This window comes from Clostridium sp. CTA-1 (genome assembly GCF_054768215.1).
Window position 1 is genome coordinate 1 of record NZ_BAAAAP010000018.1, and the last position, 57,671, is coordinate 57,671.

50 protein-coding genes, 1 pseudogene and 2 other annotated features (1 of these 53 running past the window's edge) are annotated in these 57,671 nt (G+C 26.4%); of the genes and pseudogenes, 10 read left to right on the forward strand and 41 right to left on the reverse strand.

The window, feature by feature from the left end; translation table 11 throughout:
* Positions 1–86: 86 nt before the first annotated feature.
* From ACYUEW_RS13780 to ACYUEW_RS13795, 4 genes are read right to left on the reverse strand one after another with little or no spacing between them, the layout of a single operon-like run.
* Positions 87–1,100: a CotS family spore coat protein gene (locus tag ACYUEW_RS13780; protein ID WP_460276940.1), complete on the reverse strand. Its 1,014-nt coding sequence runs from the start codon at positions 1,098–1,100 to the stop codon at positions 87–89.
* Between the two features lie 12 nt (positions 1,101–1,112).
* Positions 1,113–1,880 (reverse strand): hypothetical protein, encoded by a 768-nt coding sequence (locus tag ACYUEW_RS13785; RefSeq protein WP_003487935.1) that lies wholly within the window; start codon positions 1,878–1,880, stop codon positions 1,113–1,115.
* A 26-nt stretch (positions 1,881–1,906) separates the two neighbouring features.
* The gene (locus tag ACYUEW_RS13790) at positions 1,907–2,101 is read right to left on the reverse strand and encodes a hypothetical protein (RefSeq protein ID WP_003487937.1); all 195 of its coding nucleotides are present in this window, start codon (positions 2,099–2,101) and stop codon (positions 1,907–1,909) included.
* A 14-nt stretch (positions 2,102–2,115) separates the two neighbouring features.
* A complete protein-coding gene (locus ACYUEW_RS13795) occupies positions 2,116–3,126 on the reverse strand; it encodes a CotS family spore coat protein (protein WP_042385960.1) in 1,011 nt (336 codons plus the stop codon).
* A gap of 165 nt (positions 3,127–3,291) precedes the next feature.
* On the opposite strand from ACYUEW_RS13795, the gene ACYUEW_RS13800 reads away from it, so the two are divergent.
* The gene (locus ACYUEW_RS13800; protein ID WP_042385962.1) at positions 3,292–4,407 is read left to right on the forward strand and encodes a glycosyltransferase family 4 protein; all 1,116 of its coding nucleotides are present in this window, start codon (positions 3,292–3,294) and stop codon (positions 4,405–4,407) included.
* Between the two features lie 117 nt (positions 4,408–4,524).
* On the opposite strand, the gene ACYUEW_RS13805 is transcribed toward ACYUEW_RS13800, so the two are convergent.
* From ACYUEW_RS13805 to ileS, 9 genes are all read right to left on the reverse strand, one after another.
* A complete protein-coding gene (locus ACYUEW_RS13805; RefSeq protein WP_003487943.1) occupies positions 4,525–5,799 on the reverse strand; it encodes an ABC transporter substrate-binding protein in 1,275 nt (424 codons plus the stop codon).
* A gap of 186 nt (positions 5,800–5,985) precedes the next feature.
* The gene (locus tag ACYUEW_RS13810; protein WP_003487946.1) at positions 5,986–7,368 is read right to left on the reverse strand and encodes a radical SAM protein; all 1,383 of its coding nucleotides are present in this window, start codon (positions 7,366–7,368) and stop codon (positions 5,986–5,988) included.
* A 224-nt stretch (positions 7,369–7,592) separates the two neighbouring features.
* Entirely contained in the window at positions 7,593–8,339 is a 747-nt protein-coding gene (gene larB, locus ACYUEW_RS13815) for a nickel pincer cofactor biosynthesis protein LarB (protein WP_003487948.1), read from the reverse strand.
* A gap of 19 nt (positions 8,340–8,358) precedes the next feature.
* Entirely contained in the window at positions 8,359–9,165 is an 807-nt protein-coding gene (gene larE / locus ACYUEW_RS13820) for an ATP-dependent sacrificial sulfur transferase LarE (RefSeq protein ID WP_460276941.1), read from the reverse strand.
* Positions 9,166–9,169: 4 nt separating this feature from the next.
* The gene (gene larC / locus ACYUEW_RS13825; RefSeq protein WP_265204190.1) at positions 9,170–10,447 is read right to left on the reverse strand and encodes a nickel pincer cofactor biosynthesis protein LarC; all 1,278 of its coding nucleotides are present in this window, start codon (positions 10,445–10,447) and stop codon (positions 9,170–9,172) included.
* Between the two features lie 336 nt (positions 10,448–10,783).
* Entirely contained in the window at positions 10,784–11,851 is a 1,068-nt protein-coding gene (locus ACYUEW_RS13830; RefSeq protein WP_042385966.1) for a mannose-1-phosphate guanylyltransferase, read from the reverse strand.
* Positions 11,852–11,927: 76 nt separating this feature from the next.
* Complete coding sequence (locus ACYUEW_RS13835; RefSeq protein ID WP_460276942.1) at positions 11,928–15,980, reverse strand: AAA domain-containing protein; 4,053 nt, start codon at positions 15,978–15,980, stop codon at positions 11,928–11,930.
* Positions 15,981–16,195: 215 nt separating this feature from the next.
* The gene (locus ACYUEW_RS13840) at positions 16,196–17,194 is read right to left on the reverse strand and encodes a LacI family DNA-binding transcriptional regulator (RefSeq protein ID WP_003487957.1); all 999 of its coding nucleotides are present in this window, start codon (positions 17,192–17,194) and stop codon (positions 16,196–16,198) included.
* 149 nt (positions 17,195–17,343) lie between these two features.
* Positions 17,344–20,460: an isoleucine--tRNA ligase gene (gene ileS / locus ACYUEW_RS13845; RefSeq protein ID WP_460276944.1), complete on the reverse strand. Its 3,117-nt coding sequence runs from the start codon at positions 20,458–20,460 to the stop codon at positions 17,344–17,346.
* A 65-nt stretch (positions 20,461–20,525) separates the two neighbouring features.
* Positions 20,526–20,769, reverse strand: a binding site (T-box leader).
* A gap of 138 nt (positions 20,770–20,907) precedes the next feature.
* Here ileS and ACYUEW_RS13850 point away from each other — a divergent pair.
* From ACYUEW_RS13850 to ACYUEW_RS13865, 4 genes are all read left to right on the forward strand, one after another.
* Entirely contained in the window at positions 20,908–21,543 is a 636-nt protein-coding gene (locus ACYUEW_RS13850; RefSeq protein WP_460276946.1) for an MBL fold metallo-hydrolase, read from the forward strand.
* 346 nt (positions 21,544–21,889) lie between these two features.
* Entirely contained in the window at positions 21,890–22,234 is a 345-nt protein-coding gene (locus ACYUEW_RS13855; RefSeq protein ID WP_460276948.1) for a PadR family transcriptional regulator, read from the forward strand.
* Positions 22,231–22,908, forward strand: a complete 678-nt coding sequence (locus ACYUEW_RS13860) for a DUF1048 domain-containing protein (RefSeq protein WP_043030903.1) — start codon at positions 22,231–22,233, stop codon at positions 22,906–22,908. The genes ACYUEW_RS13855 and ACYUEW_RS13860 overlap by 4 nt, the downstream gene beginning before the upstream one ends.
* A gap of 241 nt (positions 22,909–23,149) precedes the next feature.
* The gene (locus tag ACYUEW_RS13865; protein WP_460276950.1) at positions 23,150–23,575 is read left to right on the forward strand and encodes a hypothetical protein; all 426 of its coding nucleotides are present in this window, start codon (positions 23,150–23,152) and stop codon (positions 23,573–23,575) included.
* Between the two features lie 709 nt (positions 23,576–24,284).
* On the opposite strand, the gene nrdG is transcribed toward ACYUEW_RS13865, so the two are convergent.
* The 4 genes from nrdG to ACYUEW_RS13885 all read right to left on the reverse strand — a co-directional run bounded on the left by nrdG (position 24,285) and on the right by ACYUEW_RS13885 (position 29,105).
* A complete protein-coding gene (nrdG, locus tag ACYUEW_RS13870) occupies positions 24,285–24,800 on the reverse strand; it encodes an anaerobic ribonucleoside-triphosphate reductase activating protein (RefSeq protein ID WP_460276952.1) in 516 nt (171 codons plus the stop codon).
* 18 nt (positions 24,801–24,818) lie between these two features.
* A complete protein-coding gene (locus ACYUEW_RS13875; protein ID WP_003487971.1) occupies positions 24,819–26,960 on the reverse strand; it encodes an anaerobic ribonucleoside triphosphate reductase in 2,142 nt (713 codons plus the stop codon).
* A gap of 289 nt (positions 26,961–27,249) precedes the next feature.
* On the reverse strand, positions 27,250–27,978 hold the full coding sequence (locus ACYUEW_RS13880) for an MgtC/SapB family protein (RefSeq protein WP_042385969.1): 729 nt from the start codon (positions 27,976–27,978) through the stop codon (positions 27,250–27,252).
* A gap of 56 nt (positions 27,979–28,034) precedes the next feature.
* Positions 28,035–29,105 carry a sensor domain-containing diguanylate cyclase gene (locus ACYUEW_RS13885; protein ID WP_003487974.1) on the reverse strand — a complete coding sequence of 357 codons (1,071 nt, stop codon included), beginning with the start codon at positions 29,103–29,105 and terminating at the stop codon, positions 28,035–28,037.
* A gap of 77 nt (positions 29,106–29,182) precedes the next feature.
* Between ACYUEW_RS13885 and ACYUEW_RS13890 the strand changes: the two genes are divergently transcribed.
* On the forward strand, positions 29,183–29,350 hold the full coding sequence (locus tag ACYUEW_RS13890) for a hypothetical protein (RefSeq protein ID WP_460276955.1): 168 nt from the start codon (positions 29,183–29,185) through the stop codon (positions 29,348–29,350).
* A gap of 393 nt (positions 29,351–29,743) precedes the next feature.
* Here the strand turns inward: ACYUEW_RS13890 and ACYUEW_RS13895 are convergent, their stop codons facing one another.
* From ACYUEW_RS13895 to ACYUEW_RS13970, 16 genes and pseudogenes are all read right to left on the reverse strand, one after another.
* A complete protein-coding gene (locus ACYUEW_RS13895) occupies positions 29,744–29,935 on the reverse strand; it encodes a ferredoxin (protein WP_003487977.1) in 192 nt (63 codons plus the stop codon).
* 136 nt (positions 29,936–30,071) lie between these two features.
* Complete coding sequence (locus ACYUEW_RS13900; protein ID WP_003487979.1) at positions 30,072–30,914, reverse strand: Mrp/NBP35 family ATP-binding protein; 843 nt, start codon at positions 30,912–30,914, stop codon at positions 30,072–30,074.
* Positions 30,915–30,996: 82 nt separating this feature from the next.
* Positions 30,997–32,205, reverse strand: coding sequence for an ABC transporter permease (locus ACYUEW_RS13905; RefSeq protein WP_003487981.1), 1,209 nt, complete (start codon positions 32,203–32,205; stop codon positions 30,997–30,999).
* Positions 32,202–32,897: an ABC transporter ATP-binding protein gene (locus tag ACYUEW_RS13910; protein ID WP_003487983.1), complete on the reverse strand. Its 696-nt coding sequence runs from the start codon at positions 32,895–32,897 to the stop codon at positions 32,202–32,204. The genes ACYUEW_RS13905 and ACYUEW_RS13910 overlap by 4 nt, the downstream gene beginning before the upstream one ends.
* Positions 32,898–32,907: 10 nt before the next feature.
* Positions 32,908–33,969: an efflux RND transporter periplasmic adaptor subunit gene (locus tag ACYUEW_RS13915; protein WP_265203772.1), complete on the reverse strand. Its 1,062-nt coding sequence runs from the start codon at positions 33,967–33,969 to the stop codon at positions 32,908–32,910.
* Between the two features lie 167 nt (positions 33,970–34,136).
* Positions 34,137–34,970 (reverse strand): hypothetical protein, encoded by an 834-nt coding sequence (locus ACYUEW_RS13920; RefSeq protein WP_042385972.1) that lies wholly within the window; start codon positions 34,968–34,970, stop codon positions 34,137–34,139.
* 167 nt (positions 34,971–35,137) lie between these two features.
* Positions 35,138–35,725 carry a hypothetical protein gene (locus tag ACYUEW_RS13925; protein ID WP_003487991.1) on the reverse strand — a complete coding sequence of 196 codons (588 nt, stop codon included), beginning with the start codon at positions 35,723–35,725 and terminating at the stop codon, positions 35,138–35,140.
* A gap of 161 nt (positions 35,726–35,886) precedes the next feature.
* Positions 35,887–37,179, reverse strand: coding sequence for a hypothetical protein (locus tag ACYUEW_RS13930; RefSeq protein ID WP_003487993.1), 1,293 nt, complete (start codon positions 37,177–37,179; stop codon positions 35,887–35,889).
* Between the two features lie 78 nt (positions 37,180–37,257).
* Positions 37,258–38,085 carry a 16S rRNA (adenine(1518)-N(6)/adenine(1519)-N(6))-dimethyltransferase RsmA gene (gene rsmA / locus ACYUEW_RS13935; protein WP_460276960.1) on the reverse strand — a complete coding sequence of 276 codons (828 nt, stop codon included), beginning with the start codon at positions 38,083–38,085 and terminating at the stop codon, positions 37,258–37,260.
* A 1-nt stretch (position 38,086) separates the two neighbouring features.
* Positions 38,087–38,632 (reverse strand): ribonuclease M5, encoded by a 546-nt coding sequence (rnmV, locus tag ACYUEW_RS13940; protein WP_003356126.1) that lies wholly within the window; start codon positions 38,630–38,632, stop codon positions 38,087–38,089.
* 72 nt (positions 38,633–38,704) lie between these two features.
* Positions 38,705–39,763, reverse strand: a complete 1,059-nt coding sequence (locus ACYUEW_RS13945; protein ID WP_003487998.1) for a 3D domain-containing protein — start codon at positions 39,761–39,763, stop codon at positions 38,705–38,707.
* 227 nt (positions 39,764–39,990) lie between these two features.
* Positions 39,991–40,785 carry a TatD family hydrolase gene (locus ACYUEW_RS13950; protein ID WP_003487999.1) on the reverse strand — a complete coding sequence of 265 codons (795 nt, stop codon included), beginning with the start codon at positions 40,783–40,785 and terminating at the stop codon, positions 39,991–39,993.
* Positions 40,786–40,935: 150 nt separating this feature from the next.
* Entirely contained in the window at positions 40,936–42,441 is a 1,506-nt protein-coding gene (locus ACYUEW_RS13955; RefSeq protein WP_003488000.1) for a DUF445 family protein, read from the reverse strand.
* 164 nt (positions 42,442–42,605) lie between these two features.
* Positions 42,606–44,555, reverse strand: a pseudogene (gene metG / locus ACYUEW_RS13960) (methionine--tRNA ligase); the annotation flags it as partial.
* Positions 44,556–44,601: 46 nt separating this feature from the next.
* Positions 44,602–44,844: a binding site (T-box leader), on the reverse strand.
* Positions 44,845–44,922: 78 nt separating this feature from the next.
* Complete coding sequence (locus tag ACYUEW_RS13965) at positions 44,923–45,357, reverse strand: MarR family transcriptional regulator (RefSeq protein WP_030032775.1); 435 nt, start codon at positions 45,355–45,357, stop codon at positions 44,923–44,925.
* A gap of 28 nt (positions 45,358–45,385) precedes the next feature.
* On the reverse strand, positions 45,386–45,958 hold the full coding sequence (locus tag ACYUEW_RS13970; RefSeq protein ID WP_042385976.1) for a uracil-DNA glycosylase: 573 nt from the start codon (positions 45,956–45,958) through the stop codon (positions 45,386–45,388).
* 136 nt (positions 45,959–46,094) lie between these two features.
* Here ACYUEW_RS13970 and ACYUEW_RS13975 point away from each other — a divergent pair, with 136 nt between their 5' ends.
* On the forward strand, positions 46,095–47,432 hold the full coding sequence (locus tag ACYUEW_RS13975) for an MATE family efflux transporter (protein WP_042385978.1): 1,338 nt from the start codon (positions 46,095–46,097) through the stop codon (positions 47,430–47,432).
* 89 nt (positions 47,433–47,521) lie between these two features.
* Here ACYUEW_RS13975 and ACYUEW_RS13980 read toward each other — a convergent pair whose 3' ends face one another.
* Together ACYUEW_RS13980 and ACYUEW_RS13985 are read right to left on the reverse strand one after the other, a co-directional pair.
* The gene (locus ACYUEW_RS13980) at positions 47,522–48,040 is read right to left on the reverse strand and encodes a spore maturation protein (protein ID WP_003488005.1); all 519 of its coding nucleotides are present in this window, start codon (positions 48,038–48,040) and stop codon (positions 47,522–47,524) included.
* A 12-nt stretch (positions 48,041–48,052) separates the two neighbouring features.
* Positions 48,053–48,628, reverse strand: coding sequence for a nucleoside recognition domain-containing protein (locus ACYUEW_RS13985; RefSeq protein WP_003488006.1), 576 nt, complete (start codon positions 48,626–48,628; stop codon positions 48,053–48,055).
* A gap of 119 nt (positions 48,629–48,747) precedes the next feature.
* Between ACYUEW_RS13985 and ACYUEW_RS13990 the strand changes: the two genes are divergently transcribed.
* The gene (locus ACYUEW_RS13990) at positions 48,748–48,990 is read left to right on the forward strand and encodes a hypothetical protein (RefSeq protein ID WP_003488007.1); all 243 of its coding nucleotides are present in this window, start codon (positions 48,748–48,750) and stop codon (positions 48,988–48,990) included.
* A gap of 276 nt (positions 48,991–49,266) precedes the next feature.
* Here ACYUEW_RS13990 and ACYUEW_RS13995 read toward each other — a convergent pair whose 3' ends face one another.
* On the reverse strand, positions 49,267–50,136 hold the full coding sequence (locus ACYUEW_RS13995; protein ID WP_080333471.1) for a polysaccharide deacetylase family protein: 870 nt from the start codon (positions 50,134–50,136) through the stop codon (positions 49,267–49,269).
* Between the two features lie 735 nt (positions 50,137–50,871).
* Between ACYUEW_RS13995 and ispF the strand changes: the two genes are divergently transcribed.
* On the forward strand, positions 50,872–51,339 hold the full coding sequence (gene ispF, locus ACYUEW_RS14000; RefSeq protein ID WP_045515695.1) for a 2-C-methyl-D-erythritol 2,4-cyclodiphosphate synthase: 468 nt from the start codon (positions 50,872–50,874) through the stop codon (positions 51,337–51,339).
* A gap of 85 nt (positions 51,340–51,424) precedes the next feature.
* On the opposite strand, the gene arcA is transcribed toward ispF, so the two are convergent.
* Complete coding sequence (gene arcA, locus ACYUEW_RS14005) at positions 51,425–52,636, reverse strand: arginine deiminase (RefSeq protein ID WP_003488011.1); 1,212 nt, start codon at positions 52,634–52,636, stop codon at positions 51,425–51,427.
* A 443-nt stretch (positions 52,637–53,079) separates the two neighbouring features.
* Positions 53,080–53,703, reverse strand: a complete 624-nt coding sequence (locus ACYUEW_RS14010) for a DUF1836 domain-containing protein (RefSeq protein ID WP_042386447.1) — start codon at positions 53,701–53,703, stop codon at positions 53,080–53,082.
* An 823-nt stretch (positions 53,704–54,526) separates the two neighbouring features.
* Between ACYUEW_RS14010 and ACYUEW_RS14015 the strand changes: the two genes are divergently transcribed.
* Entirely contained in the window at positions 54,527–54,772 is a 246-nt protein-coding gene (locus tag ACYUEW_RS14015) for an AbrB/MazE/SpoVT family DNA-binding domain-containing protein (RefSeq protein ID WP_003388120.1), read from the forward strand.
* Between the two features lie 90 nt (positions 54,773–54,862).
* On the opposite strand, the gene ACYUEW_RS14020 is transcribed toward ACYUEW_RS14015, so the two are convergent.
* The 3 genes from ACYUEW_RS14020 to ACYUEW_RS14030 form a co-directional block, all read right to left on the reverse strand.
* Positions 54,863–55,954, reverse strand: coding sequence for a C40 family peptidase (locus tag ACYUEW_RS14020; RefSeq protein ID WP_003488013.1), 1,092 nt, complete (start codon positions 55,952–55,954; stop codon positions 54,863–54,865).
* A 155-nt stretch (positions 55,955–56,109) separates the two neighbouring features.
* On the reverse strand, positions 56,110–56,964 hold the full coding sequence (gene rsmI / locus ACYUEW_RS14025; protein WP_003488014.1) for a 16S rRNA (cytidine(1402)-2'-O)-methyltransferase: 855 nt from the start codon (positions 56,962–56,964) through the stop codon (positions 56,110–56,112).
* Positions 56,965–56,983: 19 nt separating this feature from the next.
* Positions 56,984–57,671, reverse strand: partial view of a tRNA1(Val) (adenine(37)-N6)-methyltransferase gene (locus tag ACYUEW_RS14030; RefSeq protein ID WP_003488015.1) — the 3' portion only. 53 nt of this gene lie beyond the right edge of the window; the window shows 688 of its 741 coding nt (coding positions 54–741); the start codon falls outside the window, past its right edge — the gene reads right to left on this strand; the stop codon is at positions 56,984–56,986.

The window sequence follows — 57,671 nt, forward strand, 5'->3', positions numbered from 1 at the left end:
ATATTAAATAAAACACTATCAAATTTTATTTAGTAAAATAATTTTGATAGTGTTTATATATTTAAATTAATATTTTATAAATCATATTATAATAGATTATCTCTAAAATCTTTTAAAAATTCCTTTCTATCTTCCTTATAGTTACATTTCTTTATTAGCCTGTTTAGAAATACCTCATCATCCCAATCTTTTCGTTTTGTATAATAATTTTTAGATATATCATAAAAGTCATAGGGAAAACTTAACAAACCATATAATACTTCTAATTCTTTATCCGTTATGCTATATACGTCAGAATAGCTATTTAAGATAATATTTGCCTTGCTAATATCAAAGCCAAAATTTTTTATAACCTTTGTTATAAAATTACACAAATCATTAACTTTTAAATCTAAAATAGCATAATCAAAATCTATAAAATAAGCCTTATCTTCTTTAATCAATATATTATGATAAGCTAAATCATGATGACAAATAGATATTTTGTCATTTTCTTTACATATATCATAATAATAACTATTCTCTAATATATTTATACTTTTACTTATCTCATCTATATAATAATCTATTTCGGATAAGAATAAATTATCAAATTCATTCTTATTTTTATGGATATTAGCCATTTTTTTAAAAAAATTCATCTCCTCTTTTTGTATCTTAAATTTTTCTATAGATTTGCCATTTAAAACCCTTTTATTAAAGTTTGTTGTAAAGCCTTTTGATGCTTTATGCATTTTGGCTAAAGCTGCAGAGGAAATCTTTAAGTCTAAAGGATTACTAAATTGACATTCTCGTCCATCAATTAAATCCATTAAACAATACATTTCACCTTTATATATAGTATATATATCTCCTTGTATGTTCTTTTCAAATTCCATTATTCTTCCAAATTGAATTTTTATATAATCTATTATTTCTTCTATAAATTTTAATTCTTCTAGAGTATAATCAACTTTTTTTAATATTTTTTTACCTTTGTTTGTATCTATAATATAAACATTTCTAATAGGATAAATATCCTTTACAATAAAATCATATTGATCAAATAAATCTAAGGATAAATTATATTTTTTAAGATAACTTTTATTTAGCTTATCCATTTCATCACTCCTTTAAAAAAAGCTATTAGAATCCAATTTCATAGCCTTATTAAATCTATCCATATAGTGTTTTTCTTTATTTAAATCCTTTTCTTTCATATATTTTGTACAACACTTTATTATGGAGTAAGGATAAGATAACATATATAAAATAAATTTATAGCTTTCATCATTCAAGCTTTCAAATTCACAAAAATTTTTACATAATTTTTCTATATTTAAAGATGAGTTTTTTTTATTTACTTTATATAGTAATTCTATACAATCCATTTCTACCATATTATAACTACATTTACTAATATCTATAACTTCTATTTCTTTATTATATCTAATATTATTAAAATACGTTTTACCCAAACATATTTCCTTTCTCTCCATACTTCTCCATACCAAATTAATATATCCATTTTCATATATGTTTTCTATAACCTTCTCAGCCCTATTTATATAATTAGGCATATAATCTAAAATTAATTTTTCTAAATCCGTATTATTACTTTTTTTATCTTTTAAATTTCTAACATACTTATTTATTTTTTTTAAATCCAGTTTATATTTCTCAATTATAATGCCTGTTTTATTTTTTATCCCACCTCTTATATAACTTTTATTCCCTAGTGTATTTTTATGAAAAAAACTAATCACTTCTAATTGTTCTGTTACCAATTCCTCTGATAAATTATTTAACTGTCTATGATCATCTTTAAAGTCTTCTATTATATTTATATCCTTACTTTTTAAATAATGAGAAATATCAGTTATTTTTTTTAATGAATCCATTTCATATATTGCACCTCCTTTAGTACCTATTTATATTTTTTTCTTATCTTCTTTAAGACTTCTTTCTCTTCATCTTTAAGTTTATTTATTTTTTTCTTTTTTTTCTTTATTTCTTTTAATTTTTTAACAGATTCTTTTAGTTCCTGTAATTCTTCTTCATATTTATCTAATTCACTCATATTTTCTTTTATATTTTCATAATATTTTTTATTACGAGACATAACTATATCTCTCCTTAAATATTAATTTTTCTAAATTTTTCTATAAACTCTTGTCTTTCTTCTCTATCTGCATAATATCTATTTAGCTTACTAAAAAAGAACTCCTCACTCCAAGGTTGTTTTTCCCAGTAATACTGTATACCTATTTGCCAATAATCCTGTGGAAATTCCATAAAAGCGGCCATTATAAGTATATATTCTTTATCTATATAAGATTCTTCGCTGTAAGAATTCAAAATAAGTTCTGCTGATTTTAAATCCCATTTACCATTTTTCATAACTCTAATAAGTATACTGGCTAAATCATGTAATTTAGTATCTAACATACAATAATCAAAATCTATTATATATATTTGATTTTCACTATCTATAAGTATGTTATGATTAGCATAATCATGATGACAAAAACATCTATCCTCAATTTGCTTTAACATTACATTTAGATAGTTTGTTTCACATAAATTCTTTATTGACCTATCTGCTCTTTCAATCTCATCCTCTAATATGCTTATATAAAAATTATCAAATTCACTTTTTTTATTTTTATTTAATATCCTTTTTTTGAAATCTAGTATTTCATCTTTTCTTGTTTGAAACGTCTTGGGCCATTTAAACCATCCGATTCTAGGTTTCATATATTCTGTTATATAAAAATTCTTACTCTTTTCATGTAACTGGCCCAATTTATTGGCAGCCATCATAACTTCTACCGGATTAGAATAATTACATTGTCTTGAGTCATCTATCCATTCTGTTATATATCCGTAAAAATCTCCTATTTTTATATAATCTAAACCCTTATTATTAGGAATAATTTCTGGAATTTTGCTAAAATTATTACATTGTAAATGTTTCATGCAACTTATTATAAATAAAAAATGATTGAATTCATATTTTATTATTTTAAAAGCATATGCTTTATTAGAATCACTAATTATCTTATATACATTTTTTATTTTTTCTATAGAATTAATATTTATATCATAATTATTTTCCACTATGTTTATGATTTCTGATTTATCCAAAATAATGCCTCCATTATTTTATTAATCTATATGTATTATATGAAAATATTGTACTTTGGTGATAACTGGAACATTTTTTAGGAAAGATTAATATTATATATAACAGTAAAGCTATACTTTATGTTGACATATATAATAAATGCTTTTAATGAGGTGGTTATAAAAATGAATATTTCCATAGATGGTAGGGGTATAAATTGGTATAAGGGTACTGGTATAGGAACATATACAAAAAAAATATTAACAAATATGATAGCAGAAACTCACGAAGATTCATTCAATATATATTGGTCAGGGGATGACTATCTTAAATTTAAAAAACATAATACTAATATTATACTAACCTCTAAAAAACATAGTAGATTTTTTGAGCAAACCTATATTCCATATAACCTTAACAGCACTAAATCTGATATATATCATATACCACAAAATGGTATAGGTATTTCTGAAAATATAAATTGTAAAATTATAGTAACTATTCATGATTTAATTCCTTATATAATGCCAGAAACTGTTGGAAAAGGTTATTTAAATAAATTTCTGAAAGAAATGCCTAAAATAATTGAACTATCTGATAAAATAATAACCGTATCTGAATGGTCAAAAAAAGATATATTGAAATTCTTTCCTATGAGGGAAGATAAAGTTGAAGTTATCCCACTAGCAGCAGATTCCAAATACAAGCCCTTAAATAAATTGTATTGTAAAGACATACTTAAAAGAAAATATGGAATAAACTTACCTTTTATTTTATATTTAGGTGGCTTTAGTTCTAGAAAAAATGTTACATCTATAATAAAGGCTTTTGAAAGGATATATGACAAATTACCACAAGAACACGCTTTAGTTATAGTGGGTTCTAAAAAAGATGAAGGTGAAAAATTATATGAATTTAGTCGTAAACTTAAAATAAGCTCTAATATAATCTTCACAGATTTCGTAGAAGAACAGGATCTACCTATATTTTATAATGGGTGTAGTGTATTTATTTATCCCTCATTATATGAAGGTTTTGGACTTCCACCACTTGAGGCTATGAGTTGTGGTTGTGCAGTTATAGCTTCTAACATTACCTCTATTCCGGAAGTTACTTCCGATTGTTGTATTAATATAGATCCTTTAGATATTGATGATATATCAAACTCAATAGAAAATATATTAAAAAATCCAGACTTAAAAGATAGATTAAGTAAAAAAGCTTTTGAAAGATCTATGCTTTTTTCTTGGAATAAAACCGCACGAAATACCTTAAATGTATATAACAGCGTTTTAAAATAACATAAAAAAGAGCCAAAATTTTTTCTTAAATTTTGGCTCTTAAATACTTTTTTAATATAAATATATAATTACTAGTCAATAAAATTATATATTTATATTACTTTATATATCTTATTTTTATTTTGTTATACTATTAATAAAAATTTTTATACTTTTTAGCTCTTTTTCTATATCATTAGTGTTTAATAACTCTTTCTTAAAATCTATCATAACTTTTTGTACATAATTGTAGTTCTTGGTATAATTTATATTTGGAGTTTTACTTGCTATATCAACAAAAATTCTCCAAATTTTTTCCTCATTAAAATAGTTTACATTTTCAGAAAATTTAGCATACTCATAAGTTGGTTTATAGGATGGAAATTGTCCATAATTTAAAAATCCTTTATTTAAACTATACTTATTTAATGTTATATTTTTTATCAGTTCCATTGATAATTTATCTTTAGATTCCTTGCAAGATTTTATTGCAACAATAGAAGTTCCTCCTGTAATTGCAGAATTTTTACCTCCTACTTCAAAGGATGGTAATTTCATTATTTCCCATTTACCACTTTCTTTCTTTCTTTCACTTATCAAATAATTAGATAGCTCTGAATTATATGGAATACATACTACATTATTATTATTGACAAATGATTTAAAATCTCCCTTGTTATCAAAATCTATATTAGCTGATTCTATTCTCTTTAAAATATTAAAAGTATCTATATAATTAGGTTGATCTATTTGTAACTTATTATCTTTATCAAAATAGTAAATTCCTTTTTCATTTAATAAAACTTCAAGCATACTGTTGTCTCTTTTGTTAAATGATATCATTTTTACTTTTCCATTGCTTTTTTTATATATTTCCTCACCAATTTTTATAAAATCATCCCATGTTTTTATGTCTTTACTATTTATATTATACTTTTCTAATAACTCTTTTCTATAATATAATGCTACAGGCTCTACTGTATAGGGAACAGCAATAAAGTTATCATATAGCTTAACTAACTCTCTTTTGCAAGGAATAAAATCCTTTATGGTATTTTTCATAAGGTCATTTAATATAATTACATCTTTATAGTATCTTGCTCCAAACTCTTTTGTATCCTTATCATCTAAACATATTATATTAGGATAAGAATTTTTATCTTTTATTTTTGAAAATTCATCTATCATATTCTCCTTATTTTTATTATAAAACTCCACTTCTACATTAGGATATTTTTCTTTAAAGTCTTTAACACCTTCATTCATGGCTTGATTATGTTTAACATCTCCCCATATAACTAATTTATCTTTTGTAAAATTTTTAGTATTATTATATCTACCTAAAATAACTAATATTACAGGTATTATCAATATTACAATAATACCTATATAAATAAGTTTCTTTTTCTTCATTTTAACCTCCCTTAAAGGCCTTATATTAATATTTTTAACATATATACTATAACTATAATATATTATAATATAATTATGTTCAACTTAATGAAGCTTAAATAATAAGTTTTACAAATCCTTATGGAGTAAATAAAAAGGTATCCCATTAAAATGAAATACCTTAATTTATATAAAATTAATTTATTTTTAGCCCTTTGACATTTCATAATTTCCTTTTTCATGAAAATCTTCTTTCCAAGCTTTTTCTGCTAAAGGATCAAAATCCTTTGCCAATTTGTCTAATTTACTTTTAAATACTTCATCATGGAGCATCATTTCTGCCCCTTTATCTGTTGGTTTAGCCCCTGTTTTACTTGCTATTTCCCTTATAACTTTAGGATTATCTATCATCATGCATGGTTTTAATAGATTATCATTGTATGGCTGTCTATCTCTTAACTCCTTAAAGAAAGGCGCTTTAAATACATCTATTAATTTCTTATTTTTTAAATTATCTGTAGCAAAATGAGCGAATATGCATGGCTCTACATCTTCATGTGAATTTATATGACAATAATATTTTCCAGCTATGCAACCACCAACATATGGAGCATCATTAAAGAAATCTATAGCAAAATATGGTTTCTCATTCCTTATTTTCCTGACTTTCTTACCCAAATATATTCTTTGTTCTGGTGTTAACATTAAATTAAAATCTGGATCCTCACCTACTGGCATAAATATGAAATACCAGCTCATTTTAGCACCTTTTTCTATTAACATATTAATAAACTCATCTGAAATGACTGTATCTATGTTATTTCTTCCCGTAGCTGTAGAAACTCCAAACAATACGCCTCTTTCTCTTAGTAGATCCATTCCATGCATAACTTGTTTAAATACACCTTTTCCTCTTCTAGCATCTGTCTCTTTTTCAAAACCTTCTAATGAAAACATTGGTATTATGTTCCCTAACTTTTGAACTCTATCTGCTAATTCTTCATTAAACAAAGTTCCATTTGTAAAAGGTGTAAAAATACAATCATTGTATTTCTCATAAATATCTAACATATATTCATTAAAAAAAGGTTCTCCACCTAATACTATAAAATAATATATTCCGATTTCTCTAGCTTCTTCAATTATTCTATCTACTTCTTCATAAGGGATATCATCTTCTTTACTATAATTTGCAGCATAGCAACCTGTACATCTTAAATTACATCTCATAGACGGGCTTATTAATATTACGAAAGGTGTTTTTATTTCATCTTCTTTAAAAAGTTTTTCTCTCTTTGGCATTCCATACCAAACAGCATTTGCAAAAAAATTTGTAAAAAATTTTTGCATACAGTTTTTATCTGTGGTTTTAAATAAATTTTGTACAAATTCATGGGTAGATGGATTATTATAGTACTCATCCTCTACAACTTTTAATCTTTTTAAATTATCCTCATCTTTAGCTATGGTTTTTTCTATTAATGTAAATAATCTGTCTACATTTTTTTCGGGGTTTGTACTAAGTAAACCTGCTGCAGTCTTTACCATTTTGTCTTTAGCAGATTTTTGCAATAATTTTATGACTTTCATATGAGCTCCCTCCCGATAAAATAAAATTATTTTTAACCTTAACTATAATTTATCACGAATTATGATTACTTATAACCATTATATTACCAATTGACTAATTGTCAATAATTTAATTTTATGTTTTACAAAGTATTCACAAACATATTTAATACTATCCTATTCATTATATTCAAAAAAAATAACTTAGTGATTTAAAATCACTAAGTTATTTAAAATAATAACCTTTACAAATTATTTATCATACTAGCCAGATATCCTGCTCCAAAACCATTATCAATGTTAACAACACTTACACCACTTGCACAACTATTTAACATAGACAATAGGGCCGAAAGTCCTTGAAAGTTAGCACCATACCCTATACTAGTAGGTACTGCAATTACTGGCTTATCTACAAGACCGCCTACAACACTAGCCAAAGCCCCTTCCATTCCTGCTGCTACCACAACAACTCTAGCACCTCTTATTAATTCTAATTTATCAAATAGTCTATGAATCCCAGCTACACCTACATCATAAATTCTTTCAACTTTATTTCCAAATAGCTCTGCTGTAACTGCTGCTTCTTCAGAAACAGGTATATCAGAAGTTCCTGCTGTAACCACAGCTATGTATCCATCTTTAGATTTTACTTCTCTTTTTTTAATAACTATAGTTCTAGCTAATTCATTATATTCAGCCTCTGGACATATTTTTTTTACTTCTTCATAGGCTTCTTTTGTAGCCCTTGTACCTAATACATTATTCTCTTTTGTAAGCATAAATTCTATTATGCCCTTTATTTGATCTACGGTTTTTCCTGCGCAATATATAACCTCAGGATATCCTACTCTCATTTCTCTGTGATTATCTATTTTAGCATATCCTAAATCCTTAAAAGGAAGATCCTTTAATATATTTACCCCCTCTTCTAATGAAATTTTATCATTTTTAATATCTAGAATTAATTTTTTAATATCTTCTGTATTCATTTTATCACCTCTTTTAAAGCTATTTCATATTTATTTCAGCATTTAAACTTCCCATTTTATATCCCTCTATATCTACAGTAACATATTTAAATCCCAACTCTTTAAGTTCTTTTGATACTTTATCTAAAATCCTCTCATTAAACAACTTCATTCTTTCCTTTTGAGGGACTTCTATTCTAGCTAAATTCCCATGACTTCTTACTCTTACTGCTCTAAATCCTAGTTTCATCATATATACTTCTGCTTTTTCTATTCTAACTAAATCCTCTCTTTTTATTTCTTGATTATAAGGGATTCTAGATAAAAGGCATGCATAAGCAGGTTTATCCCAAGTGTCTAGTTGTAACTCTTTAGACAAAATTCTTATTTCCTCTTTATTAATAGCATTTTCTAAAAGAGGGCTTTTTACTTCTAATTCCTTTAAAGCTCTCATTCCTGGCCTATAGTCTTTAGTATCATCTGCATTGGTTCCATCTACTATATATTTAATTCCTTTTTCTTTCGCCAAACATTTTATTTTATTAAATACACTTTTTTTACATATATAACACCTATCTTCTGGATTAAATCTTATTTCTTCAAGCATTGGTACTTCTATAAAATATGATTTTATTCCTATCTTATTTACTAATTCTTTAGCTTCTTTTATTTCCCACTTTGGTATATAAGGTGATACTATAGTAATAGAAATAGCATTATCTCCTAAAGCTTCTTTTGCTGCTTTCAATAATAATGTACTATCCACTCCACCAGAAAAAGCCACTGCCACACTCTTTAAATCTTTTAGATAGTTAATAAGATTATTATACTTGTCATTTATGTTCATAATATTACTCCTTATGTTTATTAACTGCCTCATAAACTTCTTTTATAGATATGTTGTTTTCTAATGCAATTTTTTTACAATCCTCATATTCTGGTTTGCTATTTAATACCTGACCTTTTAAATAGGATTTTTTTACGGAAACCTCTCCATATATAGTGTTTACTTTTTCTACTTTTCTCTTTAGCATAGACTTTTCTACAGAGTATTTTCTTATTCCTAAGGTAGTAGTTTCTCTAAACATAATTTCTTTCATAATATTTTCTAATTTATTTTCACATAAAACCGTTAATTTAGCAGCTGGTCTAGTTTTTTTCATTATTATTGGTGTAATATAAGCATCTGATGCTCCTTCATGAAGTAGCTTGTTAATTACATATTCATAAATCTCAGAATTCATATCATCTATATTGCATTCTAATATTAAAGCTTCTTCTTGTTCAATATCATTCCCTTCTTGTTCTTTATTTTCTGCTAAAAAAATTCTTAATACATTAGGTATATCTGATAAATCTTTTCCACCTATACCATATCCAACTTTTTCAATATGAAAATTTTTATTTTGTGTAAATTTATATACTGTAGAAGCTATTATAGCCGCTCCTGTAGGAGTGGTTGCTTCAAAAGGTATTTCTTCTGAAGATACCATTGGTATATCTTTTAATATCTCTGCCGTAGCCGGTGCTGGAACTGGCATTGTTCCATGGGCGCATTTTACAAATCCAGATCCTACTTGAATCTTTGAACACAATACTTTATCTACTTTTAAATAATCTAAACATATAGCAGCACCAACTATATCTACTATGGAATCTGTTGCACCAACTTCATGAAAATGAACTTCTTCTAAAGGTTTATTATGCACCTTTCCTTCAGCTTTTGCTACCTCTAAAAATATATCCTTGCTAATCTTTTTAACATTATTATTTAGCTCACTATTATCTATTATTTTATTTATATTTATCAAATTTCTGTGATTATGATCATGATCATGCTTATGAACATGTTCATGCTTATGGTTATGTTCATGACTATGTCCATACTCATGGCTGTGTTCATGTTCATGATTATGATCATACAAATTTTTTAATATAACATCAACTTTTGTTCCTGATATGCCTTTTCTAGCATCCTTATTTATTTTAATTTCAAATTCATCATTAATATTAAGCTTAGCTAATTCTTTTAATAGATACTCCTTATCTACACCTAAATCTATTAAAGCCCCTAAATTCATATCCCCACTTATTCCTGAAAAACAATCATAATACAATATTCTTCTCATATTTCATTCTCCTTATTTTATATTCATTATATAAAGTATAATATCAATTTATATTATTCACAATAATTGTCTAAATATATAATTAATTTTAACATATATTAAATAATTTTTTAACAATATACTGTATTTAATTATTTGAATTAACAAAAATTATATATTAGTTAGATACTTAACATGTAATTTTTACACTAAAAATGTTATTACTTAAAAATTTTTTTCAAATATACATAATAAATATAAGTAAAAAAATATACAATTATATCTGAAACTACATATAATCTTTTAAAAATATAAAAAATAGTATGGATATTAATTTTTTAATATCCATACTATTTTTTATATATATTTTTTTAAGCTTTCATTTTCCTTTAGCTCTTGTACTAAATGCTTAATTTCTTGATCTTTATATTTGTCCATTATAAGTAATACATCTCCACCATCTACTATAACTAAATCTTTTATACCAAATCCTATAACTAATTTATCTTTTGCAATTACAGAACAATTTTCACTTTCCTTTAAATAACTATTCCCACATATACTATTATTTCTACAGCTATTTAAAAATCTACTAAGAGCAGTGAAGCTTCCCATATCATCCCATTTAAAATTACTTTTTATAACATATGCTTTTCTGGTCTTTTGCATAATACCAAAATCTACAGAAATTCCTTCTATTACTTCATATTCTTCTCTAATTACTTTTTGTTCTTTATCTGTATCTATATTAGTATATATTCTCATCATGCTTTTATATATTTTAGGTAAATATTTTTCCATTTCCCTTAAATAAACGTCTGCTCTCCAGATAAACATTCCACTATTCCATAAATATTCTTCACTAGATACTAAATCTCTTGCTATTTCTAAATTAGGCTTTTCTAAGAATCTTTCTACTTTATAAGTAAAGCTTTGGCTATTGACCTTATCACCCATTTTTATATATCCGTATCCGGTTTCTGGTCTTAAAGGCTTTATACCTATAGTTACTAATCCCCTTCTTTTTTCTACTATATCTACCCCTTGTTTTATCACATCAGTAAATTCTTTTTCATTTTCTATATAATGATCCGAAGGTAACACTATCATAGATGCATCTTTATCTTTTTTTAAAAGTTTTACCGCTGAGAGACCTATACAGGTAGCAGTTTCTCTATTATAGGGTTCTGCAAATATATTTTCCTTTTTTATTTCTGGTAATTCTTCGTATATTTTGTCCATATATTCTTCATTAGTTACTATATATATATTATCATTATTTACTAATGGTTTTATTCTATCTACGGTCGCCCTTAAAAAACTTTTATTATTTATTAACTTTAAAAACTGCTTTGGGTTTTCTGATCGTGATAATGGGTATAGCCTTGTTCCTTTTCCACCTGCAAGTATTAATGCATATAACACAGAATCCTCTCCCAATAATGCTATATTCATATATTATGTATAAAATATAGCATTGGTGAAAAAAGATTATATATATTTAAACTACTAACAAATTATTTTTTAATATTTCTTTAGGATCATCTTTATATAACCCACTTTCCATTAAGAATTTATGGAGTTTTTCAATTTCCACTTCTGGATTTCTATAAAATTTACTACCTCTTATTTTATAAAAAGCCCATCCTAATCTAGTTAAATCCATTTCCAAATCCAAAACTTTTTCTACATTGTTATTTTCATATAAATTCCCATCATCACATATTATGGCTATTCTATTATGTTTACCTTCTAGTATAAAATCTATAATATACTTTCCTAATTTAATATTTGATTTTATATCACCCTTTAAATTCCTAATATTGTTATATATATCCTTCTGGAATTTAGTTTGCATAACATAATTTATATTGGGTAATTTGCTTTTATAATTTTTATAATTATTGCAATAATCTATTAACTTATATCTTACACAATTATTATTTATATTTTTGTAATCTATGGAGTAAAAAAGAAATATTTGATTTCTAGCTCTGCTTACTGCTACATTAAATCTTTTTATATCTGTTTCCTTTGTCAATGCAGTATATTTCATATTATCTCCAACTACCATAGATAAAAATATTATATCCCTTTCATCGCCTTGAAAAGAATAGGCATCTCCGCAAATTAATTTTCTTCTTTTTATTTCTTCTTTACTTAAATTATTTCTTAATAAATTTTCTATAAATTCACTCTGAGCATCTCCTAATAACGATATAACTCCCATTGTCATTCCATTATATTTGCTATCTCTACAACATTCTAGTAATTTATTTACTAGTGCTTCCGCCTCATTAATATTTATTTGCTTACTTTTTTCTCTATATCCATCTTCAACTTTTATACATTTAATAGGTGAATTAAACGCCTCTCTTATTTTTGGATATCTAAGAGGTACTATTAAGTCTCCGTAACAAAGTTTATTACTAAACTGAACTATTTCTGGCACAGATCTAAAATGCTCCTTAAGCATTATTCTATCTTTAAAGGTTCTAAGAGCTGTATCATATAAGCTTGTCTGCAAATCAAACCATTGATTATGAGGTATACCATCAAGATATTTGTCAATAAAATTATTTATCATACCTTGATCCATTCCCACTACTTCTGGACTAATCTGTTTGTCATCTCCAACTATTATTGCCTTCTTAGCTCTCATTAGTGCAGATATTGCAAATATATTACTTTGACTACTTTCATCAAATATTACTACATCAAACTGATTTTTAGATGGTTTTATATTCTCTATTACCTTTTCTAAAGGCATAATCCAAACTGGAATTATAGACTTACATTTTTCCATTTCTTCTTTTGCTATATTGCTATACTGTAATACAAACTTCCCCCTTCCCTTTCCAATTCGTTTAACAGCTTGTACCCATGAAAATAGGCTTCTTTTTTGCTCTTCATTAATATTTAATATTATATTCTTCCATGCTTTTTTGCTAATTATTTGATTTATTATTTGCTTTTCCTTATTTTTTTCTTCTATTAATTGCCCTTGCAGTTTCTTTTCATCTATCTTTTCTAATTTTTCAAATAAATTATTATATTGTGCCCATTTCCATGCATTTTCCCAATTATTAAATTTATAATTCTCTTTATAATTTTCCAATATAAATTCTAATGTTCTAGGACAACTTTCTTCCAGCTTTTTATACACATAATTTATTTCATCTATATCGGATTTCATTGACATAATTTTTTCTATATAACTATAAGCTTCTTTTATATAATCTATATTTTCTTTATCTATACCCTTTATTATAGAATTTAAACTTTCAAAATTTCTAACCTGTTTTTTTATTATTTCCATAAAAGCTTTTAAATCATTATACTCATTTATTGCTTTTATACATTCTATACACTGTATAAAATATTCATATGTGTTTATTTCATACCAATTTATATTAATAGGTATTCTTATTCGTCCTAACAGTTTTATTATTTTATCTCTGTATTCTCTATTCCAATTCATTATAGTATCTATATTATTACTTATGTGCTCTATTGAAATTAAATTATCTATATTATAATTAAAATCCTCTTGTATATAACTATTTATTATATTTTCCCATAACCTATTTAAAAAATTATATATATTTTTTTCTTCTATATAGTCATTTATAATATTTAATTGCTCTATGCTTTTTATATTTTCTCCATTTATATAACAATTTTTAAAAATATAATCATATTTGCTATTAAAAACTTTAAATATTTTGCTAACTTTCTTTTTTCCCCTAATTTTTGAATATACTCTTTTATAATCCTTTATAAAAACATCCATATCTTTTATTTCTTTTATCTCTATAGAATATTGGTTTATATTTCTTCTTATTTCTATTAATTTCTCTTTAGAACTATTTAAATTAAGTAAAAAATTATTTATTGAATCTCTAAAAATTTTGCTTGAATAATATAGTTTAAACATTTTTCCTAGGATAGGTTCTTGTATTATACTCTTCATTTTTTCAAGGCAATTGTATAAAAAATCTAACAAAATATCATAATTGCATTTACATTCTGCAGGTATATACCATCCCTTTATTTTATTTTTATAGAAATTTAAATTACTTTCTAAATATATCATTCTATCTAACTTATTTTCTACTTCCTTATATGATGGAATCTTATTACATATAAAAATCAACTCATTAATATTCTCTATATATTCTTTCCCGTTGTTTTTTAATACTGATATTAATTTATTAAATTGTTCTTCATTAACAGGTTTTATATCTTCATACCTTATATTATCTTTTATCCAGCCATATTTATATTGGTTTTCATTTAACCATGATCCTATATGAATTAATTTATAATAGTTTCCTTTGCAATGTATTTTTTTATTTTCCATAAATTCAATTTCTTTTAATTTATTATATAGAACCTGCTGATTTTTCTTACATTCCTTTCTTTCATTATTTAAAATATATATATCATCTATTATCTCACTTGGATTTTTGCATAAATTATCAGATATATTTTTAATACATTGTTCTAATTCATACTCTCCATTACTATCATCTAATAAATTTACGCATAAGGGTTTTATATCTTCAGGTATTTTATTTATTAATACTCTTAATGCCCTACTGGTTTCACTAGTAACCAATACCTTTTTACCATGAGCTAAAAAATGGCATATAAGATTTGCTATAGTATGACTTTTTCCTGTCCCTGGCGGTCCTTGAACTAATATAGCTTCATTTTCACAAATTTTCTTTGCTATGGAAATTTGCTCCTCATTAGCCTCTAAAGGAAATAATATATCATCTTTACATTCCTTCCATTGATTTTTATGAATACAATCATCTTCTATTTCCTTTTCCTCTACTAAAGCTTCAATAGTTTTAGGTATATCATAGCCATTATCTATTTCTTCTACCATTGATTCAATTTCTTTACTCCATAAACTATTATCCCTTTTTCTTATTATAAGTATAGGACAATTATATATAATAGGTTTTTCTGTTAGTTGTACTCTATTTAAATCCCATATGTCTTTAAATACTATTTCCGAATCATCATTTAATAATAATTGTATTTTATTTTTTATATTATCATAATCCATTATATCTATTTTTTCTTTTTCCAAACTATTTTTTTGAGACATTATTTTTTTAAACAAATTTTTATTTAAAAAATCACAAATCTCTATTTCTAATTTTATTTTACTAGGAATTTTTAAACTTAATATATTTTCCTTATCTATAAAATCTACTTTAACCTTTGAAGTTATCATAGGATGAATTATATTTTTATTTGTTTTCAATCCTAATATAGCTTGTCCTAATATTATTTCATTTTCATTCTCTCCATCTAGGTATTGTTTATAAATCTCATCATATATTTTCCCAGCTTCCCTGGATATTTTTATATTTACATTATCCTCCTTATCTCTACTTACATTACAATAATTATTTTTAAGTATATCTTTTTTAGTATATAGGGCTTCATATGTTCTAACATCACTTGAGCATTTATTCATTTTCTTTATTCTCAAAAGATAATAAAATATATTTTTTATCTTCTCTGAACACTTCATATGTACACCTCCACTAATTTAAAAGAATAATATATTAACTTTTATGTTAAATTATACCATTTATTATTGGTATATTCAAAAAAATCGTAGTACAAATTACTATTAAAAATTCTTTAATTTTGTTGTTTCCTTTAAGCTTTTAACCATTTTGATAAAATAAAAAAAGATGTGCTATTTATCTACACATCTTTTTTATAAAATATATTAATAACTATCTATTTTTTACATGAATCTCTTTCTACTATTTTGTGCTGCAATACATAATCATCCTTCTCTAATTCTTCTTTGTTTATTATTTTTATAAGCATTCTCATTCCCACAGAACCCATATCATACATTGGCTGACCTACAGTTGTTAATTTAGGATAAAAAACATTAGAGGAATATATGTTGTTAAAGCCCATAACATCTATATTATCTGGAACTTTTATATTTTTATCCCTTAATGCATTTATTGCTCCCATAGCTATTTCATCATCAGCACAGAAAATAGCATCTACTTTTTCCTTTTCTATTATTTTATTTATCCCCTCATAACCATCTCTAACTTTCATGCCTCCTAAATAAACCAAGTTTTTATTTTCTTTAATATTATTTTTTCTTAATGCTAATTTATATCCTTCATATCTTAAAGCAGCTGCATTTGCCATATCTTCATGCAATCCTATGTAAGCTATATTCTTATTACCTTTATTAATTAAATATTCTGTAGCATCTAAAGATGCTTTTAAATTATCTATAGTTACACTTGGTAGCTTTTCTTCACTATCTTTTGTTTCTACTAAAACCACTGGCAATTGTAAACTTTTAATTAGTTCTAATATATTTTTTTCTAAAGAATTACTCATATATAAAACACCATCTGCCATTTTTTCTCTTAAAACTCTTAGGTATTCCATTTCTTTTTCTGGATCTAAATCTGTATTACACAGCATTATATTGTAATCATATATGTTAGCTACATCTTCAGCTCCCCTTACTATTTCTGGATAAAATTGATTTGATATATCTGGTATTATTATGCCTATAGTTTTAGATTTTTGTGTTTTTAGACTTCTAGCCACTATATTAGGTCTATATCCTAATTTGTCTATTGCATCTAATACCTTCTTTTTAGTATCTTCATTTACAACATCTATATTATTTAATACTCTTGAAACAGTAGCTATAGAAACCTGTGCCTCTTTAGCTACATCTTTAATGGAAATCGCCATTTAAATCACTCCCTATTATTTATTGAAATCTAACATATTTATCTCTATGAAATTTCCTCTTGTTTAGTAGTTTTCCCTTATTATACTTATTATAATAAAAAATGTGCATAGAATAAACAATTTTTATTCTATGCACAAAATTATATGTGCTATTTAACAACTTCCATTGCTATATTGTAATCTTCTCCGTTTATTTTACATTCAATATAATCTCTATTTTCATCATAACTAACTTTTACTGATAAAGTTTCTGCTTTTATTTCATCTTCATATTTTTTAACTATAGCATTTAAAGTATTGTTTCCTGATACATATAAATTAATTTTATCTGCTACTTCAAAGCCACTTTCTTTTCTCATATTTTGAACTTTACTAAGTATTTCTCTTAAGAAACCTTCTTCTTTTAATTCTTCTGTAATATGTGTATCTAATACTACGCCTATTTCTCCTTCGCCAGCAAAAGCAAATCCCTCTAGTCCTTGCATTGTTACAAGTAAATTTTCTGCTGTAAGTTCTATTTGATCTTCAAAACCTTCAACATTTATGAATACGGATTTACCATTGTTTATACTTTGAGCTAATTCCATTTGATTCATAGCACTTATTTCTTTTCTGATAGCAGGTATAAATCTTCCATATTTTTTACCTAGTACAGGTAAATTAGGCTTTATTTCAAAGTTAACATAGTTAGAAAGATCTGCTCCAGATAAAATTTCTTTTGTATTAAGTTCTTCTCTTATTATATCCTCATAGTATTCTGGAAGCTCTCTTGTACTAACTAACATTTTTTGAAGAGGCTGTCTGTTCTTTATATTTACTGAATTTCTAGCACTACGTCCTAACTTAACTATTTTATAAGCTAAGTCCATTTTTTCTTCTAAGTCTTTATCCATAGTACTCTCATTGTAAGATGGCCATTTACATAAATGAATACTTTCTTTTGCATCTTTATTTAAATTTACAACTAAATTTTGATACATTTCTTCTGTAACAAATGGTACAAATGGTGCTGCTACTTTTATTACTGTAGTTAAAACTCTATATAATGTTGTATATGCTCCAATTTTATCATCTGTAAGTTCTGTACTCCAAAATCTTGATCTATTACGTCTTACATACCAATTTGAAAGTTCATCTACAAATTCTTCAAGTTCCAATGCAGCTTGAGTTATTCTATAATTATCTAAATGTTCTTCTACATTCTTAATTAAAGAATTAAGTTTAGATAATATCCATTTATCCATTACATGCTCTGATTTAAATTCCTTATATTCTAATGGATTAAAATTGTCTAGATCTGCATATAAAACATAGAATGAATATACGTTCCATAATGTACTTAAGAATTTCCTTTGAGTTTCTTTTACATCTTCTTCTGAAAATCTTGTTGGTAACCATGGTGCACTAGCTGTGTAAAAATGCCATCTTGTAGCATCTGCTCCTTCATTTTCTAATACATCAAATGGCTCAACTACATTTCCTTTTGATTTTGACATTTTAACTCCATGTTTATCTAGTACGTGGCCTAAAACTATACAGTTTTCATAAGAGCTCTTTCCAAATAATGCTGTAGATATAGCAAGTAATGTATAAAACCATCCCCTAGTTTGGTCTACAGCTTCTGATATAAATTGAGCTGGAAATGTATTTTCAAATACTTCTTTATTTTCAAATGGATAATGATGTTGTGCAAAAGGCATAGAACCTGAATCAAACCAACAGTCTATAACTTCATTTGTTCTAGTCATTTCCTTTCCACAGTGTGGACAATTTAATTTAACTGCATCTATATATGGCTTATGAAGCTCTATATTCTCTGGAACATTTATTCCTTTTTCTTTTAATTCTTTTATGCTTCCTATACATTCTCTGTGACCACATTCACATTCCCATATTGGAAGAGGTGTACCCCAATATCTATCTCTAGAAATACCCCAATCTATTACATTCTCTACGAATTTTCCAAATCTACCTGTTCTTATATTGTCTGGATACCAATGTATAGTATTATTATTTTTCACTAAATCATCTCTTAAAGATGTCATTCTCACAAACCAACTATCCTTTGGATAATATAAGAGTGGCGTATTACATCTCCAACAATGTGGATAAGAATGTGTGAATTTTTCTGATTTATAAAGCATACCATTTTCTTTTAAGTATTCTAATATTTTAGGATCAGCTTTTTTTACAAACATTCCTTTCCAAGGCTCTACTAAATCTACAAATTTACCTTCACTATCAACTAAGTTTATTAAAGGTAAATCGTATTTTTTACCCGTTTTACTATCATCATCTCCATATGCTGGAGCTGTATGAACTATTCCAGTACCATCTGTAAGAGTTACATAATCCGCATGTACTACATAAAAAGCTTTCTTTTCAGGAACTTCAAATTTAAATAGTTGTTCGTATTCAACTCCTACTATTTCTTCCCCTTTAAATTCCTTAACTATCTCATATTCGCCTTCTAATACTTTTTCTAAAAGTTCTTTAGCTAGTATATAGTACTCTCCATTACTTAATATTTCTACATAGTCATAGGATTTATTTATTGCTAAAGCTACATTACTTGGTAATGTCCAAGGAGTTGTAGTCCAAGCAAGAAAATATTTATTTTCTTCTCCTTTAATTCTAAATTTTACAAAAGCTGTTGCCTCTTTTACATCCTTATATCCTTGAGCAACTTCGTGAGAAGATAATGCAGTTCCACATCTTGGACAATATGGTGTTACTCTATGACCCTTATATAAAAGTTCTTTTTTCCACATTTGTTTTAATGCCCACCATACAGATTCTATATAGTTATTATCATAAGTTATATATGGATTATCCATATCCATCCAGAATCCTAATTTTTCAGACATTTGTTTCCAAAGACTTGTATATTTAAATACGCTATCTTTACATTCTGTAACAAATTTTTCTATACCGTATTCCTCTATTTGTGGTTTACCTGAGATACCTAATTTTTTTTCTATTTCAAGTTCTACTGGAAGACCATGTGTGTCCCACCCAGCTTTTCTTAAAACCTTATATCCTTTCATAACCTTATATCTTGGAATAAGGTCTTTCATTACTCTTGTAAGAACGTGTCCTACGTGTGGCTTTCCATTAGCTGTTGGTGGTCCATCATAAAATGTAAAATGTTCCCCATCTTCATTTAAATTAAAACTTTTTTCTATTACGCCTTTATTTTCCCAAAAATTAGCTATATCTTTTTCTCTTTGTACAAAACTTTTATTGGAGTCTATTTTCTTGTACATAACCTTTTTCTCCTTTCTATTCTATAAATAATACTTTTTTATATTAAACAAAAAAACTTCATCCATAATAGGACGAAGTTACATTCGCTATACCACCTATAAAACTTTAAATAATTTTCAAGTACAATATAATCTTAAAATTATATTAGACTCTATTCTTTAACGCAGAAATACGAGAGAACTTACTTGCAAATCTTTCAGCCTCCAGCTCCCAGGGGATTTTCTCTAAATCTATTCTGTAAACTCTCACCAACTGTTTACTCTCTGTAAGAAATCAATCTAAATACTCTTCCTGTTCACCGCTTTTAAGCTATTATAGTATACAAATTTTTTATTGTCAATTACTTTATTTATAAAAAATTAAAAATATTATAATTAATTTTGAATACAATCTATTTATCTACTAAAACTAACTTTAAATATTTTATTTATGTTTAGGAGGTAAAAATGAAAATTAAATGGCTAGGTCATTCTTGTTTTATTTTAGAAAGTAATTCTAAAACAACTATAATAACCGACCCTTACGAGCCTAGTATAGGTATTCATAGGATAAATTATGCTTCAGATATATGCACTATAAGTCATAATCATTTTGACCATAATTTTAAGGGTGATCTAAACAAAAATTGTATAATTTTAGATACTCCCATTCAATATGAACATAGAGATTTGAAAATAAAGGGATTTAAAAGTTATCATGATAAACTAAATGGACTTAAAAGAGGGAATAATATAATATTTAAATTTAATATAGATGGATTCAATATATGCCATTTAGGTGATCTGGGGCACCTATTATCCAAAGACTTTATTTATAGCTTAGGTCCTATAGATCTATTATTAATACCTATTGGAGGAAATTATACACTTAATGGAAAGGAAGCTGCTAAATTATGCAAAAATATAAATAGTCATATAATAATCCCAATGCATTTCGGGTTAGACAATATAAAAATTAAACTAGATGGCCTAGAAGATTTCTTAATTCATATGGATAAAAACTTAGAAATTGGATCTAATATCATAACACTAGAAAATAATATAAAAAATTATAATAACATGGTTTATATACTAAAAACTTAATTTTAACACCTCTAATATAAATCCCATATATAACCTATCTCATTTTACTAAGAAGTTCTCCATCTGGCTACATTAAAAATTTTTTACCTAATGGAGACTCCTTCCTTAACTTCACTATGAGCTCATCACACACTGTAACAAATTAGGCCGAATTTTAATTTCCACAGATTAAAAACTACTAAGGCTTATTAATAGTTTATTACGTATATTTTTTTATAATTCCTATATTAAAATTAAATCCATCTTAAGAAAACCTGTTTTATAAGAAATTATTTACATAAGCACTACCTTGTGCTACAATATAGTTGCAGTACCTTGTACAGCATAATAGTGAGGTGATTTAAACTTGAATGATAAGTCTCAACTTTTAAGAGGAACCTTAGAAGGATGTATTCTTAAAATAATTAATGATAAAGAAACTTATGGATATGAAATAGCTGAAAATCTTAAATTATATGGATTTAAAAATATAAGTGAGGGCACAATTTATCCACTGCTTATAAGATTAGAAAAAAACAATTTCTTAAACTCTACAAAAAAACCTTCTCCTTATGGTCCTAAAAGAAAATATTATACCCTTTCAGAAAAAGGTGTAGAAGAATTAAATTATTTTTACACTAGTTGGTTGGAACTTAAAAATAATGTAGATAAAATATTTTTAGATTATTCAAAGGAGGGAACCGTAAAATGAATAATATTAAAGAATTAGTAAAACTAACTAATAAATTAAGTGAAACTCTAAATGATACAAATGATGAAACTTTTACTAATATAGCTTGTTATTTAAGAGCTAGTTCTTTATCTGAAAGACAATGTGAAGAATCTATACATGAAATATTAGATATGTTTTTAACCGCAGAAAATAATAAAGAATCTATAGAAAATATTATAGGCAATGATCCAAAAGAATTTTGTGATGAAATAATTCAATCTTATGCTACTAAAAAATTCTCTAAAGAAAATGTTATAGTTAACTTAAAAATTATACTTAATAGTTTTTTTATCCTATGGACAATAAATATAGTTTTCGATTATATTCCTAATATGATAAAATCTAAAAGCTTACTTTTAAATTATAATTTTTCTTTACCTTTTATTATAAATACCTTATTAATTACTATTTTATCCTTTGGAATTTTTAACTATATAGGGAAAACTGCCTTTAAACAAGATGACTCTAATTTAAACTTTGATATAAAATTTATTCTATTGTATATTATTTTCATGATTATTAGTGTGCTTATGTGGCGTAAATTCAACAAAATAATTTTATTTACTGCAAAAATACACTATATATTAATTTTTGTAGCAATATCTTATTTAATATTATTTTTATTATCCAAATATACTTATAAGCAAAAATAACTAATATTTCAGAGCAAAGATACCTGAAAAAACACAAAAACTCAATTTTGAATTTTTTCTTCCTAAACCAAGTATATCTTTAAGTTTTCATATAATTTCCCTAATTAAAGGTGATAAATCTTCATTCTCAAATCATCCCGATACCAAAAATTAAAATCAACCATATTATATAGTAATGCTATTTTACAAGATTTCTTATTATCATACTGAAATCATATTATAAAAACAGAAGGTGATTTTATTGAATAATAGATGTAAAACGCTATGTATACCCATTTGTGGTAGATGTACCTGCCCTCGTGGTATAACTGGGCCTACTGGACTTCAAGGTGTTACTGGATCCACCGGACCTCAGGGTGTTACCGGTGCTACTGGACTTCAAGGCATAACTGGTTCTACTGGTCCTCAAGGTATTACTGGCCCCACCGGTCCTCAAGGCGTTACTGGTTCCACTGGTCCTCAAGGTATTACTGGCCCCGCCGGCCCTCAAGGTATTACCGGTTCTACTGGACTTCAAGGCATAACTGGTTCTATCGGTCCTCAAGGTATTACTGGCCCCACCGGCCCTCAAGGTGTTACCGGTTCTACTGGCCCTCAGGGTATTGCTGGGTCTACTGGCCCTCAGGGTATTGCTGGGCCTACTGGCCCTATTGGCCCTCAAGGCTAAGCAGGAGCCACAGGACTTCAAGGCCCAACTGGACCAGGAGTTACTCCATCATATTTTAACGCTGTCACCAATGGAGGATCACAGGATGTTCCTCCAGAAGGTGAAGTAACATTCATTGTTGCCCTTCAATCTGGTGATTTTAATTTTACACCAAATACTTCTACAATTACAGTAAATACAGCCGGGATTTATCAAATTAACTATGTAGTGACTGTTCGACCAACTGGCGGTCTGATTAATGTTGCGTATGCAGTTGCCATTAACGGAGCAGAGCACCCTCTTTCTTTTTTCGGAATGTATTCTGATGGGTTGAATGACACAGAAAGAGCTGAATTGACTGGCATGTTTCTGGCATCCATTCCAGTAGGAGCAACCGTTACGCTCAAAAATAAATCAACTACTGAAGATACTCTTGCCGGTACAGGTGTAGATAACCAAGCGATAAATAGGTCAGCTATCATCTTGCAAAGAATAGCCTAAATCGTAAGATAGAAAGCTATAACTTGCTTCCTATACTTTTTCCGCTTCACCCGATGCATTTAACAGCTTCTTTAGTATTATTTAAAGATTAATTCTTAAAAACTTTTAAGTTATGCTGTTATGCATAGAAGATATTTTTCTTTGTAAACAATAAAAGGATGTAAAACTTTATTTTAAAGTTTTACATCCTTTTATTAAATGATTATCTAACCTAATATATCTATATATTTTACAAGTCTAAAATAATAACCTCATTTTTATTCAAACTTTTTTTCACATCAATTATTCTTTGATTAAATGATCCTCTATATTTTAAAATTCCATCTTTTTTTGACTCATCATATTTACCATCTACCAAAACATCTACTAAATTCATTAATTTATTTAATTCAGGATTTTGAACCATCTCTTTTTTAATATATTCAAAAGTATACCCTGTATAACACCATATATTTAACCCTAAGTTTTTTATTTTTTCAGCTAAAATCCCTAGTTCTTCTATATGTTCTAGTGGTTCTCCTCCACTAAATGTTATACCCTTTATTAAAGGCATATTGCTTTCTATTCTTTTTAATATATCTTTTAGTGATATATTATCTCCATAACAAAAGGATTGCATTTCCTTGTTTTGGCACCCTTCACAATTATGCTTACAACCTGATACAAATATTACTGATCTTAAGCCTACTCCATTAACTAAGGAATTATCTAAAAAACCTGCTACTTGTAAATATTTATTCTCCATAGTTAAACACCTCAATTATTATACAGTATAGATTCTTCTATGGTTAGAATTATTTGATGTTCTATCAGCTCTTTCTGCTACTTTACCAGAACCAAATCTTTCATCTAAGCTTAAATATCCTGTTACTCTAGATATACCTTGTATATTTGTGCTTCCACAATTATTACAAACTTCTTCTGCTACTCCAAGATATGTTCCACACTCTCTACAGTATTTTATATGAAAATTTATTCCCATATAAGATATATTAGTATTTCTATATGAATATTGAATTATATCCATAATTACATCTTCTGATGGATAATCATCTAATTCAATGTAACTTATATGTCCACCATTACATATTTTATGATAAGGAGCTTCTATATTTATTTTTTCTTTAATTGATATTGGGAAACCTACTGGTATATGATAGCTATTAGTATAGTAGTTTTTATCTGTAACACCCTTTATTTCTCCGAAAACTTTCTTATCTTGAAGAATAAACTTACCACTTAAACCCTCTGCAGGTGTAGCATAACAACTCCAATTTAATTTATCTATTTCTTTATATTTATCACAGAACTCTCTTATATGAGAAACTATTTTTACTCCTAATTCTTTAGCCTCTTCTGTTTCTCCATGATGATTTCCTATAAGAGCCGTCAATGTTTCTGCAACACCTATAAATCCTATAGCCCAAGATCCTTCTCTTAAAATAGGCTCAATAGAATCATCTGGTGATAAATTTTCTGACCCCTTCATTAAGCCTTCTCCTACAACGAAAGGTAAATCCTTAACTCTTAATTTTTTTAATACACCATATCTATGCAATAAGGATTCTCTTGCTAATTCTAATCTATTATCTAATAGATTAAAAAATTTGTTTAGATCTTTTTTAGCTAATATTCCAACTCTTGGAAGATTTATAGTAGTTGGAGCTATATTACCTCTGCCAGCTGGTCCTTCCTCACCATTTATATTAGAGCATACATAGGTTCTACATCCCATAGTAGCTGGTATTATTCCTTTATCATAATATTCCTTGTTAAAGTCTGAATCCATATTCATAAAGGTAGGATTCATTCTTTTACCTGCTATTCTAGCAGCTAATTTAAATAAGTAATAGTAAGGATCCTTCTCTTCTCTATTTACTCCATCTTTTACTCTAAATATTATATTAGGGAATATTGGTTGTTCACCTTTACCTAATCCCCTTTCATATTCCTTTAGAAATATTTCACATATTAAAGCTGCATCTTTATTTTTAGGTATTCCTATATTTATAGAACTAAAAGGTACTTGGGATCCTGCTCTAGAATGCATAGTATTCAGATTATAAACTATTCCTTGCATAGCTTGATGTATGCGTAGTTTTAATCTATCTTCTACTAATTCATCTATTTTTTCCTCATTTAAGCCTTCTTCTTGTACCCCCAATCCCTTTAAATTTTCCAATATTTCTTTTCTTATTTCAGATCTAGTATTAGGAATAAATAAAGCCATGTCATTATCAAAATTTACATGTGCTTGACCTCCAAACATATCATTCTGAGTAGATTGAAGTAATATACAACTTAATTCTGCGGCACTTTCAATTCTCTTTGGAGCATTAATTGTACCGTAACCTGTATTAAATCCTCTTTGTAATATTTTCCCTGTATCTATATTTAAACAATTTACTGTTAAATTATAACTATCTAAATCGTGATAATATATATCTCCATTTTCATGTAGTTTAGCCAAATGCTTTGGCATAACACCTAAATTATACCATTTATTAGATTCACTAGCTATTCTTAAAAGTTTAGAACTGAAATTATTACCTACATTAGCATTATCTCTATCTGTTTCTACTCCTATTTTTTCTATAGCTGTCATCAATTCAGATTTTATTTCTCTTATTTTTGTTCTCTCTCTTCTATAATTTGAATAGGCATATCCTATTTCTTTAAATCCGCTATCAATTAAAACATGCTCAACTAAATTTTGTATATCTTCTACTGATATTTCCTTTTTATTAGAATCCTCGATCTTTTTTATTACCCTTTGAGTTAAACTTATATTTTCACTTTCCTTCATATCAAAGGCAATTTCTTCTGCTGCACCTTTAATAGCATTTGATATTTTTACAACATCAAACTCTACTTTTCTACCATCTCTTTTCACAACATATAGCATACTATATTCCTCCTACCTACAACATATTGTGTATATGTACTTTGAACATTATACTATCTTAAATTTTTTTCAGCAATTTTATATTTAAATAAATATACCGATTAAGTTTAATTAATGTAATTTATCTAACTTTTATATTAAATTTTATACAATATATATACTTGATATTTATATATATTTATACTCCAATGTAAAATGCTATAAATGCTCGAATTAATATACCTTTTCCTACAAAAAATAACAAGAACATATATTTTATTTTAAAAATACATGTTCTTTTTATATTCCATTATAATATTCTATTTTTGATTCTATTAATTCTTAATATATTTATATCATATATATTTTTATTACTTTGTAAATTTTGTATTACAGATAAAAAATTTAATCTATTTTTTGTACTTATAATTAATTTTATTTTTATTGTTTCATCTTCATTAATATTTTTGTCAAAAACTCTTATACTTTTTATTGTTATTTGATTTTTTAATAATTCATCTATAATATATTCCATTACATTATTCTTAGGTAAATATTCTATGATAATATTATATTCTTTGTTTTTGTCAATTACTGAACTTTCTATGTTTTCAAAAACAATTAAGGATACTATTAAACCTAAAAAACCTACCAAGCTTAAAAAATAGAACCCTAATCCTACTGAAATTCCTATACAAGCAACTACCCAAATACTTGCTGCGGTTGTTAATCCTTTTACGGAGCCCTTATCTCTTATAATGGTACCAGCACCTAAAAATCCTACACCTGTAATAACTTGAGATGCCATTCTAGATATATCTGCACTTAATAAATACCTAAACTCCCCATCTATCCGTATCATTTCTTTCATATATTGTATTATATATAATTGTATCATTACGGCTATACAAGACCCTATACAAACTAATATATGAGTTCTAAATCCTGCTGGTCGATTCTTTCTTTCTCTTTCAAATCCTATAGCTCCACCCACTACTATAGATAAAAATATTCTAAATATCACCTGTTTCCTATCCAATATATTCACCTCTATATCTATGAATATATGCTATTAGCTTTAACAGGTTACTATTTTTATACTATAATTTTCTTATTCTTATTAATATACATATTTTTATCAGCTAAATTTATTATATCCTCATAATTTTCCATATTATAATTTTTAAATTTACTTATACCATAGCTAAAATCCACATGTATTCCTTTAATTTTATCTTTATTAATTTTTTCTCTAATATTCTCCATAAAATCTATAACACCTTTATCATCTAAATCATTAAATAATACTATAAATTCATCTCCTCCAAATCTAAAAAATAAATCTTTGTCTCTTAAATATGTTTTTATTAAGTTAGCAAAAACTCTTAAAATAAAATCTCCAGTATTGTGTCCATAAATGTCATTTATAGTTTTAAAATTGTCAATATCAATTAATACTAAAGTCTTATTACTTTCTTTTATTTCATTTTTCATTATTTCATTAAAATATCTTCTATTAAAAATTTTTGTCAATTCATCATAATTAGCTTTATGTATTAACTCTTCTTTTACCATAAAAGATTTTATTATTAATTGTAATTCATCTTTTATATGATCCATTAACTCTAAATCTTCTTTTTTAAATTTATAGTTTTCCTTTGTACAATCTATATTAATTTGTCCAAATAATTTATTATCTATATATATTGGGGCTGAAATTATACAACTTATATTTAATGCTTCTAATTGTTTAAATTTGTTTATTTTTTCTTTGTTTAAAATTTTTTCATCTAATTTTATAGGATTTTCAATTATGGCCGCTTCCTTAAATCTATTTATTTTATATAAATAAACTTCTTTTTTATTTAGTTTTATATTTTTTAACTTATAATCATATCCTAGTATTGCTGCATAATTAAAATTTTCTTCCTTGTCCATTATCAAAATACTGCCTTGAGTTGCTTTTGGTATTATATCTATAGCTGTTTTTAACATTATTTCATATACTTTGTCTATTGTCTTTTGTTTATTAATATTTTTTGTCATATTATACATCATGTTCTTAGAATATTCTAATTTCTTTATATCTTTTCTTAGATTAATTATTATGATATTTTCATATATTATCATAATAAAAAATAATGCAATTATAAAAACATATAACATATTAACCCCCAATTAATTTATTTAATTAATGAATAATATATGTCTTTTATAAAAAAATATATAAAGGAGGTGCTACTATGTTAGGTGAAATTATAGACATAAATGAAAACAACATTATAGTTGAATTTAGCAATGGCTTAAGTTTAGCTGTAGATATTGAAGACAATGCTAAAATAGGTGACAAAATAAATATAAACCCGTGTACAGAGCAAACCCCTTATAATAAAATTATAAATTTTTTCTAATAATTTTTAAGTGTATAATTTTCTTACTTTATATCTATATTACCTATATATTTCACTTTATACTTAATATTAGTATGGAATAATTATATTTAAATATAAAAAATATTTGAGTAGGATATATATTTATGTCCTACCGTAATATATTTTATAAGACAAGCTATATTAATACAGTTCCAAATTATAATGAAATAAATACATATTTTATACAACTTGTCCTATTGCTAAAAAGCTATATCAATAGTTATATATTAGAAATCCATAACTATTGATTCCTTTAAGATTTTACTAAAATCATGCATAACTTTATTAACACATTCATTATACCAAATATTGCAAATTTAGTAAATCTATCGAATATATTGATTTTATTCAATAGTAATACAATAAATACATCTATATTATAGTTCTTATAGCATTGACAGGACAAACGTATTCTCCTTCTTTACCATATTGCTCTTTCATAATTGGTACTGGATCTATTGTTAATTCTGCCTTACCATCTTCCCCTATTTTAAATAATCCATCTCCTATATCTCGGCATAGACCACATCCTATACATTTATCCTTATCAATTTCTATCTTCATCCTAAAACTCTCCCTTCTATATAAATTCCTATACAATTATATTGAACTTTTATAGTTTTTTTATTCCTAAAATAATATAATTATATTTTAAATATAATTAATAAGGCTTCAATGAATATTCATTGAAGCCTTATTATTATTTATATAAATTCTTAAAGTTATTATATAACTGAGTATATTCTTTATTATTTGTAATAAACGCCTCTACTTCTCCCTTTTCCATCTTTTCAGATAAATCAAGATTTATAGGCATATCCGCTATTAGTGGTATATTTAGATAATCTGCTTGTTCTTTTGCTGATTTTTTACTAAATACATTTAGCTTTTCTCCACAGCTTCCACATTTTATGTAAGACATGTTTTCTACTACTCCTAGAACCTCTATTCCCATTTTTTCTATCATTATAACTACTTTCTTAACTATCATAGAAACCATATCTTGAGGTGTAGAAACAACCACCATCTTTGTAACAGGTAAACTTTGCATTACAGTTAATGCTATATCACCAGTTCCAGGAGGCATATCTATAAGTAAGTAATCTAGTTCACCCCACTCAGTGTCAGTATACATTTGAGTCAAAACTCCGGTTATTACAGGTCCTCTCCATATAACAGGAGCTTCTTCTTGTTCTGTTAATAAATTTAAAGACATTACTTTTATTCCTGTTTTAGTTTCTACAGGTATTATTTTAACTTCTTCCTTTTCTCCTGTTGGAATTATAGCTGCTCTCTTATCACTAATACCAAAAAATCTTGGCATAGATGGTCCTGTTATATCACCATCTAACACCCCTACTTTATAGCCTTCTTCTCTTAATTTAGTAGCTAATATTCCTGTTATTGTTGATTTTCCTACTCCACCTTTTCCACTAATTACACCTATAATATTTTTTGCATTCCCATATTTAAAAGTTTCCTTGGAACAGCTTTCCTCACTGTTGCATGTTCCTTTACTAGCACAGCTATCACAATTACTCATTAAAAAAACCTCCTATATATTTCAAAGTAAATTTATAGTGTAATTATATCACTTATAAAGTTATAAGCAAATGCCCTAAACTTTATTCATATCTTAATGCATCTATTGGATTTAGCTTTGCTGCTTTTTTGGCTGGGTATATACCAAAAAATATTCCTACAGAAGAAGAAAATAATATAGCTATGAGTATAGCTGCTATAGATACTGATGGAGATATCTTTACAAACTTTCCTATAATTTCTGCAAATACTATACCTAATATCATACCTATAAGCCCACCTATTAAAGATATTATTACTGATTCTGTTAGGAACTGTACTAATATATTTTTCGTAGTGGCACCTAATGATTTTCTTATACCTATTTCTCTAGTTCTTTCCGTAACAGATACTAGCATTATATTCATAACGCCTATACCACCGACTAATAAGGATATAGCTGCTACTGCTCCAATAAATGTAGTAAATATTCCTATAACTTTATTTACTTCATCTAATTGTTTTAACATGTTTTCAACTTTATACATATCTTTTCCTTTATTATGATGTCTATTTTCTAATATATTTTTAGCCATAACTCCAGCTTCTTCAGTATCATTTTTATCTGTTGCTATAACATATAGATTACCTATAGTAAAATCCTCAGGATATAAATCTTTTAAAAAATTTATAGGACACGTTAAAAATATAGGACTATCCTCACCGCCCCCAGAAAAAGGTCCTGACTCTGATTTACTAACACCTATAACAGTAGCCTGTTTACTAGATGTTTTAGCATTTATTTTTAGTTTCCTTCCAACTACATCCTCTGTTCCAAAAATATTTCTTGCTGATCTTTCATCTATTATAACTACAGGTTTACCTTCTACATGTTCTCCCTCATTGAAAAACCTTCCATAAACCATTTCAGCATTAGTAACATACTGTACATCTGGAGTTGAACCATCTATATATAATTTTTTATTTTTTGTTCCTTCTGTTACAGATCCAGGTCTTGAAACTATTGGTGCAACATATTTAACCTTTTCTACTTTATCCCTTATTATATCAACATCTTCTTGCTTTATATAATCATTACTGCTTGCCTTTGATTCATCTACTTTTATACTTACTGTAGCAGATCCTATTTTTTCAAATTCGCCAGTTATAGTATTTTGTCCACCTTTTCCTAAAGATACTATGGTTATAACAGAGCTTATTCCTATAATTATGCCTAGCATAGTTAAAAAAGATCGCATTTTATTTGATTTTATGCTATCTAAAGCCATTTTCAAATTTTCTAAAAATTTCATTCTACTATCTCCCTATTTAAAACTTTTTCATCTGATACTATATGGCCATCTCTAAATTTAACTACTCTTTTAGTGTATTTAGCAATATCCGGTTCATGAGTTACCATTATTATAGTAGAACCTTCTTCATTTAGATTTTGAAAAATCCTCATTATATCTAATGATGACTTTGTATCCAAATTTCCTGTAGGTTCATCCGCCATTATAACAGATGGATTGTTTACTATAGCTCTAGCTATAGCAACCCTTTGTTTTTGACCACCAGATATTTCATTAGGTCTATGATTTATTCTATCTATAAGTCCCACTCTCTCTAAAGCGCTTAATGCACGCTCTTTTCTTTCTTTCAATGGTACTCCAGCATAAACCATTGGTAATTCCACGTTATCTAATATTGTCATCCTAGGTAATAAATTAAATGCCTGAAAAACAAACCCTATTTCTTTATTTCTAACATAAGCTAAATCGTTTTCTGTTAAATCCGTTACATCTTTACCATTTAATATGTATTCACCCTTGTCCATTTTATCTAGACATCCTAATATATTCATGAATGTAGATTTACCAGAACCAGATGGACCCATTATAGATGTAAATTCTCCTTTTTCTATTTTTAAAGATATTCCCTTTAAAGCTTTAAAACTTATTTCTCCTGTATTATAAGTTTTTTCTATATCTTTAACTGTTAACAATTTTTATCACCTACTTTTCTTGTACACTAACACCTGTTTTAATTGAAGTATTAGGATTTAATATAACCTTTTCTCCTGATTTTAATCCACTTATAATTTCAGCTTCCATATCTGACTGTGTTCCTAACTGTACTGGTTTTTCTTTAACTTTTCCTTCTTCTACAACATATACATGTGATTTATTATATTTATCTGTTTTTATACTTTCTAATGGTATTTTTAATACATTTTTTGATTCTCCTAATAGTATATCTACATCTACGTCAAAACCAACTCTTAAGTCCTTAGAATTATTTTTAGAAAGATATATTTCGCAATCTAATGTAGTGTCATTTCCGCCCCCTGCTTCCTTAATAGTCTTTTTCGCTGTAGGGGCTATAAAATCTACTTTTGCTTCATACTTTTTGTCATCATTTTTAACAAACACTTTCATTCCTTTTTTAACCTTTGTAGAATCATATTTACCTAAAGATACGGCTACTTTTAAGTCATCTACATTTTCAACTACTACTAAAGGTTGTCCTTGTCCTGCACTTATTCCGCCTGCCTGTGCATTAACCTCTGTTACTATACCATCAATATCAGCAATGGTTTCTTCACTTTCATTTATTTTATCATTAACAGATTCTAATTTTAATTCAGCTAATCGAACAGAATTTTCTACTTGTTCAATTTGGCTACTTGTTATAGAATTCATTTTATTTTGCTCAGAATTTTTTTCAGACTTTAATGCCTTCTTTTGTGAAATAGCATTGTCATATTCCATTTGAGCCACTTGTCTGTCATTTTCTAATTCAGACATATCAAAGTTTAATAAAGATTGTCCTTTTTTTACTTTATCTCCAACTTTAACATTAACTTTCTTAATCTTTGCTTGTCCACCTAAGTATTCTTTTTTATTTTTGGACACTACATCACCTGTTGTTGATAGATATGATTCTACATTTCCTTTAGTTACTTTAATAGTCTTTACACTTATGTTACTATTTTTTTTGCTTTTAAAAACTCCTAAAATTAAAAACAAGCCAATTACTAATATTGCCCCGGTAATTATTATAGTCTTCTTTTTCATATTTGCCTCCTATAAAAATATTATATATTTATTTAATTATAATTTATAAACTTTATTTATTAAATACATAAAAGGGAAAAATAAGATAATTTTAAAAATTAATCCCAAAATTAATTAAATTTTTACAAAACCCCATGCATTGCATGGGGTCTGGGAAGAATCTTTTATCAAAAATTCTCCGGTTTTTCATTATATATATTTATATTCCATCTGTTATTCTTATACTCATCTACAATATAGTATTTCTTTTCTGTTCTTTTCTTCTTATTACTAATTTTAATTACTGCTTTATACATAGTAGATTTGTAACCTTCTGTATCCACATTAACTTCTATGTCATGATTGACATTATTATCTTTAATAAGTTCTACATTATTAAAATTATTTTTTAATTCAATTTTAAACTCTTCTAAATCAGTAGATAATATGAATTTAGCAATATCTACATCATCTTTAATATTTATACCTACCTTATTTTTATTACTTTTATTTATATTTTCCTTTTTTAGTACTTCTACTATAGAATTGTAATATACATATTTGAAATCTTTAGGTTTTCTTATAGTCCAAAAACTTTTTATTATATCATTATCTATTCTTTTAGATACTATGTAAATTTTATCTTGACTATATAGGTTTCCTGCTTCCTTTTTATCTAATCCAGCTATGTAATTAAACTTATAAGCTTTATTCCCTGCCTCATCCATTTCAAATATATAATCTGGCTCTAAAGAAGATTTTGTATTTACTGGCTTAGCTGATGATAAAATATCATACAATTCTTTTATAGCCTTTTTATCTGTAATTACAAATCTAAAACCTTTATCTCTAGTATTTTGTATTATTATTTTCTGAACTTTATTTTCTTTTATATATTCAAAATCATTATTTTTAAGACCTAATTTTAACTTCATTTTATCTATACTATTACATCCTGTAATAGAAAAAGATAAAACAAAAATTACAAATAATAAAATAAATTTTTTCTTATTATAGAGCAATTAATTATACCTCCATACAACTTTATTAAAATACAACAACATTATAACATACTTTTCTTCTGATGTGTATTTAGTTCTTATATGTACAAAAATGCTTCCCTTGGCGATAACAGATTTTTAATCTGTCTACCTTAAGGGGAGCATATCAATTTTAATATAATTAGTTTTTAATGTTTGTAAACAATATTTTTCAATATAGTATTAAATACAGTTTCTATACTTTCTTGATGATATTTTTCTGGTACAAAAAATGAAACTCTAATAAATCTTTCTTCCAATTTTAAAAAATATTCATAAGCTACATATTCTTCATTTTCTTTTAATATAGAATATTGAGCTAAATATCCTTTTATATTATTAATGTCTATGGGTACAAGACTATATTTTGTATAATCTATTTGTTGTTTCTCTGATACTTCTTTACTATGTTTAATGAATGTTTTTAAATCACCTTTATAATTCCATAGTTGTATAAATCCCTGCATATTATTTTTTTTATCCATAAAAGAATTGCTATAAATTATATCTTCTCCATTAATAATCTCTTCATTTATTTCCCAGTTAGAAGGAAGTTTATATGAAATCTTCCCATTTAATATATTATACTCTTTAAAAGAAGATACATTGTTATGAATTAAAGCTGCTATTTTTAGTCTACTATCAAAGTTTTTTTCTAACCCAAAAAGTATTAGCATTAATCCAATTATTATCATTGTTACACCAAATCTTTTCTTATTTATAATTAATACCTTCATATAAATCACTTATATTATATAATTAAGTGACTCTTCACCTCCATATGGCTACTTATATATCATATATATGCTTTAAAAATAATTTTATTATTACTTCTTAAAATATTAATATATTATAAAAAATAACATAAATAAAAACAGAGACATGTATTAACATGCCTCTATTTAACAGGTATTAATATATTATTAGTTTTATAGTCATAAAACATTAGCCAATATCCTAAATTATTTTCTTTGCTTTCAATCCAAGTCACAAATCCTGATTTACCTTTAAATGGTTGGTCTTTTCTAGTTTTGTCTCCGGGGATTCCATATACTAAGTATTTCATATTACCTGAACTATCGCACTTATAACCTAAAATATAATGTCCATGTTTTTTTATATAAGAATAATATCCTAACATAGGATTATATAAAACCATAAACTTATCATAATTACAGGTATTTCTCATATCATCTTCATCTTTAGCATCTATTTTATACCAAATACAATTCTTTATTTCATCAGTTATATTATCTACACTATCTAAGTCCTCTACTAAAGATCTGAAATACTTACCCTCTAACCCAATAGGAGTATTTTGCTTATTTCTTTTTTTATATTCATTTTTTCCTATAGGTTTCTTTGTTTTTTCTAAATCTTTTTCATTAGATTTTTCTATATCTTTACCTTTTTCTCTGTCTTCACTATCTAAATCTTTTTCATCAGATTCTTTTATATTTTTATCTTTTTCTCTGTCTTCACTATCTAAATCTTTTCCATTAGATTCTTTTATATCTCTACCTTTTTCTCTATCTTCACTATCTAAATCTTTTCCATTAGATTCTTTTATATCTTTACCTTTTTCTCTATTTTCGCTGTGTAAATTTTTTTCTTTATGTTCCTGTACTGATTTTACTTTATTATCTCCATCCTTATTGGTATTATTATCTTTAGTTTTTATTTCTTCTATAGTTTCCTCATATTTATCAAATATTGTTTTATTAACCTTTTCTTCTTTTATATCTTCCTTTTTTCTCTCCTTACTTTCTATAATACTAAATGACTTCCATGCTGGTATGTCCGTTGTTGAGAATCCGCTCATAACAGATATTATATTTGAATCTAAAAATTTTACTATTGCTGCTCCTGATATTTTATCTGCATTTATTCCACAATTTCCTATGTTGTCTACTGGATATTCATAACATATGTCTGCTCTTCCATATTCATCTATGTTCATTTCCCCTATTTTTATTATATCTTTGCTTCCTTTTTTATTGCATATTAAAACCATGTGGTAAGGTGAAGATTGTTTTTTTATATTTTGAACATAATAAGATATTTTGCACTTGCCATTTTTATTTTCTAATTTTACATATCCTGATGCGGATTTATCAACACCTAAAGAGTATCCTTTTTCATCTTCCTCTAATATTATAAAGTATCTACTATAATTCTTTTTCTGTGCCACTTTTTATTGTACCCCCAAATATAATTATTCAATATAATATATGAGTTATCTTACAAAAAGTGAACTTAATTATTTAAATTATAATATATCATATATACAATCTGAAAGTTTTCCAAATTCCTCTATAGATAAAGTCTCTCCCCTTCGCTTTGAATCTATCCCTGCTCTTTCAAAAGCATTTTCCATATTTTCTTTATCTATATTTAAACTTTTTAATGAATTCCATAAAGTTTTTCTTCTCATATTAAATGAACTTCTTACTACATTAAAAAATAATTTTTCACTTTTCACCTTTACTCTTGGTTCTGAAAGTTTATCTAATTTTATAACTATAGAATCTACTTTAGGTCTTGGTATAAAACAATTTGGAGATACTCTTCTTATTATTTTTGTATCGCAATAATATTGTACCAAAACGGTTAATGAACCATACTCCTTGCAGTTAGGTTCAGCATTTATTCTTTCCGCTACTTCCTTTTGAATCATTATGGTTAGTGATTTAAAATCACATTTTTCTGTAAGTAATCTTGATATAATAGGTGTGGTTACATAATAAGGTAAATTGGCTACTAATTTTATGGAATCCTTATTTTCCATCAACCCATTAAAATCAATTTTTAATGCATCTTTATGTATTAGTGTAAAATTATTATACTCCTTTAACTCTTCTTTCAAGATAGGTATTAAATCACCATCTAATTCTATAGAATAAACTTCTTTTGCCTTTTCTAAAAGCTCTTTAGTTAAAGTTCCAACTCCAGGACCTATTTCTATAACAGTATCTTCTTTGCTTATTTCCGCTCCCTCTATTATATCTTCCAATACAGATTCATCTACTAAAAAATTTTGTCCTAAATTTTTATTAAACTTAAATTCATATTTATTAACTATTTCCTTTGTATTCATATTATTCATTCCCCTTATCTAAATCTTTTATAGCCTTTATAAATTCTTCTTTTGTTATACCAAAATTGTTAAGTCTTTTTATAAACTGATTAGTATTGCAATATCCTATTCCTAAAGCCATCCCTAGTTTTTCTCTTCTTTCTTTTGACTCTTCATTTGCTGTTAATTTAAAAAATATCATATCATTCATATCAAATTCTTTTCTCTCTTGCTTAACTTCACATTTAGCTAAATTTAATGCTCTTATTATAGCTTCTGGAGCTGCATTTTCTACTCCTATATCATCTTCCTTGGTTCCTTCTTCCTGTGATATATAAGCATGCTTTACTCCCTTAACCCTATTACATATATATTTTCTTATCTTTTCCCCTGCATAATCAGGATCTGTTAATACTATTACCCCTTGCCTTTTCTGAGCTTCTCTTATTTTTTTTATAACCTTAGAATTTATTCCAAATCCACCCACCGCTATCATCTCTGCATCTACTGCTCTTTTTACTGCTGTAATATCATCTCTTCCCTCTACTACTATAACTTCCTTAATCATAATATCCCTCCAATATAACTATTATATAATATTTTTAATAGAAAAAAATAGGAGCTAACGCTCCTACTTAAATTAATCTAGAATATAAACATTTACCCACCTTGAACCCCAATTTGATACTTCAACATTGGAATCAAAATATAAATCAATAACATTTCCTTTTATTGCTCCGCCAGTATCCTCTGCTATAGCATATCCATACCCCTCAACAAACAGTTTTGTTCCTAAAGGTATTACCCTTGGATCTACTGCTATTGAACTATATCCTCCTGAATTTCTTCTTGCTGTAGTTCCTGTAGCTGTAACTCCAAAATCAGGACTTCCAGGACTCTTACCTGTATCTTCATAACTTGATGTATATGCTGTAGCTCTCATTCTTAATGATCTACCACTTGGTGTACCAGTAACACTTCCTCCTCTAGAAAGAGTGTTAACATTTGTAACCTTAGTTCCCATTGCAACTACCTTAGATACTGGTTGTTTTTTTATGCTTTCTGATACTACTTTTCTTACTTTTTCTTTTCCATCTTCATAAACTACTTTTATTGCTACTTCTTTCTCTCCACTTTGTCCTTCCCTTATGACTTTTTTGTCACCTTTTTCAAGGGAATCATCTTCTTTAACTACTGTTTCATAATCCATATTTTTTTTGCTCTTTACTACTTTTTCTTCTACTCTTGTAACTGTTACTTTCAATCCTTTTTTTATTTTTTCTTCTTTACTTGGGGTTACTTTATCAAGTTTTTTAACTTGTATCCCCTCTTTTTTTAGCATATTTCCTATGTTATTTTCTGCAGATTGAATAGCTAATTTCTTACCATCAACTTCTACATTAACTTTAACTGCTTTCTTTATGCTTAATTTGCTTCCGTCTTTAATTTCAGCCTCTAATTTAGGCTGAACTTTGTCCTTTGGTCCTACTTGTATATTTTTCGACATTAAGGCTTCTGCATATGTTTTTTTAAATGTTGTAATTTTTTGGCTTTCTTTTCCGTCTATTGAAACAATTATTGTTTTTCTCATATTAGTAATTATTATGCTCGATATCATTAAGATTACTACAACAATCAGAATTGCCTTAGGACCATTGGAAAAATGTTCTTTAATTTTCTTCTTTAATTTTTCCACCATAAAAACCTCCTTCGGGCAAGAGCAACATTGCTATTATATTCGGTATATTTAAATCTGTCAAATTTGCTCATGCTTTTTGGTTAGTAATGCAGCCTTTGTGCATATTATATATATAAAAATTATTATATAATTGCTTTTTAAATAAAGGGTATCGGTGGAATATTTCAAAATAAATTTATTTAAAATATATGAGAAATTCAAAATTATTATTAATATTTCTCATATTTTTAATACTTATTTTTTATAACATCTATACTAAATAAATCTTTTATATTAATTAATATTTGTGAAGTTACTTCTTCAGAACTTATTTCTTTTATTTCTGCTATCTTATCTATCATATATTTTATATACTCAGATCTGTTTCTTTTACCTCTTAAAGGAGTAGGAGCCATATATGGGCAATCAGTTTCAACTAAGATTCTATCCATTGGAACACTTTTTATAACTTCTACTATTTTTTTAGCATTTTTAAAAGTTACCACTCCTGTAACCCCTATATAATATCCTAAATCTACACATTGCTTAGCAAACTCTACACTACCTGAAAAACAATGCACTTCTCCTTTTACATTAGAAAATTGTTTTATAATATCTAATGTATCTTTATGCGCATCTCTATCATGTATCACTACAGGTAAGTTTAATTTTTCTGCTAATTCCATTTGCTTTTTAAAAGCTTTTATTTGAATATCCCGCTTAGGATTTTCTTCATAATAATAGTCTAGTCCTATTTCTCCTATAGCTTTTACTTTCTCATTTTCTGATAGTCTTTCTATTTCCTTTAAGGTTTTTTCATTAATTTCTTCTGCATTTTCTGGATGCACTCCTACTGCTGCATAAAAGAAATTATATTTGTTGCTCAACTCTACTGATGTTTTAGAAGTATCTAAAGAAGAACCACAATTTAATACTCCTAATATGCCGAATTCTTCAAGTTCTTTTATAACTTCACTTCTATCTTCATCAAAAGCTTCATCATCATAATGGGCATGAGCATCAAATATTCTATATTTTTTCATAGAATTGCCTCCAAATCCCAATATTTTATTTTTTCTTTAAACTTTATTAATATATTCTTAATAATTTTTCATTTTCTATATATTATAATTAAAATTTTTAAATTAGTCAAAGCGATTATTTTTAGAAATTAAAATTGACTGGAAAATTAATTATATTTTACTTAATATAGGAGATAAAATTCCTATTAAAGCACCTAATAATCCTCCCAACCAAGTTATTGCTTTTAACTCTTTGCTAGATATTTCCAATATTATTTCTTCAGCCAAATAAACATCAAACTCATTTATTCTATCTTCTACAATACTAGCTATATCAAGGATTGATATAACCTCTTCTGCTTGGTTTTCTATGAATCTATTATATACATTTTTTACCATTTGGTAACTAGTATTTAATATTCCTTCTTCATTTCCTTGAGTTAATTCGTATATAGGTGTCTTCATAAAGTTTTCAATTATATCACTTATCAAATTATTAATTATAACTTCAAAATTTTCACTATCTATAAATTTATCTATAATACTATTTATAAATTTATATGGATCTATATTTATTTTTTCTATTATGTCATTTAAAGAACTTTTCCCCTGAATATGACTTTCTATTTTTTCTATTATTTCTAAAATCATCTCAGTATTTTGGAATTTTTCGCATAATATATCTACTGTTTCATCCACAATTACATCCTTATTGTTTTCTGGTATATTTTCTATAATATCCTGTAAATCTGTATCTAAGATTTTGTCTATACTTTTATTTACTAAAGATACCATTTCTTCTTTAGTTTCTTCCCTTTGTAAGTATTCTTCTAAAAATACAATTGTTTTATCTGATATAGCATTTATGTCTACAAACATTGACATAAAAGAATTTACATTATTATTTATAACTTCTTTTAATATATTTTTTAATTTATTTATATTTTCTTCTTCTTTAAGCATTTCATTTATGTAATTTGATAAATTATCTTTCTTTCTATAAACATATACTTTTATATTTGAACTAAAGTTACTAGGGATTATATCACCTATTTTTTTATTTAAAACTTCCTCATCCTTTATATTTTCTATGATTAAGCTTTTTAAAACATGTTTAAAATTATCTGACTTTAAATACTCATTTGTATTATTTATTAAACTTGCTTTTATTTGTTTATATATGTGATTATTAGTAATATGGTTACCATTAAGAGATAATATCTTATCTAACTTAATTTTTATAATTTCTTTCATTTTGTCTCTATTCTTTTCATTTTTTAAATTGTTAATAGTTAACTTACTTAAACTTGTTTTTAAAGCAGTTATAAAATACTCATATTTATAATCTAAAAACTCTTTAAATTTATCTTCCAAAGTTTTTTTTGTTGTGATTAAAGAATATACCTTTTGTCTTATCCAAATTTTAAGTCTGTTATTCATATTTTCACTACATAAAGACTTTACGATAATCTCACTAGATAATAAATGCTCTCCTATAGCATTACCTACACTTTTTGCTATTCTAGTTTTTTCTTTTGGAATAAGTCCTGGTGTAAATGGAACCTTCATACCGAATATTTTTTTTTCTTCATAGGGTCTAAATAACATCTTTATAGCTATCCAATTAGTAAGATAACCTATTATTCCACCTATTATTGATGCTATTAAAAATTTCATTTTTTCAAACTCCTCACTTTAATATTTTATGATAATATATTACAAAATAAATTATAAATTGTAAATTTACTACTTTCAATATATTATGTACCGAAAACAAAGCTGCTAACAAACTTTATTTGTCAACAGCTCAGTTCTTAATTTGATATAATTAGCTTTAATCCTTACCTTACTATATTTCCTTCTTCAATGTCTCCATCTATAGATGCTACAAATAACTCACTATCATCTTCTGTTGATGCTGCTAAAATCATTCCTTGTGACAATTCTCCTCTTAGCTTAACAGGCTTTAAATTAGCTACTAATACTACTTTTTTACCTATTAAATCTTCTGGTTTATAATATTTAGCTATTCCTGAAACTACCTGTCTTTCTTCTCCACCTAAGCTAACTTTTAATTTTAATAATTTTTTAGCTCCTTTTATAGGCTCACAGTCTAAAACTTTAGCTACTCTTAAATCTATTTTTTCAAAATCATCTATAGTTATTTCTTCTTTTATAGGTGCTATATTTTTAGCTTTGTTTTGTCTTAATTGTTCTTCTTTAAGTTTATTTAATTCATCTATTTTCTTTTCTATATCTATTCTTGGGAATATAGCTTCTCCTTTTTTAACCTTTGTACCTACTTTAGTTCCGTTAAATTCACTTAAACTATCCCAATTTAAGATGTCTGTATTTATCTGTTCATTTATTTTTATACTTGTTTCCGGTATAAATGCTGATATACATACTGATATTATTCTTAAACTTTCTACTAAATTATATAATACTGTGCCTAATCTTTCTTTTTTAGACTCGTCTTTTGCAAGAATCCATGGTGTTGTTTCATCTATATATTTATTAGCTCTTCCTATAAATGTCCATATTTCTTCTAACGCTTCTGGAATTCTTAGTTTTTCCATATTTTCTTCTACTTTTCTTGGAGTTTCAAGGGCTAATTTTATTAAATCTTCATCTATATCTTCTTTACAATTTCCCTCTGGTATTTCTCCATCAAAATATTTTTCTATCATAGCTACTGTTCTAGATAATAGATTTCCTAAATCATTTGCTAAATCTGAATTTATTTTTTTTATAAAAATCTCATTATTAAACATTCCGTCTGCGCCAAAAGGTATTTCTCGAAGAAGATAGTATCTTACAGGATCTGTGCCAAAATGATTTACTAAAACCACTGGATCCACCACATTACCTTTAGATTTTGACATTTTACCACCATCTACTAAAAGCCATCCATGACCAAATACTTGCTTTGGAAGAGGTATATCTAATGCCATAAGCATAATTGGCCAGTATATAGTATGAAATCTTAATATATCCTTACCAACTAAATGCACATCTGCTGGCCAATATCTTTTATATAATTCATCCTTTTCTGTATTATATCCTAATGCTGTTATATAATTAGCTAGTGCATCTATCCAAACATATATTACATGCTTTTCATCAAAAGTCACTGGTATTCCCCAATCAAAAGATGTTCTAGATACACATAAATCTTGAAGACCAGGTTTTAAAAAATTATTTATCATTTCATTTTTTCTTGATTCCGGTTGTATAAAATCTGGATGAGATTCTATATATTCTATAAGTTTTGGAGCATATTTTGACATTTTAAAGAAATAAGCTTCTTCCTTTGCTTTTTCTACAGGTCTTCCGCAATCTGGACATTTTCCTTCTACTAATTGAGTTTCTGTCCAAAAGGATTCACAAGGTGTGCAATACCATCCTTCATATTCACTTTTGTATATATCTCCCTTATCATACAATGTTTTAAATATTTTCTGTACTAATTCTACATGATAATCATCTGTTGTTCTTATAAATTTATCATAATCTATATTCATCATTTTCCATAGGTCTTTTATTCCCGCTACTATTTCATCTACATAAGCCTTAGGTGTAACCCCTTTAGCCTCTGCTAATCTTTGTATTTTTTGTCCGTGTTCATCTGTACCTGTTAAAAACATTACATCATAACCTGTAAGTCTTTTAAATCTAGCTAAGGTATCCGCAGCTACTGTTGTATAGGTATTTCCTATATGAAGTTTAGCTGATGGATAGTATATAGGTGTTGTTACATAATAAGTTCCCTTTGACATTCTTAGTCCTCCTTCATCTTTATAATATAAAAACCTCTATATAAAACTCTTAGTTTTATATAGAGGCGTAAATTTCGCTGTACCACTCTAATTCACCTTTACTTCACAGTAAAAGTCTTAATAAGTGACTTCATATATATGTTATCACTTTACAATATAACGGTTGTTACCGTGTTATCCTACTATACTTCAGACAACCTGCTCTGGAGCCATATTCGTAAGTTTCCATATCATCGGCTTTCACCTTATCCGACTCTCTTTAGATATCTTCACTTATTACTCTTTCCTTCATAGCATTTAGTATAATCATAGGGTATAAATAAGTTTCTGTCAATATATTCATTATATTTATATATTATTATTTCTATAATACACAAAATTATTCTAATATATCAATAATTTCTTCTATATCTTTTATAGCTTCATATAACTTTTCCTTTTGCTCCAAAGATAAATTCATTATTTTTTCTTCTATATTATCTACTTTACCTTTTATTTCTTTATCTATCAAATTTATTCCTTTTTCTGTTAAACTATAAAAAGTATTTCTCCTGTCTCTCTCATCCACTTCTCTATAAACCAATTCCTCTTCCATCATTCTAGTTAACATTATACATAAACTAGATGTAGACACACATATATATGTACTTAACTTTTTTAATGTTATTTTTTTATTCTTTTTTAAAATAAATAATGTTACAAACTGTTGCTCTGTTAATTTTAATGTAAAATTTAAATTTAAATATTCCCTAGTTTGTTTTTTCATAGTAATCATAAATTTTATGAGTTCTTTTGATAATTCCGTATTATCCATTTGTATCCTCTTTCACTTTATATTAGCTTTAAATTATGTTATTTTTGATCAATTCATCATATTTTACCTTAATAGATTTTAAGTCCTGCCAAAATAATTTTTTCTTAGACTCATCTCTAAATAAAGCTGCTGGATGAAAAGTTGCCATAATATGATATCCTTTTCTTTCTATCCATTTTCCCCTATCTCTTGTTATTCTAAATTGCTCTCCAATAATATATTTCAAAGGAGTTGCTCCTAAACAAACTATAATTTTAGGTTTTACTAATGCCACTTGATTCCTTAGAAAGGGTAAACACTCCCTAGCTTCTTCTTCTTTAGGTGTTCTATTATTTTCTGGTCTACATTTGCAAACATTACATATATAATAATGTTCATCTCTTTTAAATTCTAATGCTAACAATGCTTTAGTAAGTAACTGCCCAGCTTTTCCCACAAAAGGTTTTCCTGTTCTATCCTCATCTGCTCCTGGAGCTTCTCCTATAAAAATAATAGGTGCATTTATATATCCTTCTCCAAATACCATATTAGTTCTATCTTTAACTAAAGGGCATTTGTTACAATTAATACATTCATTATATAACTGAGACCACTTTAGCACTTTTCTCACCTCTATTTCTATACATTATATTTTAGTTTAATTTTATCATATAAATATATCTTTATTAACTATATTGCTTTATTTCATAGTATAAGTTACTATTAAATTGCCAATATTTTCGAGTGGGGGAATTTTATTGAAAATTAATAAAGAAAATATAAAAACTGTACTATCTTTAGCTCTCCCTGCGGTTGGAGAGATGATTCTATATATGATGATATGGGTTCTTGATACTATGATGGTTGGACAATATGGCGGCCAAATTGCTGTAAGTACTGTAGGATTAAGTTCTGAAATAATATATACTTTTACAAATATATTTATAGCTGTTGGATTATCTATTGGTATAACTTCTATAGTAGCTAGAAGCTATGGAAGTAAAGATTTACCCTTAGCTGAAGAGTATGCCTCTATAGGATTATTTATAGGAATGTTAATAGCCTTTTGTATTTCCATTATACTATTTATTTTTCCTAAAGCCATTCTTAGCCTTTCTAATGCTAAAGAAGCTGTATTGATAAATGGAACAATATATATGAAAATAGTTTCTCTAGGAATATTTTTTAGTATGCTAACTAGCCTAATGAATTCTATAGTTAGGGGATATGGCAATACCAAAACCCCTTTATTTATATCCATATTAATTAACATAGTAAATTTAACTTTAGATTATGGACTTATATTTGGCAAATTAGGATTGCCCGAATTAGGAATAAAAGGTGCTGCTATAGCAACTTCTATAGCTAACCTATCTGGTTTTATATTTGGTATATACTATTTATTTACTAAATCTAAAATTAAACCTAAAATAAAGTATATTAAAAATATTAATATAAACCGTTTAAAATACTTAATAGGATTATCTATTCCATCATCACTTCAAGAGGCTTCATTAAGTGTAAGTAAATTAATTAATACTTTTATGATAATGCATTTAGGAACTGTAGCTTTTGCATCTAATCAAATAGCTCTTACTGTAGAATCTATATCCTTTATGCCTGGTTGGGGTTTTGCTGTAGCAGCAACTACATTAACTGGTCATAAAATAGGCGAAAAAAATATTGAAAAAGCTAAAGACTATTCACATACTTGCGCATTATTAGGGATTTGTATAATGGGAATAACCGGTCTTATTTTTCTTATATTCCCATCATTTATAATAAAATTATTTATAACAAGTTCTGAGAAACAAGTTATCGCTTTAGGTAGCCGTTGTCTTATGATTGCTTCTTTAGAACAAATTCCTATGGCTATATCAATGATTTTAGGTGGATCATTAAAAGGATTTGGAGATACTAAAACACCATTTTTAGTTTCCTTTATTTCCAGTTGGCTTCTTAGACTCCCTTTAATGTTCTATTTTATATATATAGTTAAATCTTCTGTAACCTATATTTGGTGGATAACTTCTATTCAATGGATATTTGAAGCTGTATGCTTAACTATATTTTTCAGAAAAAAATTTAATAAATAAAAATTTACAAAAACACTTTGAATTGAAGTACATATCAAATCTTAGCTTTTATATAATGATTTAGATACACTCCAAAATTCAGAGTGTTTTTATAATATTATATTAGTAACTAATACGGCCATTATTATAGCTACCATATCTGCAAAAATAGCAGCCCATAATGTATGTCTTATTTTTTTTATTCCAACAGCTCCAAAATAAACTGTTATTGTATAAAAAATAGTTTCTGTAGATCCCATTATAATAGATGCCATTTTACCCACATTGCTATCTGGACCAAACTGTTTTAATATATCTGCAAATACCCCTAAAGCACCACTTCCTGATAAAGGTTTTATTAAAACTAAAGGTACTAATTCTCCTGGCAATCCTATTAAATTTGATACTGGTCTTAAAACATTGATCAAACAATCTAAAGCTTTAGACTCCCTAAAAACAGCTATGGCCACCATCATGGCAAGAAGATATGGAAATATTCTAATGCATATACTTACACCATCCTTAGCTCCCTCGACAAAGCATTCATATACTTTAACCTTCTTAACCATTCCATAGGCTATGATTAAAAGTATAATAATAGGAATTATGGCTTTAACTATATAATTCACAAACTTCCTCCTTTAAAAATACTTTTGTAATACTTTACAAAAAATCACTCCACAAAAGGCTGCTGTGGATGTAACTATTATAGCTGGTATTATTATTTCACCTGGGTTTTTAGACCCCATGGCTGCTCTTATAGATATAACAGTAGTTGGCACTAGCTGTATGCAAGCAGCATTCAAAACCAAAAATAATGCCATATCATTACTAGCTTCCTCTTCTCTTACATTTAATCTTTTAAGTTCCTTCATAGCTTTTATTCCAAAAGGAGTTGCAGCATTAGAAAGTCCCATCATATTAGCTGTTAAATTCATTGTTATAGCACCTAAGGCTTTATTGTCATTCTTACTATCTTTAAATATAAGCTTTAAAATAGGTTTTATAAATTTAGCTATTTTATCTGTTAACCCACTTTCTTCTGCTATTTTCATAATTCCGCACCATAGGCTCATAACCCCTACCAATCCTATAACTAACTTTACAGTTGAATTTGTAGATTCTATTATAGATTTTGATAATTGTTCTCCGTTACCTGAAAACACTCCAAAAATTATTCCTACTAAAAATATAATTCCCCATATAATATTTACCATAATACCTCCTTTTAAAAACAAAAATATATTTAATATATATGATATATTTGTTTAAATAATAATTGTTTTGTTATATCATTAAATTATTATATTAACAAAAATAGTTTAGGAGGCTTTTCATGACTTTAAGAGAAATTATGAAATATATAGAAAGCGAATTTTCTATTATAAATAAAACCCCTTGTGATATATGTGGTGGCAACTATTTAACCAAGGATTTATCTATTAACTTACTAGATTCTATTCCTTATGATATTTGTGATTGTATTTGTTCTAATTGTGGTCACGAAAAAATTTTTAAATTTTATGCTCCATTTATAGATGAATCTAAAAAAGAAAATTATTCAAAAATAATAAATTAAATATTTATAAAAAGATTATTATCAGAAAATTATATTACCTGGGAAATATAAACTATTATATTATTTTACTAATAATTATCCATAACCAAGAAACTTTTTAATAGAAAATTTTCCCAGTTAATTTGAAATTAAACAATACAAATAAAAGCTATGAAATATAGGGCTTATATAATGTGCCCTATATTTCATAGCCTTGTGTATTTGAAATAAACTTTATTATTTATAAAATTTTATAAACTATATTCCCAATAAAATCCAAAAATTCAAAAGTAAATATTAACTTTTATTATAATTAGGATTAGTTATTCTATCTTTAAAATTATCAATACCCTTTAAAGAACTAATATAAACCCTATTTAAAGTATAGATACCATCTTGTTTATTAGACCATCCTCCCTGAGTAGTAAATGCCATTTTATACCCAGCATCTTTAGCCGCTTTTATAGATTCTTCATTCCACTTACCATAGGGATAAGCTATAAAATCTACTTTATGATTTAATATTTTTTCTAAATCATCCTTAGATTTTTTCATAGTTTGTAACTGCTTTTCATATGGTAAATCATCTAGCTTATCATGATTATATGTATGGCTAGCTATTTGTATACCCGCTTCATCCATTTCTTTAATTTGTTCTGAAGTTAAAGTACGTTTATCCTTATCTATATTACTAGTTACAACAAATACAGTAGCATTAAGTCCTAATTCTTTTAATATTGGGTATGCATTAGTATAGTTATCAACGTATCCGTCATCTAGTGTTATAACTATAGATTTCTCTGGAATAGGTTTGTTTTTTTCTAAGAAATTATATAACTCATTTAATGTTAATGTAGTATATCCATTATCTTTTAAATACTTCATTTGCTCTTTAAATTGTTCTTTAGGTAGTCTTAATTCATTTCCCTTTTCATAATCAATAGAATGATACATAAGCACAGGTATAGATTTGTTATTATATATAAGTGGCCCATTAGTAAATGTTCTTATATCACTTTCTTTAACAGATTTTTCTTGTTTTTTTGATTGTGCTTTATTTTTATCAATATTATTAGTATCTACATTGCTATTCTTTCTGCATCCACCAAACAATACTGCTATAATCATAATAAAAGCAAAAAGAATTAAACTTTTCTTGTTCTTCAAAAACTCACCCTCTTATAAGAATATTTGGTAATTTTAATTATATCATATATGTTGTTAATTATTAAGATTTAAAACTTTGTGGATATATTCTTAATTTAAAAGTGAATACTTTTTTAAAAGTATATATTATATTATAATCTTATACATTATATATATAGTTATCAACATTATCCACAGATAGCCTGTATATAACTTGTGTTTTTATTGTTGATTCAGTTGATATTTATAAATTTACTTATAAATATCATCCAATCACTGATTTTTATTACTATTTTTGTAAATTTGTATTTTTATAAATTTAAACTTCATTAATATTATCCACATATTGTGCGTAATTTGTGGACAACTTATACTATTCTGAATATAATATTATTAAATAAGAATATAAAATTTGAAATTGTTTCAATTTTCTTAACATTTGTTAAATTTTATGTTATTATAATAATGAGGATATTTATGAAAGGTCGTGTATATATGGGTAAAAAAATTATTTATGTAAATTTCAAAAAAAGAGTAGTATCCAATAGCTATAAAAGGCCTTTCTTGTTATTTATGCATAATTCTTTACGTAAAAAGCTTTTATTTTTTTACAATAAACATCTTAACAAATCAATAAAATTAATATACCATAAGAAAAATGATAATAAAAATATATCTTAAGGTGCAACTTTGTTGCACTTTTTTTTAAAGTATATATTATTATATATATAATATTAAGTTATTGGAGGTTTTTTAATGAGAATAGGATTGGGATACGATGTACATAAACTAGTTGAAAATAGGCCACTAATAATAGGTGGTGTTACCATCCCCCATGATAAAGGTTTACTAGGTCATTCTGATGCAGATGTATTAATTCACGCAATTATGGACGCCTTATTAGGAGCTGCAGCATTAGGTGATATAGGTAAGCACTTCCCTGATTCCGATAAAAATTTTAAAAATATATCAAGTCTCTTACTTTTATCTAAAGTTAAAAATTTAATAGACAAAGAAGGTTATAAAATTGTAAATATAGACTGTACTATAATAGCTCAAAAACCTAAAATGCTTTATCATATAGATTCTATGAAAAAAAATATTTGTAAGTGTTTACAATTAGATAATAATATGTTAAATATAAAAGCTACTACAGAAGAGGGGTTAGGTTTTACAGGTAAAGAGGACGGAATCTCTGCTAATGCTATTTGTCTTTTAGATTAAGACTATAAATTTAAAAATATTAAATTTACTAAAAATATAAGAGTTCACCTTAACTTATAAGTGAACTCTTATTTAAATTTATATTCTATCTAAGGTCTTTTCTAAATAAAGGCATAGACATACATCTTGGCCCGCCCCTTCCTCTGGATAATTCAGATGACGGTATAGTTAGAACCTCTACATTATTTTTATCTAATATTTCATTGGTTACATAATTTCTTTCATAAGTTATAACCTTACCTGGTGAAATAGCTAAAGTATTTGAGCCATCATTCCATTGCTCTCTAGCAGATATAATTTTATCTCCACCACCACAACGAATAACTTTTATATCTCTTTTTAAATATTTAGATAAAATTCCCTCTAAACTATCTATCTCTTCCTTAATTACAAGTTCCTTAGTTTTTTCATCATAAGTTATAGCATTTACTTTAAGTGTTCCTTCTATTTCTCCATGGACTGTGAATTTATTATGATCTAACATAGTAAACACTGTGTCTAAATGCATAAAAGCTCTTATTTTAGGTATATCAAACATTAGTATAACTTTAAAGCGTTCTCCTGCTTCAAATATCTTTTTAGCTAACTCCAAAACTGCTTCGCTATCTGTTCTCTCGCTATGTCCTATAGCTATAACTTCATCAGATAAAACTAGCTCATCTCCACCCTCTATACAATGCTTTCCAGTTCTATCATACCATAATGGTATATCTGAGTCTTTAAATTCTGGATGATATTTAAAGATATATTTTGCAAACATAGTTTCTCTTCTTCTTGTTTTAGTTCTCATAGCATTAATAGTTACACCTTTACCCATGGATGCGAATGGATCTCTTGTAAAATATAAATTAGGCATTGGATACATTAAAAAAGGATATTCTTCCTTTGATTCATCTATTCCTAACTCTTTTTTCCTTAAACCAGCCATGATTTTACAAACTAAGTCTTTTTCTTTCATGGATTCTAAATATTTTTTTATATTTTCTACATATTCTTTATTTTTAGTACCACTTTCTTCTATAGCTTCCTCTATAAACTTTTCTCTAATTTCTTTGTTTTGTATAACCTCTGCTGCTAAATCCTCTAAATATAAAACTTCAACATCATTATTTCTTAATGTATTAGCAAAAATATCGTGTTCTTCCTGTGCTACTTTTAAATAAGGTATGTCATCAAATAATAACGTTTCCATATATGCCGGAATTAAATTTTCAATTTCTTCTCCTGGTCTATGAAGTAACACTGTTTTAAGATCTCCTATTTCTGAATACACATGAATGTTTCTTTTTGCATTCATCTCTTTGTGCCCCTTTCAAGTTGATATTTATACTTACTATTATTTTTGTATTAATTCTTAAATATATGTTAATAATTATTTGATAAACTGTCAATATTATGAATATTCTCTAATAATGTATAAATGATAAATTATACATAGAACATTGAATTACATTTTTTGTCTATATAGCATATTTATAAACTTAAAATCATTTAGATTTATAAATATATACTTATCTACATTTTTTTGCATTATTTTAAAAATATCTATATTTCTAAATAGTATAAATATAAATATTTCTTGTATAAAAGAATAAAAAATTTTTTTTATGAATTAATATACTAATGATAATTATAATCTAATCATTATAATCATTTTTACAAAAATAAATCACTTAAAAAGCTATTATTAAGGATTAATAATGGCTTTTTAAGTGATTTATAAAAATATACAAAAATTATTTATTCTTCATAATCTAATTTATTATCAATTTTATTAGTGTAATCATTTACTATCTTTTTAACTAATTTTTTTATAGCACTAGCTTGACATATTAAAGTCATTACTATTAAAAATATAGTTATTCTACTTTCTTCATCACTATCTAATTCTAGTTTTGTTATTATATCTTTTAATTTATCTTCATCAAAATGCTGTCTAGCTACAAAGTCTTTAAAACTATCTTTTTGTATATCTGAAAATATCTTGTATGCATTTTCCCAAGATATTATATCATCACCTCTATCATTTATTTCATTAAAAGCTAATGTAAACACATTCTTTATTTCCTCAGTAGTAAGTAATGGCCTCATATAACTTAATAACACTAATTGAACTAAATGAAGCTTAGTATATCCTCTCTTCTTACCATCATGCGGTTTTGATATTACCTCATTTTTAATGTAATTTTGAACAATATTATTTGTATAATCTTCCTCTTCAAATTTATCATTCAAATAATCAATTACTTGTGATAAAAACAAATCATATTTAGGAAAATCTTCATAATCTACTATTGTATTATTAGATATTTCTTTTGCAAGCTTGTTTATATACTTTATTTTTTCTAAATTTTCATTTTCCATCTTATTGTTATTTCCCACCTTTAAAGACCTCCAAGCATACTTAAGTTTACCCTAAAGTATATTAAATTAAACTATAAAATTTAATATTATTAGTATAAATTTTTATTCTCTTTTAAATTGTATTTTTATAGATATGTATGTTATCCACATTTTATCAATAGTTGTCCACACATTTTTGTGGATAATTTAACTATTTAAGTTTATATTTTTACCTTAAAATATTTTATTTATTTTATGTTATACATAAATTTGTTATTCTATAATCTAATATACCCCGTTTATTCATTTTTTATATATTATAAATTACATATCCCAACAAGCAACTTCATTTTAATTACCCCCTTATACTTTATTATACCATAATTATATTAAAAATAATTGCAATTAGATTAATATATTTGCTAATGATTTTAAACAAAAATTTACATTTAATATTTAATTTGTTAAAATTATTGTTGTATTATTATATTGTATTGTGGTTTTAATTTATAAAATTACTTTTTATAATAGATTGATTCATTATTCGACACTGTTTTTTATTTATCCATATAATTACTATTTTATTTGTTTTTATTAAATTCTATAATTATTTTATTATTTTTTTTGATTTTGGCTGTATCCATTGATATATATGGTTTTATCATCATATATGACAGTATTTGGTCTATTGACTTTTCCCTTTAATGGTAGTATATTAACTTTAGATGGAAATAGATAATTAATTTGTAAATTAAATATAAAATATGTTGACTTTTAATGTCATATTTGCTATTATTTAATTAAACTATTGTCGAAAATTGATATTATTCGAGGAGGAAAATATATGAAATCAACAGGTGTGGTTAGAAGAGTAGACGAATTAGGAAGAATTGTTATTCCTATAGAATTGAGAAGGACTTTAGATATAGCTGAAAAAGATGCTCTAGAAATATATGTAGATGGTGAACAAATCATATTAAAAAAATATGAACCAGCATGTATATTCTGCGGAGATGCTAGAGATGTTATAAACTATAAAGGTAAAAATATTTGTAAAAACTGTCTTAATGAAATAAAAGACAATAAATAATTTAAAAGCCTCATTTAGAGGCTTTTTTTTATTTATAAATTAAGAGTGGAAACTAATTTTAGTTTCCACTCTTAGCTTATATAAAATTAATTATCTTACTCTTACACCTGCATAAAATTTATATACTGATGAAATTTTTACTACATCCCCTGTGTGAGGAGCATGTATCATTTGTCCTCCACCTATATATATACCTACATGACCTGTATGTGGGAATACTAAATCGCCAGGTTGTAATTGATCTTGTGAAACTCGAGTTCCTGCTCCAATTTGTCCATAAGTATCCCTTGGTAATTCTATACCTGCAGCATTTCTATATACATATTGAACAAAACCTGAACAGTCAAATCCGCTTGGTGATGTACCTCCCCAAACATAAGGGACTCCTTGGAATTGCATAGCATATCCTACTACATCTCCATGTACTGCTGGTGGTGCTGGATTTGATGGTTTACTACTACTGCTAGAAGAACTACTTCCTGATGAAGCTGGAGCTTCTACAGAAACACTACTTCCACCTCTTGATTGAGATACAGAAGATTGTGATTGTGCTGCTTGTCTCTCAGCTGCTTCTCTTTGTGCTGCTTCAGCCGCTTTTCTTTCATTCTCTTTTCTCAAATTAGTAAGTACTAATTCTTGCTTAGATTTTTCTGATTTCATACTAGATAATTTCTTTTCATTTTCTGATTTAAGTTGTACTATTTCTGTACTTTTCTTATCTAAAGCAACTTTCTTTTCTTTAATTTCTTCTTTTTTTGTCTTTAATTCCTTTATAACTCCTTGGTCAAATCCCATAACCTTTTTAACTGTGTCTACTCTAGTTATTAAATCACTTAATCCTTCTGATTCTAATATTATATCTGCATAACTGTCAAAGCCACTTATGTACATAGCTCTTACTCTTTTATTAAATAAATCTTCACGGGATTCTATTTGTTTTTGAGCTTTTTCTATATCTTTTCCTAATTTAGATATGTCTTCTTTATTCTTTTCTATATCTTTATTATTATCTTCTATTTTATACATTAAGCCTTGTATACTATTGTCCATATTTTGTATTTTTTCTTCAAGTTCTAATGTCTTATCATGCGCTTGTCCATTTGATGGTGCTGCCATAACTTTTGCATTAATAGACACTGCTAATGCTAATGCTATTACCGCAGACAAAACTTTCTTATTCACTATTTATCTTCCTCCCATTCCCCTTTTATGATTATAACATAAAACTATTATATCACCATTTCAGTAAAAAACTCAACTTTAACGAGGATTTTTTTTGAAAATGTTAATTTAATTTGTTATTTATTATATTTTTATTAAAAAATATAATATATTATTTATATATCTATAGAATACTTGTATACTTCTGACTTAGTTATTTTTCTATCTTTAGCTACTAATTTTATAGACTCTTTTTTGCTATATCCTTCATTTATATACTTTTTTATATGATCTTGTATACTTATACTAGACCACTCCATTTCCTTTTCTTTTTCTATTTCTTCTATGGATTTTCCTTCTAAAACTAAAACATATTCACCTTTAGGTTGATGACTCTCATAATATTTTATAACCTCTTCTAGATTATCTCTTATAATTTCTTCATGTACCTTAGTAAGTTCTCTACATATAGATATATTTCTGTTCCCTAAGGACTCCCTTAAAAATTTTAAACATTCCTTTAATCTATGAGGGGATTCATAAAAAATTAATGTTTCCATTCTATCCTTTATATCCTGTACTAACTTTTGTCTATTTTTATTTTCCCTCGGTATAAAGCCCTTAAAAATAAACTTTGTAGTATCCATTCCAGAATAAACTAAGGCTGTAGTAAATGCCGTAGCTCCAGGTAAAACTTCAAATATTATTTGCTCTTCTATACATTTTTTTATGAGCACATATCCTGGATCTGATATTCCTGGCATACCTGCATCAGATACTAATGCTATGTTTTTTCCTTCTTTTAAACTATTTATTATATTTATACTTTTATCTTCTTCATTAAATTTATGGTAACTTATTAATGTTTTTTTTATATTAAAATGATTTAATAATTTTAAAGTTTGTCTTGTGTCCTCTGCTGCTATAATATCAACATTCTTTAATACATCTAATGCTCTTATTGTTATATCTCTTAAATTTCCTATAGGAGTAGGAACTACATATAATTTCCCTTCCTCTATATTAAGCATATAATACTCTCCTTCTTATTTATTCCATTCCATAAATTCTTTTAACCTCATTGGTATATTTATTATTTTCATCATAAATATATAGGGGACTATCCCATTTCAAAAACTTACCACCATTTTTTTGCCCTTCAATTAATATCATAGAAGGAGCCTTGTCTACCGCTGGATGAATAGTCCTTATTAATTTAGGCTCTATGCAATACTTTCTCATTACATTCATTATATCTACTATTCTATCTGGCCTATGTATCATATATAATTTACCTTTATCTTTTAATAAAATTTTAGCTGCCTTTACTACATCATCTAAAGTACAACAAATTTCATGTCTAGATATAGCATTTTTATCATTAATGTTTATAATTCCTGTTCCTTGAGTTTTATAAGGTGGGTTTACTGTAACTACATCTGCCTTTTCTATATCTTTCAAAAGTTTTATATCTTTTAAGTCACCTTCTATAAACTTAACTTTTTCCTGCAAATTATTATACTTTATGCTTCGTTTTGCCATATCAGCAATTTCCTTTTGTATTTCTATACCTATAATATTACTAGCATTAGTTTTACCTGCTAATATAAATGGAATTATACCCGTTCCAGTACATAAATCAACTACTTCATCTCCATTTTTTATTCTAGGAAAATTAGCTAATAATACTGCATCTATTCCGAATCTAAATGCCTGCCTTTTTTGTATAACATGAATT

Excerpts from the sequence above, each read along its gene's own strand:
- ACYUEW_RS13780 (WP_460276940.1), bottom strand. The coding sequence starts at position 1,100 with ATGGATAAGCTAAATAAAAGTTATCTTAAAAAATATAATTTATCCTTA.
- ACYUEW_RS13785 (WP_003487935.1), bottom strand. The coding sequence starts at position 1,880 with ATGGATTCATTAAAAAAAATAACTGATATTTCTCATTATTTAAAAAGT.
- ACYUEW_RS13790 (WP_003487937.1), bottom strand. The coding sequence starts at position 2,101 with ATGTCTCGTAATAAAAAATATTATGAAAATATAAAAGAAAATATGAGT.
- ACYUEW_RS13800 (WP_042385962.1), top strand. The coding sequence starts at position 3,292 with ATGAATATTTCCATAGATGGTAGGGGTATAAATTGGTATAAGGGTACT.
- ACYUEW_RS13805 (WP_003487943.1), bottom strand. The coding sequence starts at position 5,799 with ATGAAGAAAAAGAAACTTATTTATATAGGTATTATTGTAATATTGATA.
- ACYUEW_RS13810 (WP_003487946.1), bottom strand. The coding sequence starts at position 7,368 with ATGAAAGTCATAAAATTATTGCAAAAATCTGCTAAAGACAAAATGGTA.
- larB (WP_003487948.1), bottom strand. The coding sequence starts at position 8,339 with ATGAATACAGAAGATATTAAAAAATTAATTCTAGATATTAAAAATGAT.
- larE (WP_460276941.1), bottom strand. The coding sequence starts at position 9,165 with ATGAACATAAATGACAAGTATAATAATCTTATTAACTATCTAAAAGAT.
- larC (WP_265204190.1), bottom strand. The coding sequence starts at position 10,447 with ATGAGAAGAATATTGTATTATGATTGTTTTTCAGGAATAAGTGGGGAT.
- ACYUEW_RS13835 (WP_460276942.1), bottom strand. The coding sequence starts at position 15,980 with ATGAAGTGTTCAGAGAAGATAAAAAATATATTTTATTATCTTTTGAGA.
- ACYUEW_RS13840 (WP_003487957.1), bottom strand. The coding sequence starts at position 17,194 with ATGGCGATTTCCATTAAAGATGTAGCTAAAGAGGCACAGGTTTCTATA.
- ileS (WP_460276944.1), bottom strand. The coding sequence starts at position 20,460 with ATGTACAAGAAAATAGACTCCAATAAAAGTTTTGTACAAAGAGAAAAA.
- ACYUEW_RS13850 (WP_460276946.1), top strand. The coding sequence starts at position 20,908 with ATGAAAATTAAATGGCTAGGTCATTCTTGTTTTATTTTAGAAAGTAAT.
- ACYUEW_RS13860 (WP_043030903.1), top strand. The coding sequence starts at position 22,231 with ATGAATAATATTAAAGAATTAGTAAAACTAACTAATAAATTAAGTGAA.
- nrdG (WP_460276952.1), bottom strand. The coding sequence starts at position 24,800 with ATGGAGAATAAATATTTACAAGTAGCAGGTTTTTTAGATAATTCCTTA.
- ACYUEW_RS13875 (WP_003487971.1), bottom strand. The coding sequence starts at position 26,960 with ATGCTATATGTTGTGAAAAGAGATGGTAGAAAAGTAGAGTTTGATGTT.
- ACYUEW_RS13885 (WP_003487974.1), bottom strand. The coding sequence starts at position 29,105 with ATGTTATATGTTTTTATAATTGCATTATTTTTTATTATGATAATATAT.
- ACYUEW_RS13890 (WP_460276955.1), top strand. The coding sequence starts at position 29,183 with ATGTTAGGTGAAATTATAGACATAAATGAAAACAACATTATAGTTGAA.
- ACYUEW_RS13895 (WP_003487977.1), bottom strand. The coding sequence starts at position 29,935 with ATGAAGATAGAAATTGATAAGGATAAATGTATAGGATGTGGTCTATGC.
- ACYUEW_RS13900 (WP_003487979.1), bottom strand. The coding sequence starts at position 30,914 with ATGAGTAATTGTGATAGCTGTGCTAGTAAAGGAACATGCAACAGTGAG.
- ACYUEW_RS13905 (WP_003487981.1), bottom strand. The coding sequence starts at position 32,205 with ATGAAATTTTTAGAAAATTTGAAAATGGCTTTAGATAGCATAAAATCA.
- ACYUEW_RS13915 (WP_265203772.1), bottom strand. The coding sequence starts at position 33,969 with ATGAAAAAGAAGACTATAATAATTACCGGGGCAATATTAGTAATTGGC.
- ACYUEW_RS13925 (WP_003487991.1), bottom strand. The coding sequence starts at position 35,725 with ATGAAGGTATTAATTATAAATAAGAAAAGATTTGGTGTAACAATGATA.
- rsmA (WP_460276960.1), bottom strand. The coding sequence starts at position 38,085 with ATGAATACAAAGGAAATAGTTAATAAATATGAATTTAAGTTTAATAAA.
- rnmV (WP_003356126.1), bottom strand. The coding sequence starts at position 38,632 with ATGATTAAGGAAGTTATAGTAGTAGAGGGAAGAGATGATATTACAGCA.
- ACYUEW_RS13945 (WP_003487998.1), bottom strand. The coding sequence starts at position 39,763 with ATGGTGGAAAAATTAAAGAAGAAAATTAAAGAACATTTTTCCAATGGT.
- ACYUEW_RS13950 (WP_003487999.1), bottom strand. The coding sequence starts at position 40,785 with ATGAAAAAATATAGAATATTTGATGCTCATGCCCATTATGATGATGAA.
- ACYUEW_RS13955 (WP_003488000.1), bottom strand. The coding sequence starts at position 42,441 with ATGAAATTTTTAATAGCATCAATAATAGGTGGAATAATAGGTTATCTT.
- ACYUEW_RS13965 (WP_030032775.1), bottom strand. The coding sequence starts at position 45,357 with ATGGATAATACGGAATTATCAAAAGAACTCATAAAATTTATGATTACT.
- ACYUEW_RS13985 (WP_003488006.1), bottom strand. The coding sequence starts at position 48,628 with ATGGTAAATATTATATGGGGAATTATATTTTTAGTAGGAATAATTTTT.
- ACYUEW_RS13990 (WP_003488007.1), top strand. The coding sequence starts at position 48,748 with ATGACTTTAAGAGAAATTATGAAATATATAGAAAGCGAATTTTCTATT.
- ispF (WP_045515695.1), top strand. The coding sequence starts at position 50,872 with ATGAGAATAGGATTGGGATACGATGTACATAAACTAGTTGAAAATAGG.
- arcA (WP_003488011.1), bottom strand. The coding sequence starts at position 52,636 with ATGAATGCAAAAAGAAACATTCATGTGTATTCAGAAATAGGAGATCTT.
- ACYUEW_RS14010 (WP_042386447.1), bottom strand. The coding sequence starts at position 53,703 with ATGGAAAATGAAAATTTAGAAAAAATAAAGTATATAAACAAGCTTGCA.
- ACYUEW_RS14015 (WP_003388120.1), top strand. The coding sequence starts at position 54,527 with ATGAAATCAACAGGTGTGGTTAGAAGAGTAGACGAATTAGGAAGAATT.
- rsmI (WP_003488014.1), bottom strand. The coding sequence starts at position 56,964 with ATGCTTAATATAGAGGAAGGGAAATTATATGTAGTTCCTACTCCTATA.